Raw genomic sequence first — 41,102 nt, forward strand, 5'->3', positions numbered from 1 at the left:
ACCTCGTCGGTGGGACTGGCCGCCGCGGCGCTGGCCAAACGGCGGGGTGTCACCGTGGTGGCGACGACGCGTCGGGCCGAGCGCATCGACGAACTCATCGACAACGGAGCCGATCATGCCATTGTGGATGATGGTGATGCCGCCGCGAAGGTGCGCCAGATCTTCCCCGACGGCGTCGACGCCGCGCTCGAGCTGGTCGGCACCTCGGTGCTCGCCGACACCATGGGCGCGGTGCGGTTCCACGGCGTGGTCTGCGTTTCGGGCTCGCTGTCCGACAGCTGGACCATCGACGGGTTCTACCCGATCGGCGACATCCCCAACGGGGTCCGCCTCACGGGGTACTTCGGGGACGCGGGCGACCTGCCCACCGACGCGTTTCAGTCCATCCTGGACGATATAGCGGCGGGTGAGCTCAGCTTCCCCGTGCACCGCGTCTACGACGGCCTCGACGAGGTCCGCCAGGCCCACACCGACATGGAAACCAACGCCGCCACGGGAAAGCTCGTGGTGCGCGTCAGGCACTGAGGGGATTGAACTCCCGCTCCAGCTCTCGGGCGTATTCGAGGGCCGCGGGGGTGTCGCAGTCGAACCACGGCGGCAGATCGCTGTCCATCCAGGAGACCTCGGCGACGGCGAGGTCCCGCAGGGCGTGGCGCAGTCCGCTGCCAGGATCGGCGGCGGTGATGCGGTCGCGCAAAACCGCGTGTTTCCATGCGCCGCACAGCCACTGGCGGCGTCCATGGTGGTCGATGAGCACGGCGCCGTCGGTGCTGGCGTCCAGTGCGGACACCAGGGCGGCGGTGACATCGGGGGTGATGAAGGGGAGGTCGGCGGCCAGGACGACGAGGTGCGGCAGGTCGGCGGGGACGTGGTGGAGACCCGCGGCCAGGGCGGGGACGGGCCCGCCGCCAGGTTGGTCCTCGATGGTGACGATGTAGTCGCGGGCGGGGAGGTCGCCGACGACGACCTGGGGGCGGGCGTCGGGAACGGCGTCCAGGACGCGGCGCAGCATCGAGCGGTCGCCGACGTGGAGCTCGGGTTTGGGGACGCCGCCCATGCGGCTGGCCTGGCCGCCCGCCAGGATGACGGCGGCGTGACGCGACGGTGGTGCGTTGGTGTCGGTCATGTGGTCCCGCCTCGTCGCCTGATGTCAGCAAAGTTACTCCGCATCGGCGACGAGACGGGAACGCGCTCAGGTGTCGAAGGACCGCGCGAAGGGCGCCCCGTTGACGGGCACATTGGAGGGTTGGGAGATCGCGTCGAGGCGGGCCATGGCCGCGTCGGGCAGCTCGAGGGTGAAGCCCTCCTGGTTGCCTTGGTACTGCTCGAAGGTGCGCGGGCCGATGATCACCGAGGTAATGTGCTCGCGGCGCAGCGCCCAGGCCAGCGCCACGGCGACGGACGTGGTGTCCAGCTCGGCGGCGACGGCCGCCACCTCCTCGGCGATCGCCAGATTGCGGTCGGTGTAGGTGTTCTCCACCAGTTCCCTGGCGGCGGGGTGGTCGGTGTTCTTCAGGGCCCCGATGCGGCCGTTCGGATCGGGCTCGGTGCCGCGGCGGTACCGTCCCGAGAGGATGCCCCCCGCCAGCGGCGAGTAGATCAGGGTGCCCAGGCCGTGGCGCGCCGCGGTGGGCAGCACCTCGGCCTCGATCTCGCGGGCCACCAGGGAGTAGTGCGGTTGCAGACTGGTGAAGCCGACGCCGCCGTCGCGCGCGGCGGCCCACTGGGCCTCCACGATCTGGGCGGCGGTGAAGTTGGAGCAGCCGATGTAGCGGACCTTGCCCGCGCGCACGAAGTCGTTGAGGGTCGCCATGGTCTCGGCGATCGGCGTCGAGCCGAACCACATGTGGCACTGGTAGAGGTCGATGTGGTCGGTGCCGAGGCGCCGCAGGCTGTCGTCCAGGGAGCGGGTGAGGTTGACGCGCGACAGCCCCCTGGCGTTGGGGCCCTCGCCCATGGGGCCACCCGCCTTGGTGGCCAGGACGACGTCGTCGCGGCGGGACTTGATGGCTCGGCCGACGATCTCCTCGCTGGCGCCCGCGTTGTAGATGTTGGCGGTGTCGATGAAGTTGTTGCCCGCGTCGAGGAACGCGTCGACGATGCGGCGGGACTCGTCCTCGTCGCAGGTGGCGATGCCGAACTGGTTGGCGGCGTTGGAGAAGTTCATGGTGCCCAGGCAGGCGCGCGAAACCTTGAGGCCGCTGTGCCCGAGGGTCACATAGTCCATCGGAGTACCTTTCTTCGGGTCCTGTGAGAGATGATGGAACGCGCGTTCCGCTTAGAGTATACGGAACAATCGTTCCGCTTGCCACTGGGTAGGAGAGGTGATGGACGGGGAGGCGAAGCCGCTGCGCGCCGACGCGCAACGCAACCGCGAACGCGTCCTGGCCGCCGCCGAGATGGTGCTCGCCCGCGACGGCACCGCCGCGTCCATGCGCACCATCGCCGCCGAGGCGGGCGTCGGCCTGGGAACGATCTATCGCCAGTTCGCCACCAAGGAGGCCCTCGTCGAGGCGATCGTCTTCGAGCGGGCCCGCCAACTCATCGAACTCGCCGAGGAACTCGCCAACGCCCCCGACCCAGGGGTGACGTTCTTCGAGTTCTTCTCCCAGATCGTCGAGTTCTCCACCCGCAAACGCTCCCTCACCGACGCGCTGCCCGACCCCGACCTCGCCATCGACAAGGACCGCTCGGGCATCGAGCAGGAAATGCGGCGCGTGCTGTCGGCCCTCCTCGAACGCGCCCAGGCGGCGCACGCGGTGCGCGGCGATTTCGGCATCGACGAGCTCCTCGCCCTGCTGCTCGCCACGAGCCTGGCAGCGGAGAAGGCCACGTGGAGCGACGAGTTTCGCGAACGGACGCTCGGCTTCGTCTTCGACGGGATCCGTTACCGCACGGGGGATTGACACGGGTGCGGGCTTCGGGATACTCCCTCTGCCGCGGCTGATGTGGTGGTGAGACGTTGATGCGGGCGCGGGCTTTGGGGAACTCCCTCTGCCACGGTTGCGTTGTGGCGTTGGGGTCGACGCGGGCGCGGGGCGGGCTTTGGGGAACTCCCTCTGCTGCGGCTGGTGTGGTGGTGGGGCGTTGCGACGTTGGGGTTGACTCGGGCTCGGGGGACTCCTCGGGCTCGGGATCGGGATCGGACGCTGGCCCTCGCGCTGGCTGCGCTGGTGGTGGTGACAGTCGCGGTGATGGAGTTGGCGTGGGCGCGGTGTTGGGATTGGCTCGGGTGCGGGCTTTTGGGGGATTCGCTCTGCTGTGGCTGGCGTTGCGGTGTCTGGATTGGCTGTGGTGGTGAGAGACGCGGTGATGCGGTCGGCGCGAGGTTTGGGAAAGGCCTTGGCCGCTTCGGGTGTGTGAGGGGCGGGCTGGTCAGCCTTGGTGGGGGTGGCTACAGGACGGCGGTGGGCTGCCAGGAGCCGTGGACGGCGCGGAGCCGTTCGATGATCTCGCCGATCGTGGCGTAGGCCGCGACGGCGTCGACGCAGGCGGCGACGATGTTGTCGCCCGCGCGGGCGGTGGTCTCCAGGGCGCCGAGCGTCGCGTCCACCGTGGACTGGTCGCGGGAGGCGCGCAGCTTGCGGACGGCGTCGGCCTGGCCCGCCTCGGTGGTGGGGTCGATGCGGAAGACGTCCAGGGGTTCGGGGTCGCTGGCCCAGCGGTTGACGCCGACCACGACGCGCTCGCCGCTCTCGACGGCCTGGGCCTGTTGGTAGGCCGATTCGGCGAGTGTGGACTGTTGGTAGCCCGACTCGATGCAGGCCAGGGCGCCGCCGCGGGCGGCGATGTCGTCCATGACCGCTCGGATGCGGTGTTCGCAGTGGTCGGTGCGGGACTCGACCGCGTAGCTGCCGCCCAGGGGGTCGGGGACGTCGGCGACGCCCGTCTCGTTGGCGACGATCTGCTGGGTGCGCAGGGCGAGGGTCGCGGCCTCGGTGGTGGGTACGCCCAGCGCCTCGTCGTAGGCGCAGACGTGGAGGGTCTGGACGCCGCCGCAGGCCGCCGCGAACGCCTCCAGGGAGGTGCGGGCGACGTTGTTCATGGGTTGTTGGGCGGTGAGCGAGGAGCCCGCCGTGAACGCGAAGATCCGCAGCTTGGCGCTTTCGGGGTCGCGGGCGCCGTAGCGGTCGGTGACCAGCTTGGCCCAGACGCGGCGGGCGGCGCGCAGCTTCGCGACCTCGCCGAGGACGTCCATGCCGACCGACAGGAACGTGAACAGCGACGGCGCCACCGAGTCGATGTGGACGCCGCGCGCCGCCAGGTCGTCGAGGTAGGCGATCGCGTTGGCGAAGGTGTAGCCGACCTCGGTCGCGGCGTCTCCCCCCGCCTCGGCGATGTGGTAGCCCGACATGGCCAGCGGGACCCAGTTGGGCACGTGGGCGGCGAGGTATTCCATGGTGTCGACGGTGAGGCGCAACGCGGGGGCGGCGGGGAAGATCTGGGTGCCGCGGGCGATGTACTCCTTGAGGACGTCGTTCTGGATGAACACGCCGAACTCGCCCGGGTCGACGGCGCGCTTGCGGGCCAGGGCCAGACACATTGCCGCCCAGACGAAGCCGATCGAGTTGGCGGTGGTGCGGACCTGGCGGATCCGCTCCAAAGGTATGCCGTCCATCAGGGTTTCGATGTCGGCCAGGGAATCGATGGCCACGCCGACCCGTCCGACCTCGCCCGCCGCGCGGGGGTCGTCGGAGTCCAGGCCGAGCTGGGTGGGCAGGTCGAGGGCGACCGAGAAGCCGGTCTGGCCCGCCTCCAGCAGCTGACGGAACCGCCGATTCGACTCGGCGGCAGTGGCGAAACCGGCGTACTGGCCCATGATCCACGGCTTGGCGGTGGCGGATATGCCGCGCGTGTAGGGGAACTCGCCGGGTCGCTCGTTCATTGGCTCCTCAGCGCCTTCTTGTCGATCTTGCCCGTGGAGTTCAGCGGGAATCTCTCCAGCTTGCGGATCTCCTTGGGCTTCTTGTAGGACGCCAGTCGCTTGTGGCAGTGGGCGTTGAGGTCCTCCACAGTGGCGTACCCCGTGAACGCGGCGGTGATCCGCTGGCCCCACTCGGGATCGTCGGCCCCGAACACGGCGACGTCGTCGACGCCGGGAACCTCGGCCAGCACGTCCTCGATCTCGCGGGGGTACACGTTGTAGCCGCCGGTGATGATCATGTCCCCCTTGCGATCGATGAGCCACAGCCTCCCGGTGTCGTCCATCCGCCCCAGGTCTCCGGTGTGGAGCCAGCCGTCGCGCACCGCCTTGAGGGTGTCGCCGTGGCTCCAGTACCCGGACATGACGTGCGGGCCGCGGGTGACGACCTCGCCGATCTCCCCGCTGGGCACTTCGCGATCGTCGGAGTCGACGATGCGCAGGTCCACCATGGTGCAGGCGCGGCCCGCCGAGGTCAGCAGCTCGGGCTCGGTGTCGATGCCGCGCGCGTGGTCGGCGGCGTCCAGCACCGTCACCGGCGGGATCGCCTCCACCAGACCGTAATACTGGACCAGGTTCTCGGCCATGCCCTGTGCCTGACGGATCTTCTCCGCGGGCATGGGCGCCCCCGCGTAGGCCAGCATCTTCAGCTCGCCCCGCAGCGGATCGTCGTCGGCGGCCAGCAGCCGCGCGATCATGGTGGGCACCAGCGCGGTATGTGTGACACCCGAGTCCCGCACCATGTCGATGAACTCGCGGGCGTCGAAGGACCGCATGATGAGCTGCTTGGCGCCCGCGGCGAAAAACGGCAGCACGAACAGCCCCGAGGTGTGCGTGATGGGCCCCGCGTGCAGATACACATCGGACGGATTCGGCAGTCCGCCCAGGACGTCCAGCGACATGTTGGCCAGCGACGACATCCGGTTGGAATGCGCCCGCCGCACCCCCTTGGGGTGCCCTGTGGTCCCCGAGGTGTAGTTCAGCGAGACCAGATCACCGACGACGAGCTTTCCGCCGGGCGCGTCGGCGATCAGCCGCTCGTACTCCTCACCCACCATGATGGAGTGATCCAGGCCGTCGCGCAGCGGCGCCACCCGGTCGGCGAACTCGGGGTCGTAGATGATGGCGCGGGCGTCGCAGTCGTTGGCGATGCGTTCCCAGTCGGACTCGTGCAGCCGATGGTTGAGCGCCACGCGCACCAGCCCGGCGGCCATGCACGCCAGGTCGGTCTCCACATAGGTGTTCTGGTTGGGTTGCAGGTCCAGGATTCGGTCCCCGGGGCGCAGTCCCGTCGCCAGCAGCGCCCGGGCCAGTCGCTCCACCCGGTCGCCGAGTTCGGCGAAGGTCAGCGACCGGCCGTCGTCGATGGCCACCCGGGGCCCGAATCGGGCCACCGAACGACGAAACAGCGTGACCGCGTCCATATCAGGAACCTCCATAGAGCCGATGCCGCTTGGCCAGGACCGCCACCGCGCGGGCGGGGGTGGGATACACGCCGACGCCCGCGTCCGCCAGCCGCTGCCGCATGCCCGGCGCCAGGTTGTCGCTTCCGGTGCGGGACAACGCGACGGGCTTGCCGCGTTTCGCCGTGTCCACGATGGCCTTCTCGGCCGCGGCGGCGGTCTTTCCCCCGAGCACGCACAGGCACACCACGATCGCGTCGAAGGCGTCGTCGGCGGCCATGATGGACAGCGCGCGGGTGAAGAGCCCGGCGTCCTCGGCGACGGTGGCGGTGACGTCCACGGGGTTGCCGACGGTGGCGTAGGACGGCAGCACCGCGCGCAGCGACTCGGCGGTGTCGGACGACGGCTGGGGCATCCGCAGCCCGTGCTCGCTGACCGCGTCGCAGGCCAGCACCCCCGCGCCGCCCGAGGTGGTGACCACGCCGACGCGGGGGCCGCGCGGCGGCGGGGAGGCGAAGCCCGCGGCCAGATCCATCAGTTCATCCACATCGGATGCTCTGGCTATGCCGTTGCGGGACAACACGAACGACTCGGCGCCCCGGGAGCGCTCGCGGCGCTTGCGCGTGATGGCCGCGGCGGCGCCCGCGGGCGAGCTGCCCGACACGATCGCGGCCACCGGGACCCCCATGTGCCGCAGGCGTTCCAGCCAGGACCGCGCGGGCAGCGACTCCAGGAACGCCACGACGCGGCGGCATCTCGGCTCGGCGGCCAGGGCGCACAGCACCTCGCCGGCGCCGATGTCGGCCTCGTTTCCCGTGGTGACCACCCAGCCCGGGCGCAGCCCGCGCTCGGCGGCGAGGCTCGCGATCCCGAAGCCGACGCCGCCGGAGTGGCTCACCACCGCCAGGTCGCCGGGCGTCGACGACGGCGGGCGGTCGAAGAACGGCGAGAAGCTCGCGATCAGTCCCGAGTGGAGGTTCGCCGAGCCGATGCAGTTGGGGCCCAACAGCCGCACGCCCGCGTCCCGGGCGCGCGCGGCCAGTTCGGCCTCGGCGGCGGCGTTCCCGGCGTCGGCGAAGCCCGAGGAGCCGATGATCACCGTGGACACCCCGGCCGCCAGACAGTCGTCCAGCGCGGCCGAGACCCAGCGCGCCGACACCACGATGACCGCCAACTGTGGACCGTCATCGATGTCGCGCACGCTCGGGTAAGCGGTGAAGCCGCCGACGGTTCGCGCGGTCGGGTGCACCGGGTAGACCCGGCCCTCGTAGCCCGAGGCCCGCAGGTACCCCACGATCCGCCCGCCCACCGAACCCGGGCGCTGCGACGCGCCGATCACCGCGACGGATCGCGCGTTCCACAGTGCGGCAATGGCGGAGTCAGACACCCGCCCAGTGTCTCTATTAATGTGACGCCCGTCAAGAGAGCGTCATAGACCGAAGAGTCGCTCCAGGTAGACCGCCACGCCGTCGGCGTCGTTCGACAGCGTCACCTCGTCGGCGGCCCGGCGCACCGGGGGCAGGGCGTTGGCGACGGCCACCGCGTGGCCCGCCCAGGCGAACATCGACAGGTCGTTGGTGGCGTCGCCGAAGACCATCACCTCGCCGGGCGCCACGCCCAGGCGCTTCGCGACCAGCGCCAGCCCGCGCGCCTTGTGGACGCCGGGCGGACAGATCTCGACGTAACCCACCCCGGCGTCGGTGAGCGCGCACAGCTCGGGCGGGACGATGCCGCTCCCGCGATCCAGCAGCAGCGGCGCCGGGACCGTCTCGCTGAACATGAACGCCTTGACGATGTCCCCGGCCAGAGCCACGCCGCGCTCCAGCTGGTGGATCGGCACCGGGAACGGCCAGTTGTCCAGCACGTCGCCCACCAGGGGCGTGGAGTCGCCGACGTCGTTCTCCACCACCAGCCGCACCGGCCCCACCTCGGCCTCCACAATGGTCACGGCCTTGGCGGCGTGCTTGCCGGGGATCAGCGTCGAGGTCAACTGGACGGCGATCTCACGGGTGCAGTCGTACACGAAGCCGCCCTGCGCCAGGACCAGGAAGTCCGCGCTGGGCACGTCGGCGCGGCTCAGACCCAACAGCCGCGGCCCCCGCCCCGTGGCACCCACGATCGTCACCCCGCGCCGCGACAGCTCCGCCAGCACCGCCCGGGTGTGCGGCGAGCTGGTGTGATCCGAACGCAGCACCGTGCCGTCCAGATCGGTCGCGATCAACCGGGGCACATCATTCATCTAGAACCATCTCCGCAACACCACCGCCACTCCGTCTTCGTTCACGCTGGGCGCGACCTCATCGGCGGCTTCCTTGATCGCGTCCACGGACTGTCCCATCGCCACCGCGTGGCCCGCCCAGGCGAACATCGGCAGGTCGTTGGCGGCGTCGCCGAAGACGATAGTGTCCGCGGCGTCCACGCCGTAGTAACTGGCGACCGCGGCGGCGCCCGTGGCCTTGGAAACCTCGGACGAGCACACGTCGATCCAGCCGCCGTAGCCCGCCGTCACGTTGTACAGCCCCGCGTCGAGGCCCGCCTCGGCGGTGACCCGCGCCGCCACCGGGCAGGGGACGCCGCGGGCGCCGAAGACGCCCGGCATCCGCACCGACAGCCGGAAAACCTCGGAGGCAGCCATCTCGTCCACTGTGGCCTCGGCGGCCCAGGTGGACTCGAAGAAGCGGTCGAAATTGGACGTGTAGTACCACCCGGAGGTGTCGCGCTCCACGGCGAAGGCCAGCTCGGCGTCGACCTCGGCGAAGCCCCGCAGCGCCGGGCCCGGGTCCATGCCCCGCACGCTGACGATCCGCTGACGACCCAGGTCGTAGGTGAGGGCGCCGTCGGTGGTGGTCACCAGGCCGTCGGTGAGGCCGAGCTCGGCGATGGTGCGCAGCGCGTCCCACAGCGGACGGCCGGTCGCCACCGCGACCGGGACCCCGGCCGCTCGGGTGTCGGCGAGGGCCTTGACCACGGCGGGGGTGGGGGGAATCAGCCGGGCGTGGTGGCCGACCGCCGTGCCGTCCAGGTCGACAACCACCAGTTGGGGAGTGTCCATCGACCAACAGTACGTGCGCGAATACCCCGCGCGGAGCGACGCGTGGGGAGACTCACGCCACCGGCTCGAGCACCTCGCGGCCCATGAACGGCTGCAGCGCCTTGGGCAGCCTCACCGAGCCGTCGGGCTGCTGGTGATTCTCCAAAATGGCCACGATCCAGCGGGTGGTGGCCAGGGTCCCGTTCAGGGTGGCCGCCGTCCGCGGCTTGCCGTTGTCGTCGCGGTAACGCACCGCCAGGCGCCGCGCCTGGAAGGTGGTGCAGTTCGACGTGGACGTCAGCTCACGGTAGCGCTGCTGGCTGGGAACCCATGCCTCGCAGTCGAACTTGCGGGCCGCCGAGGAACCCAGGTCGCCGGCGGCGGTGTCGATCACCCGGTAGGGGATCTCCATCTTGGCCAACATGTCCTCCTCGAAGCCCAGCAGCTTCTGGTGCTCCTCGCCGGCCACCTCGGGACGGCAGTACGAGAACATCTCGATCTTGTCGAACTGGTGCACCCGGATGATGCCGCGGGTGTCCTTGCCGTAGCTGCCGGCCTCCTTGCGGAAACACGACGACCAGGCCGCGTAGCGCTTGGGCTGGGCGAGATCCAGCACCTCCCTGGAGTGGTACGACGCCAGCGCCACCTCCGAGGTGCCCACGAGGTACAGGTCCTCCTCGGGCAGGTGATACACCTCCGAGGCATGCGCCCCAAGGAAACCCGTGCCCTCCATGGCCTCGGGACGCACCAGCACCGGCGGGATCATCGGCGTGAAGCCGGTGTCGACGGCCTGCTGCAGGGCGAGGTTCAGCAGCGCCTGCTGGAGCAGCGCGCCCACGCCGGTCAGGTAGTAGAAGCGCGCGCCGGAGGTCTTGGCGCCGCGCTCCATGTCGATGGCGCCCAGCGACTCGCCGAGCTCCAGGTGGTCGCGGCACGGCTGCGGCACCGAGGTCTCGCCGACGGTGCGCACCACCACGAAGTCGTCCTCGCCGCCGGGCACCACGCCCTCGGCGACGATGTTGGGCACCGCCATCTGCGCGGCGCGCAGCGCGGCGGCCGCCGTGGTCACCACGGTCTCGGCGCCCTTCACCTCGGTCGACAGCTCCTTGGTGCGGCGCAACAGTTCCGTCTTCTCGTCCCCGCTGGACCGCGACACCCGCTTGCCGAGCTGCTTCTGTTCGGCGCGCAGCGCCTCGAAGCGCTGCAGGGCCTCCCGGTGGGCGTTGTCGGCGTCGGCGAGGTCGTCCACGGCCTGGGAAGACTCGCCCCGCAGTTGCTGGCTGTGGCGAATCAGGTCCGGGTTCTCCCGCAGGAGTCGCAGGTCAATCACGAGACAAGACATTACCGTGGCCGCGCGCGGCGCTTCATCCCATATTCTCGGCGGTGTGGCCGTGGAGATGACGCGACAACGTTTCGAGGAACTGGTGTCCGACGCGTTGGAGACAATCCCGCGCGCGCTGATGCGCGACCTCGACAACGTGGCGATCCTGGTGGAGGACGAACCCCGCCCCGAGCAGGGGAATCTGTTGGGGCTGTACGAGGGTTTCGACCTGACCCGCCGCGGCTGGGACTACGGCGGCGTCCTGCCCGACCGCATCACGATCTTTCGCGGCCCGCTGCTTCGCATGTGCCACACCGAACGACAGGTGGTCGACGAGGTGGCCGTCACCGTGGTGCACGAGATCGCGCACCACTTCGGCATCGACGACGCCCGCCTCCACGAGCTCGGCTGGGGCTTAGCCCCCGAAGCCGTTGGCGCGCAGCCGATCCAGCCACGTCTTGGCGTCGCCGAAGTCGCGGTCCGTCAGCCCCGGCGGCGGCGGGATCGCGGCCTCGTCCGTGTCGCGCGGGAACGAGCCCAGGAACCGCACCTCGGCGCACACCCGCTTCAGGCCCATCAGGGCCTCGCCGACCCGGGCGTCGGCGACGTGCCCCGTGCAGTCCAGGAAGAACGCGTAGCGGCCCAGCCGTTCGCCCGTGGGCCGCGACTCGATGCGGGTCAGGTTGACGCCGCGGATCGACAGCTCGGTCAGGACGCCGAGCAGGGCGCCCACCTGGTCGTGCGAGATGTAGACCACCAGCGAGGTGAGGTCGTTGCCCGACGGCGGGGGCGCCGCGCCGGGACGCGACACCAGGGCGAAGCGGGTGGCGGCGTACGGGTTGTCGCCGATGTTCTCCGCCAGGTGCTTCAGGAAGTGGCGCTCGGCGGCCAACGGCGCGCAGACGCAGGCGTCCGCCTTCCGATCGGCCACCATGGACGCCGCGGCCGACGTCGAGAGTGCCTCGACGGTGGTGGCGCTGGAATAGTTGGCGCGCAAGAAGTTGCGGCACTGCGCCAGGGCGTGCGGGTGGGAGGCGATGGTGTTGATCGGCTCGCCCGGCCGCCCCGCCAGCACGAACGACACCGACAGCACCACCTCGGCGGTGATGACCAGGGGGTCGCCCGACACCAGAGCGTCCAGGGTGACGGGCACCGAGCCCTCCACGGAGTTCTCGATCGGCACCACGGCCGCGTCGACGTCGCCGAAACGCACCGCGTCCAGCGCCTCGGGGACGCTGCGCATCGGCACGCCCGTGCCGCGCCTGGCGGCGGGAAGCCGCCGCATGGCGGCCTCGGTGAACGTCCCCGGCGGACCCAGGTAGGCGAAGCGCGACGGCGGAACTCCAGGCATGCCGCCAGGTTAGCGGCAGGGCTCGGGGCGTGGCGGGGAGTCCACTTCCACGGCAAGCGGCCAACAGGTGGACGCGTGCCGACGACGCGGCCGGGCGCCGTCGGGAAGCCGCGCGGCAGGAAACGGGGCTCCCCGCCACGCCCTAAAGGCGCCGGGGCCGGCGGGCCAGGCCCCCCTGGCACCATTCGCGGTAGTCGAACAGGTCGGGGTTGGAGATCAGCGCGTTGGTGTTGTGCACCCACAGCTGGACCCACGGGTCGGCGGTGGCGTCGGCCTGTTCCAGGATGCGGCGGACCCGGCGGCGGGGGTGGGCGCGAAAGCCCGTGCGCACCGCGTCGGCGGCGTACAGGTAGAGGCAGTGCAGCGCGAAGGTCCGCTTCGGGCAGACGGGGTCGGCGGCCAGGTCCACCAGGGTCGGCATCAGCGGCTCGTCCGCCAGCAGCAGGTCCCACTGGCCCGAGGTGGCGGGGGCGCCCGCGTGCGGGTCGGCCGCCCAGGCGCGCAGTTCTTCAGGGGTCGGGTTCGCGGGGTTGCCGAATCCCGCGAAGACCGCGGGGTCGTCCATGGCTCTCCTGCCCCGGCGTCATCGATGTCAGCGCCAAACTAATAGCCGCGCGCCGAATCCGCCAGCGCTGGGCGGGTTCCGTCGCCCAACCGATACCTGAAATGCGAAATGTCGGACGTCAGCCGTCGGCCGACGCCAGGTCGGCGTTGCCGATCACGGCGCTCAGCACGTCGTCCAGCGTGACGATGCCCAGCGGCGTCGAACCCCGGCTGATCAGGACGATGTGGACGGCCTGTCGCCGCATGTACATCAGCAGCTCGGCCAGGGTGGTCTCGGGCGGCATCACGGGAAGCGAGCGGATCGCCTCGGGCGGGATCGGCGCGCGGCGCCGGTCGTCGGCAACGGTGATGATGTCCTTGACGTGCACGAAACCCACCAGCCGCCGGGTGCGGCGCGCCACCACGGGGAAGCGGGAGCGGCGGGTGCGGGTGGCCAGCAGCTCCAGGGACGCCGGGGTCACGTCGTCGGTGACGGTGATGGTGTCGGCCCACGCGTGCAGGGCGTCGGCGGCGGTGCGGTCCGACAGCGCCAGGGCGCCCTTCATCCGGGCATGCTCGCCGACGTCCAGCAGGCCCTCGGTGCGGGACTCGGTGACCAGCCCGGCGAACTCGCGGGTGTTGTACACGGTCTTGGCCTCGTCGCTGGTGGAGATGCCCGCCCGCGCCAGGATCCAGCGCGACATTCCCGTCATGGCCGTCAGGATCGGGTAGGTGGCGCGGCAGAACACCAACATGAACGGCCCCAGCCACACCACGCAGCGCTCGGGCCCCGCCAGCGAGATGTTCTTCGGCACCATCTCGCCGAAGACCGTGTGGAGATAGGTGACGACGGTCAGCGCCAGCACCAGCCCCACCGGGTGCACCAGGGTCTCGGTGACGCCCAGGTTGCCGAACAGCGGCTCCAGCAGGTGCGCGAACGCGGGCTCGGCGACCGCGCCCAGCCCCAGCGAGCAGATCGTGATGCCCAGCTGGGCACCGGCGATCATCAACGGCAGCTGGCCCATGGCCGTCAGCGCCCAGCGCGCCGGCGCCGAGGACGCGGCGCGGGGCTCCAGCGCGGTGCGCCGCGAGGAGATCAGCGCGAACTCGCTGCCCACGAACAGGGCGTTGCCCAGCAACAGGAGGACGGTGATGATGAAGCCGCTCATGCCTCGTCCTCCGTGGGCACGTAGTCGCCCGAGGGCTGCCAGCCGCTGGGCGGGCGCACCCGCACCTGCTCCACCCGGTGCCGGTCGACGTCGATGACGGTGAACTCCCAGCCCTGGTACTCCACGGTCTCGCCCGCGGCGGGCAGGTGGCCGAGCCGGGCCATGATGAAGCCCGCCAGTGTCTCGTATGGACCTTCGGGCACGTGGAAGCCGGTGTGCTCGGCGACCTCGTCCTCGCGCAACACCCCGGGAACCAGGTGCGCCAGCGCCCCGGTGGCCTCGATGTGGGTGGACGATTCCTCGATGGCCTGCGCGCTGTCGTGCTCGTCGGCGATCTCCCCGACCAGCTCCTCGGCGAGGTCCTCGATGGTCACGATGCCGTCGGTGCCGCCGTATTCGTCGATCACGACGGCGATGTCGGAGTTCTCCTGGCGCAGCCGCGCGGCGAGTCCATTGAGGTCGAGGTGCTCGGGGACGAACACCGGCTCCCGGGCCACGTCGCCGACCGGCGTCGACTCGCGGCGGTCCAGCCGCACGCCGAGCGCGTCGGTCAGCGCGGCCACGCCGACGATCTGGTCGTTGTTGTCCTGGTAGATCGGGAAGCGGCTCAGCCCGGTCTCGGTGGCGGTGCGGACCACGTCCGCCACACTGGCCTGAGTGGACAGCGCCACCATGTCGACCCGGGGCGTCATCGCCTCGGCGGCCCGCTTGTCGCCGAAGCGCAGCGCCCGCTGCAGAAGCATCGCCGTTTCACGTGAAATCGTCCCGGCCCGCGCCGACATCGCCGCCAGCAGCTGCAGCTCGTCGGGGGCCCGCGCCGTGGCCAGCTCCTCCTGCGGCTCGATGCCCAGGCGCCGCACCAGGAAGTTGGCGCTGCCGTTGAGGACGTGGATCAGCCACCCGAATATCGCGGAGAACACCCGTTGCCCGCCCGCGGTGGCCTTGGCGATCGGCATGGCCCGCGCCAGGGCCGCGTTCTTCGGCACCAGCTCGCCGAACAACATGGACAGCAGGTTCGCCAGGATCAGCCCGATCGCGATCGCGATGCCCGAGGCGGCGCCGGCGAACACGCCCAGCGCGGGCTTCACCAGCTCCGACAGGGCGGGCTGCGCGAGGGTACCGGTCAGCAGCGCGGTGATGGTGATCCCCAGCTGCGCGCCCGACAGGTGAAACGACAGGCGCTTGAGCACCCGGGTCACCGACCTGGCCCGCTTGTCGCCGGAGGCGGCCGCCGCGTCCAGGCGGGGGCGGTCCACGGTCACGAAGGAGTACTCGGCGGCCACGAAGAACCCATTCGCGGCGATCAACAGCGCGAATGCCACCAACGGCAGCACGGTCGACACAGCCACTTCCTCCCAGGACGGATCAACGCCCAAGTATGGCCTAGGCCCCTTCGCGCCGGTCGGTCCGGATCGCGCGCCGCGCGATCAGTCGAACAGCCTCGGCAGGGTGCCGCCGAACGCCTCGCGCAGTTCGTCTCCGCCGATCTCGAACAGCCCCTCGACGGACAGGCCGTCCCTCGAGGAGTCGACGATGCCGATCGGCGACCACGGCACCCCGGCCTCGGAGCACAGCGCCTTGACCGCGGCCTCGTGTCCGCGCGGCACCGTCACCAGCGCGCGGGCGGTGGACTCGCTGAACAGCGCCACGAACGGGTCGAGGTCGGCGGGCAGCTGGACGCGGGCGCCGACGTCGTCGCGCAGCACCGATTCGCACAGCGCCTGGGCCAGCCCGCCCTCGGACAGGTCGTGCGAGCCCGACAGGTGCTCCAGGTCGTTGGCGCGGCGGATCACCGCGCCCAGGGCGGCCTCGGCGGCGAGGTCGACGGCGGGCGGCACCCCGCCGAGGTGGCGGTGGTTCACCCAGGCCCACTCCGAGCCCGACAGCTCGGGACGGGTCTCGCCCAACAGGACGATGAGGTCGCCGTGGGTGCCGAAGCCCATCCGCAGCCGCCGCGCCACGTCGTCCAGCACGCCCAGCACCCCGACGACCGGGGTGGGGTGGATGGCGACGAGGCCGGTCTGGTTGTAGAAGCTGACGTTGCCGCCGGTCACCGGGATGCCCAGGGTGGCGCAGCCGTCGGCCAGGCCGGTGACGGCCTGGGAGAACTGCCACATCACCTCCGGGTCCTCGGGGGAGCCGAAGTTGAGGCAGTTGGTGACGGCCACCGGGGTGGCGCCGCCGACCGAGACGTTGCGGTAGGCCTCGGCCAGGGCCAGCTGCGCCCCGGCGTACGGGTCGAGCTTGGCGAAGCGGCCGTTGCCGTCGGTGGCGATGGCGACGCCGAGGCCCGTGTTCTCGTCCAGGCGCAGCACGCCCGCGTCGTCGGGCTGGGCGCCGAAGGTGTTGCCGCGCACGTAGTGGTCGTACTGCTCGGTGACCCACTTCTTGTCGCACAGGTTGGGCGAGCCGAGCAGCCGCAGCACGGTGTCGCGCAGCTCGTCGCCGCCGCGGGGCCGCTGGAGGGTCTCGGCGCGGTCGACGGCGACCAGGTCGTGGTCGGCGGGTTCGCGGATCGGGCGCTGGTACACCGGTCCGTCGTCGGCGAGGCTCCCGGGCGGACAGTCCACGACGGGGTCGCCGTGCCAGTCCACCACGAGGCGGCCGGAGTCGGTGACCTCGCCGATCGCGGTGGCCAGCACGCCCCACTTGGCGGCGACGGTCAGCACGTCGGTGAGCTTGGACGGCTCGATGATGAGCAGCATCCGCTCCTGGGATTCGCTGGCCAGCACCTCGTGTGGCGACATCGACGCCTCGCGCAGCGGCACCTTCTCCAGGTCGACCCGCATGCCGAGCTTGGCCGCCGCCGCGGTCTCCGACAGCGCGCAGGTGAGCCCGGCGCCGCCGAGGTCCTGCACCCCGGTGACCAGCCCGGCGTCGAACAGCTCCAGACAGGACTCGATGAGCAGCTTCTCGGTGAACGGGTCGCCGACCTGGACGCTGGGCCGCGCGGACTCGGCGTCGGCGTCGAAGGTGGCCGAGGCCAGCACCGAAACCCCGCCGATGCCGTCGCGCCCGGTCTTGGCGCCCAACAGGACCACGATGTTGCCGACGCCGGAGGCCGCCATGTTCTGGAGCCGGTTCACCGGCAGCACGCCGAGGCACAGCGCGTTGACCAGTGGGTTGCCCTGGTAGCAGGGGTCGAAGACGACCTCGCCGCCGATGTTGGGCAGGCCGAGGCTGTTGCCGTAGGCGGAGATGCCCTCGACGACGCCGGGCAGCACCCGGCGGGAGTCGGGGTGTTCGGCCGCGCCGAAGCGCAGCGGGTCCATGATGGCCACGGGGCGGGCGCCCATCGCGAGGATGTCGCGGACGATGCCGCCGACACCGGTGGCCGCTCCCTGGTGCGGCTCGACGAAGCTCGGGTGGTTGTGGGATTCGATCTTGAAGCTGACGGCGATCTCGTCGTTGATCGCCACCACCCCGGCGTTCTCGCCGATGCCGGCCAGCATCCGCGGCGAGTGCGGGTTCTTGTCCCCGAACTGCCGCAGGTGGACGCGGCTGGACTTGTAGGAGCAGTGCTCGCTCCACATGATCGAGTACATGGCCAGCTCGGCGCGCGTGGGACGGCGGCCGAGGATCTTGCGGATCTCGGCGTACTCCTCTTCGCGCAGCCCGAGTTCGGCGAACGGCTGCGATTCGTCCGGTGTGGACGCGGCGCGTTCGACGGTGTCCAGCGGCGCGGTCGCCTCGACGGTGGTCATCACAGGTTCACCCCCAGTGTGGACAGCACCGATGTGAACAGCCGCAGGCCATCGGCCGACGGACCGGTGCGTTGGTCGATGGCGTGCTCGGGGTGCGGCATCATGCCGACCACGTTGCCGGCGGCGTTGCTGACGCCCGCGATGTCGTTGAGCGACCCGTTCGGGTTGCCGTCGGCGTAACGCACGACCACCCGCCCGCCGGACTCCAGCTCCTCCAGGGTCGCCGCGTCGGCCACGTACCGGCCCTCGCCGTGCTTCACCGGGATCACCACCCGGTCGCCCGCGGCGAGGTCGCCGGTCCAGGCCGTGTCGACCCGGGCCACCTCGAGCGCCTGGTCGGCCAGGCGATACCGGCGATGCGCGTTGCGCACCAGGGCCCCGGGCAGCAGGTGCGACTCGCACAGGATCTGGAAACCGTTGCAGATCCCCAACACCGGCATCCCGGCCTGGGCGACCTCCACGATGGTCTCCATGACGGCGGAGAACCGGGCGATCGCGCCGCAGCGCAGATAGTCCCCGTACGAGAACCCGCCCGGCAGCACCACGGCGTTGACGCCGCGCAGCGCGCTGTCGTCGTGCCACAGCGACACCGGCGTGCCACCGGCGCGGGCGATCGCCCGCGCGGTGTCCACGTCGTCCAGCGACCCCGGAAAGGTCACCACCCCGATGCGCGCGCTCACGGCGCGGGCTCCACGGCCTCGATGTGAAGTTCGAAGTCCTCGATCACGGGATTGGACAGCAGCTTGTCGGCGGCCTCGGCGGCGCGCTCGCGCACCGTCTCCTCGTCGAGGTCGTCGGCGAACTCCAGTTCGATGCGTTTTCCGATGCGGACGGTTGAGACACCGGAGACCCCCAAGCGCGGCAAGGCATTGACGACCGCCTCGCCCTGTGGGTCCAAGATCTCCGGCTTGAGCATGACGTTGACGACGACGCGCGGCACGCCTCTGCGCTCCTGTCGATAGATGGAACAACCCGGTGACCAGGATATGTGCGCGTCACGATCGTGGCGACCCGCCCCCGCTCGCGAGACGCGCGTCTCAGCGGGCGCGGACGCACCGTGGATCGTTTCGCCAGGCCACGCTCGGTATTTCGGACGTCACAGAATGGCGCCGGGGCGGTAGTTCGCCGCGCGGGGGTGCCGCGCCACGACCTGTTCGACGCGCGCGATCACGGCCCGCACCTGGGCCTCGGCGGCCCCGGTGAACGTCAGCGGCGCGTCCAGCAGCGCGCCGAGCTCGGCACGCCCGAGCCGCAGCCGGGGGTCGGCGGCCAGCCGATCCAGCAGGTCGTTGTCGGCGGTTCCCTTGTCCCGCATGTCAAGCGCGACCGCCACGGCGTGCTCCTTTATCGCCTCGTGTGCGGTCTCACGCCCCACGCCCTTGCGGACGGCGGCCAGCAGGATCTTGGTGCTGGCCAAGAACGGCAGGTACCGGTCGAGCTCGCGCGCGATCACCGCCGGGTAGGCGCCGAATCCGTCCAGCACGGTGAGGAAGGTCTGGTAGAGCCCGTCGATGGCGAAGAAGGCGTCGGGCAGCGCCACCCGCCGCACCACCGAACACGACACGTCGCCCTCGTTCCACTGTGCGCCGGCCAGCTCGCCCACCATGGACGCGTAGCCCCGCACCACCACGGCCAGCCCGTTCACCCGTTCGGCGGAACGCGTGTTCATCTTGTGCGGCATGGCCGACGACCCCACCTGCCCGGCGGCGAACCCCTCGGTCACCAGCTCGGCCCCGGCCATCAACCGGATCGACGTCGCCAGCGACGACGGCCCCGCCGCGGCGTTCACCAGGCTCGACACCACGTCGAAGTCCAGCGACCGCGGATACACCTGCCCCACCGAATCCAGCACCCGCTCGAACCCCAGGTGCCGCGCCACCGCGGCCTCCAGCCGCGCCAGCTTCTCGGCGTCCCCGCCGAACAGGTCGAGCTGGTCGGCCGCCGTACCCACGGGCCCCTTGATGCCCCGCATCGGATACCGCGCCAACACGTCCTCGACCCGCCCCAGCGCCTGCAGCAGCTCCTCGGCCGCCGACGCGAACCGCTTCCCCAGCGTGGTGGCCTGCGCGGGCACATTGTGCGACCGCCCCGCCATCGCCAGCCCCACATACTCCCCGGCCCGCCCCGCCAACCGCGCGGCCGCGGCCACCATCCGGTCCCGGGTCAGCGCCAGCGAATCCCGGATCTGCACCTGCTCGACGTTCTCGGTGAGATCCCGGCTCGTCATCCCCTTGTGGACATGCTCGTGCCCGGCCAGCGCGCTGAACTCCTCGATCCGCGCCTTGACGTCGTGCAACGTCACCCGCTCCCGCTCGGCGATCGACGCCAGGTCCACCCGGTCGACGACGGCCTCGTAGTCGGCGATCACCCCGTCGGGCACGGCGACCCCCAGCTCGGCCTGGGCCTTCAACACCGCCACCCACAACAACCGCTCGGCCCGCACCTTGGCGGCCGGGTCCCACAGGGCCTTCATCTCGTCGGAGGCGTAACGCTGCGCCAGCACGTCGGCAATCACCAGGTCATTGTCCATCAACCCTCGCGACACGACCGCACGGCCGAACCGCCTTGAGACATCCGTCAACACCTCTGTATCCTCCTTCGCGGAGGATTCGCCTAGTGGCCTATGGCGCTCGCTTGGAAAGCGGGTTGGGTGCAAGCCCTCAGGGGTTCGAATCCCCTATCCTCCGCCAGCAAGGCAAATGACAACGCCGGAGCGTCGCATCGCGACGCTCCGGCGTCTTGCTGAGGGCCCCGTTTTTCCCTATTCCGATTGGGGACCAGGCAATGCCCGTTCGGTACGCCGGGGCGGCACGGATCGGGGGCCTGGCGCTGTTTTGGGGCTCCAGCTTCCTGTGGATCAAGCTGGGGCTGCGGGGTTTCTCGCCCGTCCAGATCACGGCCCTTCGCCTGTTGCTGGGTGCGGCGGTGTTGCTGGCGATCCTGCGGTGGCGCGGCCTCCGCTTGCCAAGCGGCACAAGGCTGTGGACCCATCTCGCGGTCGCGGCGCTGTTCGGCAACGCGACCCCGTATCTGCTGTTCGGGATCGCCGAGCGGCAGGTCTCGTCGTCCACGGCGGGCGTGATCAACGCGAGCGCCCCGTTGTGGACCGTGCTGTTCACCGTGGCCGCCTACCGGAGCGGACGGACGGTGCGGCGCAACGCCTGGAGTCTCGGCCTGGGCTTCCTGGGCGTTGTGCTCATCTTCTCGCCGTGGAGGCTCGGGACCGAGCTGATGAGTGGGGGCGGGGCCGCCTGTCTCGGGGCGGCGGTGTCGTACGGCATCAGCTACGTCTACATCGGGCACTTCCTGGCCAGGCGCGAGCTCGGCGCCCTTCCCATGGCCGCCGGACAGTTGGTGTGCGCCACGGCAATGGTGGCCGCGGCCGTTCCGTTCCTGGGCCTGCGGACGCCCCACTGGCGCGCCGACTCCCTGGTGGCGATACTGATTCTGGGAGTCCTGGGAACGGGTATCACGTATCTGTTGAACTATCGCGTCATCGCGGACGACGGACCGACCGCGGCGTCCATCGTGGTCTATCTGCTGCCCGTGGTGTCCGTCCTGCTCGGCGTCCTGGTGCTGGGCGAGGCCCTTCGCCCGCAGGTGGTCGGTGGCATGGTGCTCGTCCTGGTCGCGGCGCGGTTGCGGCGCACCGGATGAGCCGGGGCCGCGTTCAGCGGCGGTCGGCCGCGACCAGCCAGGCGGGGGCGCCGTGGGGGTGGAAGCGGGTGTCGACGCGGTCGGGGGCGATGGACGCGAGGGTCCAGGCCGTTGACGGGGTGAAGGCCGCCTCGAGGTCGGCGCGGGAGACCGGGTGGGGGCCGAGGTCGTCGCCGGTGTCGCTGAAGCACAGGATGTGCAGGGCGGATCCGGGGGCGGTGACCGCGGCCAGGCTGGCGAGGTAGCGGGGGCGTTCGGCGGCGTCGAGGGTGTGGAACAGTCCACAGTCGAGGACGGTGTCGAAGGTGCGGCCCAGGCGATCCAGGGCGAGGGCGTCGGCGGTGGCGAACTCCGCGGACAGGCCGCGCTCGGCGGCCTTGGCGCGGGCCTGGGACAGCGCCGTGTCGGCGACGTCGACGCCGAGCACCGACAACCCCAGGGCGGCAAGGTGAAGCGCGTTCTCGCCGCTGCCGCAACCGACGTCGAGCACGGCGCCGGTGATGCCGCCCGCGGCGGCCAGGCGGGCGATGGCGGGTTGGGGGCGCTCGATGTCCCAGGGCGCGGGGCCGTCGTGATACGAAGCGTCCCAGGGCAAGCCGGTCATGCGTTCGTGGCTGGTGGGCGCGCGTCCGTCGAAGGGGTCGATGGGTGTGGGTTCGTGTGGCATGGCTGGTCCCCTTTCGGGGGTCATTGTGCCAGTGCCCGCAGCAGTTTTGGGGACAGCAGCAGATCCCGCGCGGTGGCCGCGCCGGCGACCATGTCGAAGTAGATGGACGTGAGCTCGGCGTCGCTTTGCACCGCCCGCAACAGCTTCAGGCGTTGCAGGCTGGGCTCGGCGAGTTTGGCGACGTCGAGGGTGGCGTCGTAGCCGTGGGAGACGGCGGCGTCGCGCTCGGCGGCGTAGCGGCCCAGCGAGGCGTCGAGCTCGGCCGGGTTGCCGGTCAGCGTGGCGCTCACCTGATCCACCAGCGCCTCGGACTGCGCGAAGGCGTCGCTGATGCCGCGCGCCGTGATGGAGTCCTTGTGGTGGCCGGCATCGCCGACCAGGGCCCAGCCCGGGCCCCAGGCCTGGCGGGAGAAGTTCTGTTGGTCGCCGGTGCCCCGCAGCCGCTCGACGCGGCGCTTGCCCTGGAGGCGCCCGTACAGGTCGGGCGCGGTGTCGCGCACCTGCTCCAGGTGGCAGCGCAGCGCGTCGGCGCGCACCTCCTCGAAGCGGTCCTGCGGGAAGTAGGTCAGCACCAGGGTGGCGCCGTCGTTGGTGGCCACCGCCGCCACCCAGCTTCCGGGCTTCTCGTAGAGCTCGAGGGTGGCGGGAACGTCGGCCCAGTAGGAGTAGTAGGCGCAGGTGAGCTTCTCGTCCTTGACGGTGTACGGCGCGTCGACGAGACGCGCCACGGACGAGCGCATGCCGTCGGCGCCGATCACCAGGCGGGCGCGCTCCGAGAAGGTCCGCCCGTCGTGGCGGCCCTCCACGCCCGCGACGCGGCCGTCGTCGTCGTACAGCAGCCCGGTGACCCGGCAGCCCTCCCGCAGCTCGGCGCCGGCGGCGGCCGCGGCCCCGACCAGGATGGCGTCGAGGACGTGGCGGCGCGGCGCGTAACCGGAGCGCTGCCCCTCGACGCCGCGGGCGCAGCCCTCGACGCGGATGTCGGAGACCTCGTAGCGGGCGCGATCCAATGGCGGGCAACCGGAGTCGCGCACGGCGTCCAGCAGGCCCCAGCGCTGTAGGGCGGCGATCCCGGGCTGATGGATCAGGTGCGTCGACAGGGTGTCGGAGGGAAAGAAGGACTTGTCGAGCAACAGGACGCGGTGTCCCGCACGGGCGAGCAACATGGCGGTGGGGGCACCGGCGCATCTGGCGCCGACCACAATGGCATCGAGCATGGGGGATCCTCACGACAAGACAGGGGCAACGGGGGCGGGCGCTCTTAAACGAGTCCGGGCGAGCTCGTCGAGCAGGGCGTGGCGGTCGATCTTGCCGTTGGAGTTGAGCGGAAGCTGGTCCATCACGCTGATCCGACGCGGCAGCATGTACGGCGGCAGCCGGTCGGTGAGCGTGGAGTACAGCTCCTCGGGGTCACAATCCCCTCCGCTGACCACCGCGGCCAGTTCGGTCTGGTCGCCGGCGGCGGACACCGCGAGCACGGTGGCGTCGCGCACGCCGGGCAGCCCGCGCAACACCGCCTCGATCTCGCCGGGTTCGATCCGGTGTCCGTTGATCTTCACCTGGTGATCGATGCGCCCCAGGTGAAGCAGGATGCCGTCCCGCAGCGCCACGCGGTCGCCGGTGCGGTACCAGCGGCCGGAGGTGTGGGTGGGGTTCGGGTTCGGGTCGAAGTCGGCGGGCAGCAGCCGTCCGGCGTCGTTGTCCGGGTCGAGGTATCCCGGGAAGCACTGTGGACCTCGCACGCACAGCTCCCCGTTGTCGGACGGGTTGTCCTCCTCGTCCAGCAGCACGTACTCCAGGTTGGGGTGGCAGGTGCCGATGGGCGCCATGCCGTTGGGGGTGTCGGGCCAGTCGTCCAGATCGGACGGCAGGGTGTGGCCGGTGCACGAGACGGTGACCTCGGTCGGTCCGTAGAGGATGTCGACGCGGCCGTCGGCGGCGGCCGCCGCCCACTGCCGGGCCGCCTCCAGCGGCACCGCCTCGCCGCCGAAGATGCTCCACTGAAGTCCCGGCATGCTCTTGGGCTCCAACGTTCCCAGCCGCAGCGCGAAGGAGATCAGCGACGGCACCGAGAACCAGTGGGACAGCCGCAGGGCGTTGACGGCCTTCACCGGCGACAGCAGTTGGCCCCGGGTGGGCACCACCAGGGTGCCGCCGGCCGACCAGGTGACGAACAGGTCGTGCACCGAGCCGTCGAAGGTGAGGTCGAAGGCCCCCGAGACCCGGCTGTGCGGGCCGATCCCGTGGCGCGACTCCATCTGGTCCAGATAGGACGCGAGGTTGCCCTGGGTGATCGGCACGCCCTTGGGCGCACCGGTCGAGCCGGACGTGAAGATGATGTACGCCAGGTCCCCGTCGTCTTGCTCCACATCGGGCGGTGGCTCGAGGTCGGCGCCGTCGTCGGCGTCGGCCACCACCTCGATCGCCCCGTGGTCGCGGCCGGAGTGCTCGGCGTCGGTGAGCACCACGTCGATGCCGGCGGCGTCGACGATGCCGCGAATCCGCGCGGCCGGATGCTCCGGGCTGAGCGGCACCACGGCCGCCCCGGCGCGCAGGATCCCGAGGTAACCGGCGTAGGCGGCCACGGATCGGTTGGCCAGCAGGCCGACCCGGCCGGGCGGCCGGTCGCCGCCGGCAGCGCGCAGCCGCGCGGCGATCCGCGCGGACCTCTCGCGCAGTCGCGCGTAGGTCAGGCACTCCCCGCCCACCTCCAGCGCGTGAACCTCCGGGTGCTCCTCGGCGGATCGATGGAAGCGGGCATAGGCATGCGGTGACGCGTTCATCGCGCCGCCGCCTCGAGTTCTCGGGCCCAGTCCCGCAGTTCGCCGACGGTGCGGACCCGGTCGAACGCCTCGGGCTCCACCTCGTGCCCGGTCACCTTCTGGAGCTCGACGATGAGCTCCAGCTTGGCCAGCGAGTCGATGCCGATCTCGGCCAGCGTGGAGTCGGTGTCGAAGCTGGTGCGGGCGCGCTGGCGCAGAATCCGGGCCGCGAGGTCCTCGTCCGATTCGGACTCGGTCTCCTCCGGCCAGAACCGCTTGGTCTGCCAGCGGTAGCCGGGCAGCGGGATGTAGCGCCCGGCGCCGCCGAACAGCTCCTCCCAGTCGACCGTCTTGCCCTTGCGGTAGAGCGCGGCGGTCACGGTGAGGTCCCGGTAGTCCATCGGTTCGCTGGCGCCGGTGAGCAGGCGGACCATCTCCTCGTGGGTGGAGGCGATGAACGCCTTGCGGTGCTTGAGATGCTGGCGACGCATGGCCGCGCTGCGGCAGATCTCCCACAGTGGATATTCGGACCCGGCACCGTCGGCGCCGAGGTATTGGGCGTACGCGCCGATCATCTCCTCCAGCGCCTCGGGGGTGTGGCCGGAGAGGGCCAGCAGGCACGGCCTGTCCGGTTCCTCCTGGGGCTCTTGCGGTCCCCGGCCGGGGATCCGCTGCCACACCCAGGCCAGGCGGCCGCTTTGCGGCTCGGACACCATCGCGGCGTCCTCCTCGACCACCTGTCGCAGCACCACATGCGCGTTGAAGGCGGAGGCGCCCTGGCCCGAGACCCCGGCGATGGCGGGGCGGTCGAGCTCGGGTAGGTCGATGCGCTTCACCGGGATCTCGACCGGCAGGTCGTCCCAGTTGACATCGGGGTTGGGGTTGGCGGCATGCAGGCTCGCCGGGATCTGGCCGTGTTCCAGGCACAGCACGGCCTTGATCAGACCGACGAGGCTCCCGGCCGCCTCCGAATGCCCCACATTGGACTTCACGGAGCCGACCAGCAGCGGTCTGTCCGGCGGCCGCCCCTCGCCGAGCACCTGGCCCAGTGCGTTGAGCTCCAACGGATCCAGCAGGGGCGATCCCGAGCCGTGCGCCTCGACGTAGTCGACCTCGCCGGGGTCGATGTCGGCGTCCTCGTACGCCCACCTCAGCACGTCGACCTGACCGTCCAATGAGGGGTTCAGGATGGTCTCGCCGCTGCGGCCGTCGTTGCCGACGGCGCTGCCGGCGATCACGGCGCGCACCCGGTCGCCGTCGGCGATGGCGTCCTCCAGCGGTTTCAGGACGACGACGGCGATCCCGTCGCTGGGCGCGTGTCCGTCGGCGTCCGCGCCGCCGAACTTGCTGCGCCCGTCCCCCGACAGCGTCCCGGCCTGCGACATCATGACGCTCTCGTCGGGGCGCAGCGCGAGGTTGGCGCCCGCGGCGATCGCCACGGGAACCTCGCCGGCGCGCAGGCTCTGCACCGCGTGGTGAACGGCCACAAGGGACGACGAGCAGGCGGTGTCCACCAGGACGCTGGGGCCGCGCAGGTCGAAGAAGTGCGACACCCGGGCGGGGATCATCGGCCGGAGGTTGTGGAACTGGGAGGCGGTCGCCGACTCCAACCCACGCCGGAAGGCGTTCTCCAGGTGGTCGGCCCGGGTGTTGCCGACGAAGACGCCGGTTCGGCTGCCCGCCAACACGCTCGGCGGCTGCCCGGCGTCCTCCAGGGCCTCCCAGGTGGCCATCAGCAGCTGGCGCTGCTGCGGGTCGAGCTCGGTCGCCTCGGCCTCGGACAGGTCGAAGAACGTGGCGTCGAACTCGGCCATGCCCTCCAGGTACCCCGCGCGGCGCGAGATCATCTTGCCGGCGGCGGGTTTCTTCGAGTGGACGGCGTCCACGTCGTACCGCTCGGGCGGCGTCACGCTCGTGGCGTCCACTTCGCCGCACAGCAGTTCCCACAGCTCGTCCGGCCCGGTGGCGCCCGGAATGCGGCATGCCATGCCCACAATGGCTATTGCCCTTGCATCCGCAATCCGTCTGTGCATCGGATCTTTGGCCCGCCGCTGCATATCAGGTCACTCCTTTGGTGGAACAGTGGAAGTAGCTGGCCGCCCGCTGGCTCGAGCGGCCGGCCTAGCGCCGTCTGCTGGACAGGAATCGGCACCCGACCGCGTGCTGGCGGTGTGGTGACGGGATTCCCGATGACGGCGACCGAGTAGGTCTTCCCCCCCGACTTGTGGAGCGTCCGCGCGGTAGGTCGGCGGAACCGTGTGCCCCAGTACGCACCCATGGGTTGTGCCCGAAACGATCAAGAAGATGGCGGTGCTGCTGTGATGCCCCTGAGCGACGCGCCGAGAGCAGACCGAAGCTGGTCAAGGTCAGCATGGTGGCTCCTGTGATGTCGGGCTTATGGGTGCGGCGTCGTATTCTCTCCTTCACTGTATAAGAACAATGCGAATTGGGATAGATGCGCGACGCCGTTTTTCTTGCGCCGGAACATTCTCCGAAACGCCCTTATGGACGGTGAATGAAGATCACTTGTGGCCGAACGCCCTGGTAACGGATTATGGATCTTCGATAAGTTACCCGGCGTACGCCGTTTGACCAGCTCCCACAGTTGCTGGCGCACCAGCTCGGTGAAATCACTAGGAACGTTGTTGCGCACCGTGAATCGCTGACTCACGTCCACTCCGGGGGTCAGCAGGGTGCCCAGGTTGTCGGCCTGGAAAACCACCTCGGTGGTCTCGGCCCCGGTGAAGAAGGTGACCGACAGCTTCTTGAAGTGCGCGGTGAACTCTCCCGTGGACCAGAACTCGATCTCTTGGTAGAACGGCATGTGGGAACCGGGATAGGTTCCGTCGACCAGCTTTCCGCCCTGCAACTGAAAACCCGCCGCCTCGATGGCGCGCAGCGCCTCGGCCTGCACGGGCAGCGGCTCGACGGTGAGGGCGTCGTGGTCGGTCTTGTCGAAGGCCCTGGACAGGGCCAGCTCGGTGGCCACCCCGAGTTCCATGCCGGTGATCGGGCGGCCGCCCATCGCGGTCAGCGGGGTCTCCCACGGAATCGTGACGGTGAAAGGGATCGCGTGGCTGCCGCCGGCCGCGAGCCGGAACGGGCCGCACACCTGTGCCTGGAAGAAACCGGTGGGCACCAGGCGTTCGGACTCGCGCTGGGCCCGCAGCACCCCGGCCGCCAGGTCCAGCTCGATGCGCTGCACCTCCAGATCGACGTCGCCGCCGGTGAACCGCACCTCGCCCGCCAGCGTTCCGCCGGGGGTGATGCCGGGTTGGGCCAGGACGGTGTTCACCGAAACTCCGGCGCCCGCGATTTCCTTGAGAATACGCAAGACCACGGGGTGAAACCTTTCTCGAACGCGATGGGTGACACCAGGGTAATCGGGTGACGCATCCGTCCGGGTACACATCTGTGACCGATATCCGATTGATCTTGAGGTCGATCGATGGTTGAGTAGTGGTGGTATCCACGCCGGAGGGATATGACTACCCGGTGCGAGGCTCCAGTTCACGCACCAGGGTCGGGCCGCGTCCCGGCTGCGGGGGAGCCGGGCCGCGGCAAATCCGCCGTCCACTTGGTGACGGTGAGTGACGCGCTAGTGTGCACAGAGATCTCTGCATTGAGATATTGATCTCTGGCTATTAGGAGTACTGGCGTCATGGCCGAACCGGTTTACGACCGCAAAGACCAGCTCAAACAAATCGAGGACCTCCTGCTGGACGGCGAGCAGGTCATCGCCGTCTACGACGCCGTCGGCGTCGGCACCGGGTTCATCGGCGTGACCAACCGCCGCGTCATCCTGAAGGACAAGTCCTTCGTCGGCAAGAAGGTCGCCCTGACCTCGATCCCCTTCAACCGGATCTCGGCGGTCAGCATCGTGGCCAACCGCTCCTTCGCCGGTCAGTGGTTCTCGTCCGGGGAGATGGCGCTGCACGTGGGAACCCAGGTCTACGAGATCGAGTTCCGCGGCGACAAGAAGACCCACCACGTGCACCAGCTCATCATGTTCTACATCGGGCAGAAGTAGGTTCTCAGCTCCGATTCGGGGGACGCCAGATCACCAGGGCCGTCTCGCGGCTGAGGTGTTCCTTGCGGGACAACCGGAACGGGCCCATCGCGGCCTCGAGTTCGGCGCGCTCGGCGCGCATCTCCTCCACGTGGGACATCAGCTCCGTGAGCTGAACGCGCATCGTCGACAGCTGGTTCTCCAGCTGCATGATGCGCTTGATGCCGGCCAGGTTGACGCCGTCCTCCTGGCTGAGGCGCTGGATCTCGCGCAGCTGCGCGACGTCGCGGACGCTGTAGCGCCGCCCGCCGCCAGCGGTGCGCGACGGCTGCACCAGGCCGAGCCGGTCGTACTGGCGCAGGGTCTGCGGGTGCATGCCCGCCATCTCCGCCGCGACGGAGATCACGATCACCTTGGCGTCCATGGCCGCGTCGGTCATGGGCGGTTGTGCCGCACCGCGGTGTTCACGATCAACCACTGCGGTCCCACCTCCCGGCGTTCACGGTACGAAGTGAACGAACCTCGCACACTCTCATTTCTGTCCTTAGCTTCGCGGACCGGTGTCGCGGCCGTCAACCCTTATGGGGCGACGATTCCACGGCCCGATCGATCTGGCGGCGCGGCGCGGGCGGCGCCGCGGCGGCGTACTGCTCGAGGGCCTCGCGGGCTGCCTCCGGCAGGTCCTTCGGGACGTCGATGTCCACGGTGACAAGGAGATCGCCCGAGCCCTTGGCGCGCGGCACCCCGCGCCCGCGCACCCGCAGCGTCCGTCCGCTGGGCGTCCCCGCCGGAACCCGCAGGGTCACCGGGTCGCCGAGGGTCGGAATCCGCAGGGTGGTGCCCAGCCCGGCCTCGGCGATCGAGATCGGCACGCTCAGCACGAGGTTGTCGCCGTCGCGGGTGAACAGCGGGTGGGGACGCACCGACACCAGGACGTACAGGTCCCCCGACGGCCCGCCGCGCTCGCCCGGCTCGCCGCGACCGGCCAGCCGGATGCGCTGGCCGTCCTTGACGCCGGAGGGAATCCGCACCGTCATGGTGCGGGTCTTGGTGACCCCGCCGGTGCCGTGGCATTCGGGGCACTTGTCGGTGACGATGTTGCCCACGCCGTCGCAGTCCCGGCACGGCTCCGACAGGCTGAAGCTGCCCTGGTTGACGGTGCGCATCCCCGAGCCGTTGCACGACGGACAGGTCGTCGGCGACGTGCCCGGGCGGGCCCCGTTGCCGTGGCACGTGTCGCACATCCCCGGGGAGCGCAGCTTGAGCGGCAGCGTGATCCCGCCGACCGCGTCGGCGAACTCCAGCTCCACATTGGTCTCGACGTCGCGGCCCTTGACGGGACCGCGGCGGCGCCCGCCCCCGAAGAAGTTGCCGAACAGGTCGCCCAGGCCGCCGTTGCCCCCGCCGAAGCCGCCGGAGCGGGCCTGGGCCATCAGGTCCTCGAAGTCGAAGGAACCGTCGCCGCCCATGCGCGATGCCCGGCGGAACGCGCCCGCGCCCATCAGGGAGCGGACCTCGTCGTATTCCTTGCGCTGCTTCTCATCCGACAGCACCGCGTTGGCCTCGGAGACCTGCTTGAAGCGCTCCTCGGCCTCGGGGTTGTTCGGGTTGTGGTCCGGATGGAGATCCCGTGCCAGCTGGCGATAGGCCTTCTTGATATCGGATTGGGGGGCGTCAGCGGGGACCCCCAGGACCTGGTAGAAGTCCTTTTCCATCCAATCGCGGGATACCATGACGCCTCCCCCTCTCCATTGTGATTATTTGTCGTCGCCGGCCGCGTCTTCGCGCGGCCTCGGTCTAGGGGACGGTTTGCGCTTCGGCTTCGGGGCCTCGGCCGCCTTGCCGTCCTTCTTCTTGTCCTTGCCCTTGTCGGACTCCGCCTTCTCGGGCTCGTCCGCCTCGGACTCCTTTGGCTCGTCGGCCTTGACAGCCTTGTCGGACTCGACAGACGCGTCGGCGTCCGCCGTCGCCTCGGGTTTGTCGTCGGCTTCGTCGTCCGCCTCGGCCTCGTCGGTTTCCTTGGCGTCCTTGTCCTCCGCCTCGTCCTTCGGGGACTCGGCGTCGTCGGGGGACTCCTCGGCGTCGGTCGCCTCGACGGTCTCCTCCTCCTCGGCGACGACCTCGGACTCCACCACCGCGGGCTCGGGCTCGGGTTCGACCTCGACGTCGGCGGGCTCGGCCACCGCGACCATCGCGGGACGCAGCAGCCGCTCGCCGATCCGATAGCCGCGCCGCATCACGTCGATGCAGGACGGTTCGGTCACGTCGGCGGAGTGCATGTGCGCCACGGCCTCGTGCACCATCGGGTCGAAGACGTCGCCCTTCTCGCCGAACACCTCGAGGCCCAGCTTGACCAGCGAGTTGATCAGCTGCTCGGCGACCGTCGCGAACGGACCTTCCAGGTCCCCGTGTTCGCGGGCCCGGTCGATGTCGTCCAGCACCGGCAGCAGACCGGCCAACACGGCGCCGGTCACCTGCTCCGAGGCCAGCTGACGATCACGCTCCACGCGCTTGCGGTAGTTGTGGTACTCGGCGGTGATGCGCTGCAGGTCGGCGGTGCGCTCGGCCAACTGCGTGGCCACGTCACCCTTCGGCTCGGCATCACCCGGTTTGTCGGGCGGCTCGTCGACCGGCGACGCCGGGGCGGACGCGGAGTCCGCCCCCTTGGCGTCGGCGGCATCCGTCGGCTCGGCCCCGTCGTCGGCAGGCGGATTGTCGGTGGTCACTTCTTGTCGTCCTCGTCGACGATCTCGGCGTCCACCACGTCCTCACCGTTGTCGCCGGCGGGCTTGTCACCGGAGGCACCGGCCGCACCCGCACCGGCGGCACCGGCGGCGCCCTCGGCACCCTCCTGCTCCTGCTGCGACGCGTACATCGCCGCACCGGCCTCTTGCGAGACCTTGATGAGCTCGTCGGTGGATTCCTTGATCTTGTCCAGGTCGGTGCCGCCCAGCGCGGTCTTCAGCTCGGACAGCTTCGACTCGATCTCGGTCTTGGAGTTCTCCGGAAGCTTGTCGCCGGACTCGGCCAGCAGCTTCTCGGTCTGGTACACCCAGGTCTCGCCGAGGTTGCGGATCTCCGCCTCCTCCTTGCGCTTGCGGTCGTCGTCCGCGTGCTCCTGGGCCTCGCGCATCATCTTCTCGATGTCCTCCTTCGGCAGCGAGGAACCGCCGGTGATGGTCATCGACTGCGCCTTGTTGGTGGCGGTGTCCTTGGCCGACACGTTGACGATGCCGTTGGCGTCGATGTCGAAGGTGACCTCCACCTTCGGCACGCCACGCGGGGCCGGAGGCAGCCCGGTCAGCTCGAAGGTGCCGAGCTTCTTGTTGTAGGCGGCGATCTCGCGCTCGCCCTGGAACACCTGGATCAGCACGGATGGCTGGTTGTCGTCGGCCGTGGTGAAGGTCTCCGAGCGCTTGGTCGGGATCGTGGTGTTGCGCTCGATCAGCTTGGTGAAGATGCCGCCCTTGGTCTCGATGCCGAGGCTCAGCGGGGTGACGTCCAGCAGCAGGACGTCCTTGACCTCGCCCTTGAGCACACCGGCCTGCAGCGCGGCGCCGACGGCCACGACCTCGTCGGGGTTGACGCCCTTGTGCGGGTCGCGCCCGATGAACTCGCTGACCATCTGGCTGATGGCGGGCATCCGGGTGGAGCCGCCGACCATGATCACGTGGTCGATCTCGCCGACCTGGATGCCGGCGTCCTTCATGGCCTGCTCGAAGGGCTTGCGGCAGCGGTCGCGCAGGTCCGTGGTCATCTTCTCGAACTCGGCGCGCGAGAGGTTCATGTCCAGGTGGAGCGGGCCGTCGGCGCCGGCGGTGATGTACGGAAGGTTGATGGACGTCTGGGTCGCGGCCGACAGCTCGATCTTGGCCTTCTCGGCGGCCTCCTTGAGGCGCTGCAGGGCCATCTTGTCCTTGGACAGGTCGACGCCGTGCTGGCCGTTGAAGGTCTTGACCATGTGGTCGATGAGGCGCTGGTCCCAGTCGTCGCCGCCCAGGTGGTTGTCGCCGTTGGTGGCCTTCACCTGGATGACGCCGTCGGCGATCTCCAGAAGGGACACATCGAAGGTGCCGCCGCCCAGGTCGAAGACCAGGATGGTCTGTTCCTTGTCGCCCTTGTCGAGGCCGTAGGCCAGGGCCGCGGCGGTCGGCTCGTTGATGATGCGCAGCACGTTGAAGCCGGCGATCTCCCCGGCCTCCTTGGTGGCGGTGCGCTCGGCGTCGTTGAAGTACGCCGGAACCGTGATGACCGCGTCGGTGATGGTCTCACCCAGGTACGCCTCGGCGTCCCGCTTCAGCTTCATGAGCGTGCGGGCGCTGATCTCCTGGGCGGTGTAGTGCTTGCCGTCGATGTCGACCGACCAGTCGGAGCCCATGTGGCGCTTGACCGATCGGATGGTGCGGTCGGGGTTGGTCACGGCCTGACGCTTGGCGACCTCTCCGACCAGGACCTCGCCGTTCTTGGCGAAGGCCACGATGGACGGAGTGGTGCGTGAACCCTCCGCGTTGGTGATTACCGTGGGCTCGCCGCCCTCCAGGACGCTCACGCAGGAGTTCGTCGTCCCGAGGTCGATGCCGACCGCACGTGCCATGTGTTGCTCCCCCAGATTGAGTGGATGCCGGATGTGTGAAGACTGCCGGACCGCCCGAGGTTGAGCGGACCGGACTCAATGTTGCGTCGGGGTCCCCCGATTGTCAAGTCGGATTGAGTCACATCGGCTCAAGACCGCGGTACCCGATCCCCAAGATCGTGACGTGCGCCCTGGCCTTACCCTTGTGCGGTAATCGGGTAAGTCTCCCGGGAAGTGGTGAGCGGGTAATGCCGGCGATCGTGGTTGTTGGTGCCCAGTGGGGCGACGAGGGCAAGGGCAAGGTCGCCGACCTGCTCGGCGGGCGGATGGACTATGTCGTCCGCTACCAGGGGGGAAACAACGCGGGGCACACCGTGGTGACCCCCTCCGGCGAGAAGTTCGCGATCCACCTGACGCCGGTGGGCGTCCTGACCCCCGGCTGCGTCCCGATCATCGGCAACGGCGTGGTCGTGGACCCCAAGTTCCTGCTGCACGAGCTCGACGGGCTGTCCGAGCGCGGCGTCGACGTGTCGAAGCTGCTGGTGTCCTCCGACGCCCACCTGGTGATGCCGCACCACCGCGCGCTCGACCGGGTGGTGGAGCGCTACCTGGGTTCGGCGCGGATCGGCACCACCGGGCGCGGCATCGGCCCCGCCTACGGCGACAAGGTCGGCCGGGTCGGCATCCGGGTCCAGGACCTGCTCGACCCGGGCATCCTGCGCCAGAAGCTCGACATGGTGCTGCGCGAGAAGAACCAGGTGCTGGTCAAGGTCTACAACCGCAAGGCCATCGACGCGGCGGCCGTGGTGGAGGAGTACCTCGGCTACGCCGAGCGGATCGCGCCGTACATCGCCGACACCCGGCTCGAGCTCGACAAGGCCCTGACCCGCGGCGACAACGTGCTGCTGGAGGGCGCCCAGGCCACCATGCTGGACGTCGACCACGGCACCTACCCGTTCGTCACCTCATCCAACCCGACCACCGGCGGCGCCTGCGTCGGCGCCGGGATCCCGCCCACCCGCATCGACCGGGTCATCGGGATCATCAAGGCGTACACCACCCGGGTGGGTTCGGGCCCGTTCCCGACGGAGCTGTTCGACGACAACGGCGCGCACCTGCTGAAGGTGGGCGGCGAGTACGGCGTCACCACCGGGCGCGAGCGCCGCTGCGGCTGGTTCGACGCGGTGATCGGCCGCTACTCGGTGCGGGTCAACGGAATCACTGATTTGTTCCTCACCAAGGCCGACGTGCTGTCCGGGCTGCCGCGGGTGCCGATCTGCGTCGGCTACGAGATCGACGGCGAGCGGTTCGACGAGATGCCGATGTCGCAGACCGGCCTGCACCACGCCACGCCGATCTACGAGTACCAGGACGGTTGGTGGGAGGACATTTCCGAGTGCCGCGACTTCTCCGACCTGCCGAAGAACGCGCAGTCGTACATCGAGCGGCTCGAGGAATTGTGCGGCGCCCGGGTCAGCGTCGTGGGCGTCGGACCGGGCCGCGACCAGAACATCATCAGGCACGAACTGCTGTGAGCCTCGGGTAGCACTGGCGCGGTAGCGAAAGCCCACGCGCTCCGGTCATACTGTGTGAGCGGCGTTGGTGCGAGGCACAGCCCGCACCCGCAGGCGAGACCGATACATAACAGGAGACAAGTCGATGGGGCGCACGCTCGGGCCGTTCACCGACGTGTCGACGGCGCGTGTCGACGGTGCCTACGAGATATATCAGGGCAACGACGACGACGGCCGCGAGGTCGAGATCCTGACGCTGGGCGCGGCCTCCTCCAAGGACCCGGCCCGGCGCGCCCTGCTGTCCGACACGGTCGCCTGGGCGCACGCCACCCGGGGCCCGGCCGACGCGCCGATCCTGTCGGCGGACCTGGAATCCGAGCAGCCGTACGTGGTGACGGTGCGGCAGGCGGGCCTGCGCGGCGTGGAACGCATGCTGGAACGGATGCTGGCGATGGGGCCGCGCACCGGCCCGCTGCCGGTGGTCAACGGCCCCCACACCACGCAGCTGCCCGCGGTGGGCACCGCCACCGGGCACATCCCGGTGTTGAGCGGGCACACCGATCCGCGCGGCATCCCGCCGGTGGTGTCGACGCCGCCGTCCGGTTCGCCCGTGGCGCCGGCCTCGCCGATGTCGTCGTACGTGACGCGCGCCCAGCGCAGCCGCCCGCCGTGGCTGGTTCCGGTGGTGCTGGTGCTGGCGGTGCTGATCCTCGGCACCGGCGGTTTCCTTGTGTACAACGGGTTCTCCGGCGACTCGGGCGACGGCTCCGCCGACGGCGACCACGGCCAGACCCAGTCCGACAGCCAGCCGGAAGGCAGCGGGCAACCCAGCGGCGACCTTCCCCAGTGGAGCAGCGCCACCCAGTCCACCTCGGCCGGGCCGAAGACCTTCACCTCCGCCGACGGCAAGGTGAACGCCGAACCGGGCTGGCCGATCGCGTTCAAGATCCCCGACCAGATGGCCTGCGACTTCAACCCCAACCTCGAGGCCACCTGCCACGGCGGCTCCCCCGACATGCCGTCGGTGACGATCGCGGTCACGAAGTGCCCCGGCGACTGCGCCGCCAAGGACCGCAAGAACGTCAAGGACGGCTGGGACTTCCCGAGCCCCACGAACGTCGACAAGTTCACCGTGCTGAGCACGCTGGACGACACTTCCAAGACCACGGTGCAGCTGGGCCGGATCTTCCATCCGCCGTTCAACGGCGAGACCCTCGGCGCCAAGCTGGTCCTCACGGTCACCGCGAAGGGCCCGACCACGGCCGAGGACAACGCCCAGCGGATCGTCAACGATCTACTGACGCAGACGCCGGTTCCCTAGAACGCGCAGAACGCGACGGTGGCGTCGTCGTGGACCTTGCCGCGCGGCCACTTGGCGCAGTCGGCGTCGGACTCCTCCACGGCGCGGGTCAGCGCGATGACCTCCTCGGGCCCGGCCTGATCGGCCAGGTCCAGAAACTGGGTCCAGTTGAGCTGCCCGAACACGTCGACCAGCCGCGTGGCGCCGTCGGACGCCAGGATCGCCCGCCGCACCCGGTCGTGGCCGAGGTGCCCGGTCATGGCGCGGTAGGCGGCCTGGGGGTCGGCGGCGGCGATCGGGAAGCCGTCGGCGTGGTTGCGCATGCTGTTGAGGTGGCGCATCCGGGCCCGGGTGGCCTCGGCCGCCTCGGGGGTGCCGGGGGCGGGGTCCTGCGGCGAGGGGTACGTGACGCGAGCGACGCGGTCGTCGGTGACGACGATCGGCTCGGGGCTGCCGTCGTCGAGGGCCAGGGTGGAGTCGCTGAGCACCAGGTATTCGACGTAGTGCTGGTTCTCCCGCAGGATCACCACGGTGGACGCGGGGGTCGCCGGGTGGCTCAGGTCGCAGCGTCCGCCGTGCGCGGTGGCGGTCTCGGCGATGGCGGTGGCCAGGGCGTCGTCCAGCGGTGTGGCGGGGTCGCCGCCGCCCCGCAGCAGCGCGGTGCCCAGGGTCTTGACGTACCAGGGCAGGCCGTGCACGCAGTGCCGGTCGGTCTCGCCGGCGATCGCGTCGGGCTCCCCGCAGCCGTCCAGGACCACGACCATGCGGGGTCCCGAACCCAGCCAGTCCTCGTTGTCCTTGAAGGGTCGCGTCGGGGTGGATACGCCGGTGACTTTCACGCTGTTGAGTCTGACACGCCGACGCAGGTGGACGCGTTGGCGATTGCCGGTGACACTGGTTTCTATGTCACTGCCAGCGCCGGTCCTCGATCTCGCCGCCACCGTCATCCCCGACGCCGAGGGGCGGGGTGACCTGGCCTTCGCCTACGCCTTCGGCGCACCCATCTCGGGTTTCGGCCGCGACGCCGAGATCGGGCTGGCCTGCGTGTGGAACGACCCCACTGTGCCCGATCGGGCACCCAGTGACGCCGAACATCTGACCCAGAACCGTTTCGACGCCATGCTGAGGGAACTCGCCACAGTGGACGAGATGTCGGACGTGGCGGCCCTGCCGCTCACCCACATCGCCAACTTCGCCTACGGTGTCCTGCTGTCGGACGACGCGGGCGCGGGCACCGTGGCGCGCGGCATGGTGTGGGACTTCCCACCCGCCCTGGAGACCTTCGCCGTCCAGGTCCTCAAGACCGACCGCGCCGAGCTCCCCGCCCGCCTGGCCGCCGCCGACGACCCCTGGGAGCGCGCCGACCTGCTGTCGGGCGCCGTGAGCCGCGCCTACGTGGCCTGGTTCGCCATGCACGAGCGCTACTTCCCGGGCCGCCCCCGCCGCCGCGAATACGCCGACCACTTCGGTTTCGACGCGGCCGTGCCGAATCTGGAGGCCGAGATCTGGACCGCCGCCGACGCCGCGTCCGCCCGCGACCGCTACGTCGCCTTCGCCGACCGTGTTCTCGCAGATGACTGATACCCGGTTGCAGGTCCCCAAACCCGCCCGATAACATTGCGCGGTCTACTCAACAGGCGCCGTTAGCTCAACGGATAGAGCATCTGACTACGGATCAGAAGGTTGGGGGTTCGAATCCCTCACGGCGCGCGAGATCGCTGGGCGCAGTGTGTTTTCGTTCCGAAAACCGCTGCGCTCTCGCTATTTTTGCGGCCCTTCGGGCCGCGGATTGGGGGAGCTTCGCTCCACCCAAACCCCCTCAGGTGGGATACCCATTTAGGACAGTACCGCCACGATGATGGTCCCCCAGATGGTGAGCAGGGTGTTGGCGATGGCGTACGGGACGGTGTAACCCAGCACCGGGATCTGGCTTTCGGCTCGGTCGGTGATGGCGCCGATGGCCGCCGTGGTGGTGTTGGATCCCGCGATCGCGCCCAGCAGGATCGGGGTCGGGAACCTGAAGACGTAGCGGCCCAGATAGAGGCAGACGATCATCGGCGTCAGGGTGACGATCAGGCCCGCGACGACCAGGGTCAGGCCCTCGGCCCGCAGCCCCGAGATGAACGACGGCCCCGCCGTGATGCCGACGATGCCCACGAACAAGCACAGGCCGCCCTGGCTCATCAGCCAGTTGGCGGCGGGCGGGAAGCGGCCGAAGGTGGGGGACTTGGCGCGCAGCCAGCCGAAGACCAGCCCGAGGATGAGCGCGCCGCCCGAGGTGGTCAGGCCGATGTCGGCGCCCGCCACGGCGATGGTGGGAACGCCGATCAGGCCGCCGACGACGATGCCGAACGCGATGTAGGACATGTCGGTGGAGTCGCTGGATCGGTTGGGGTAGCCGAGTTGTCTGATCGCCGCCTCGACGTGTTCCTTGCCGCCCTGGATGGTGATCTCGTCGCCGCGGTGGATCGGGGTGGAGTCGCTCCAGGGCAGGGCGTGGCCGCCGCGCACCAGCTTGTTGACGAACACCTTGGGGGCGTTGGTGGCGAAGGCATCCCCGATGGACGTGCCGACGAGCTTCTTGTTGGTGATGACGATCGACAGGGTCTCGACCTCGTAGGTGAGCAGCCCGGGGTCGTCCACCTCGATGGCCTCGGGTTCGATGACGCCGAGGGCCACCAGGTCGCCGCGGCGGGCCGCCACCGTCACGACGTCCCCGTTGCGGATCACGGTGTCGGGCTTGGCGGGCAGCAGTGCGTCGCCGCGCCGCAGGTCGTGGAAGACCATGCGGTGGCCCGCCTCGCGGGCGCTCGACTCCAGGTCGGCGACGTCGCGGCCCACCGCGACCCCGCCGTCGATGCGGTAGGTGCGGCGCACCACCGAGTAGTACGCGGGTGAGACATCGGTCTCCTCGGCGACGCCGAGGCTGCGCTCCAGATCGTGGGCGCTGGCCTTGAGGTCCTTGGTGCCGACCATGCGGGGCGCGATGGACGACAGGAAGTATGCGGCCGCGGCCGTCCCGAACAGGTAACACACGGCGTAGCCCACCGCGATCTGCGACTGGTACTCCTTCACCGCGTGCGCCGAGACGTGCGGCAGGCCCGAGATCGCCGTGCCCGCGACGCCGATCACGGACGACTGGGTGAGGCCGCCCGCCAAAAGGCCCGCGCCCCAACCGGGGCCGTAGCCCAGGAGCTTGGACAGCACGATCACCACGCCCAGTCCGACGACGCAGGAGATCACCGCCATCAGCAGTTGCTTGAGGCCGTCACCCTTCAGGCCCGCGAAGAACTGCGGGCCCACGTTGTAGCCCAGGGCGAACAGGAACGCCACGAAGGCCACGGTCTTGACGAGGTCGGGGATCGCGACGTCGGCGATCAGCCCGACCAGCACGCCCGCCAGGAGGGTGCCCGTCACGGCCCCCAGGGTCAGGGACTTGTAGCGGAGCTTTCCGATGAAGAAGCCGATGGCCAGGGCCAGAAAGATCGCCAGCTCGGCGTGGGCATGGAGCGTGTCGGTGAACCATTTCCACATGCGCTCCCCCTCGTCACCCACCACTGTGGGGGAACCTATCGGAGTGAGGGGACCTCTACCACCAATTCAGTGACATAATGTGAGTGAAAATCTCCAAGGAATACTCCTGTGCAACTCTCACATGCAAGACTGACCTAACGCCACGGCGAGACTGCTGATAATCTGGCGCGCGTGTAGATCCTAAGCGCGCCAAAGGCTCGAGTGGAACGGCCTGGTGGATGCCGAAACACGCGCCGGTACAACCCCGCTGGCGCACGATGCGAGGACGCCGATGTCTGAACCCCCATCGCCTAACCCGCGCCCGGTTTACCGGGACAGCGTGCAGGCATCTCCCGCCGCGAGGCAGGAGGGTAATTTGCGGTCCCGTCTGCTGTGGATCGCCCTGGTTCCCGCGTTGGTCGTGTTCGTCGCGGGTGGTGGCGCCATCGCCTACATTCTCGCCGCGAAACTCACGTTGCGGGACAGCCAAACCCTGATCGCGATCGGCGCCGCGATCGTGGTGTCGATCGTCGCGATCGCGGTGGCGATCAGCCGGGCCAACGCCACGGCCGACGCCAACCGGGAGCGGGTCGACGCACTGCGCACCGCGCTTCCCCGTAATCCCGAGGACATCCAGATCCTCGTCGACCAGTGGCAGCGCGGCGAGCGCCCGGTCTCCTTGGGCGCCTTGCTTCCCCCGGCCCGCCAGGACGGCCTGGAGATCCTGGCCTCCGACCTGGACCGTTTCCGGCAGGTGGCCACGGCCGCGGTGACCCGGATGACGCCGATGTCCACTGGGGAGGTCAGTCCCGACCAGCGGGTCGGCGTGTTCGTCAACCTGGCCCGGCGCCTGCAATCCCTGGTGCACCGCGAGATCAAGCTGCTGGACGAGCTTGAGTCGCAAGTGGAGGACCCGGACCTGCTCAAGGGCCTGTTCGCCGTCGACCACCTGGCGACCCGGATCCGCCGTCACGCCGAGAACCTCGCGGTCCTGGGCGGCGCGGTGTCGCGTCGGCAGTGGAGCCGCCCCGTCAACATCTACGCGGTGCTGCGCTCGGCCGTCGCCGAGGTCGAGCAGTACTCGCGGGTCAAGCTGGTGCGCCCCATCGACGGCAACCTTCAGGGTTTCGCCGTGGCGGACGTGATCCACCTGGTGGCCGAGCTGGTGGAGAACGCCACGCGCTTCTCGCCGCCGCGCACCCAGGTGCTGCTGCGGGTGCAGCAGGTGACCGCCGGTCTGGCCGTCGAGGTGGAGGACCGCGGACTGGGTCTGCCCCGCGAGGAGCAGAACCGGATCAACGCCATGCTGTCCGAGCCCGACCAGATCGACATCGCCGAGCTGCTCAACGACGGCCGCATCGGCCTGTTCGTGGTGTCCACCCTGGCGCGCCGGCACGGCATCGCCGTCCAGCTGCAGACCAACATCTACGGCGGGACCCAGGCGGTCCTGGTGTTGCCGTACGCCCTGCTGGGCAACGACTCCGACAACACCGAGGTGCACCAGACGGTTCCGCTGGAGGCGCGCGAGATCGAGGTCGAGCCGCAGCAACCGGCGCAGCCGGCGGCGCTGGAGCAGCGGCCCGCGGAGATCGACGCGCAGGCCAGCCCGATGCCCACCCGGGTACCGGCCCCCGAGCCGACCGCCCCGCCGGCCCCGATGCCGC

35 protein-coding genes, 2 tRNA genes and 1 pseudogene are annotated in these 41,102 nt (G+C 70.0%); 11 read left to right on the forward strand and 27 right to left on the reverse strand.

Annotated features, from left to right (window positions below):
• Positions 1-525: zinc-binding dehydrogenase (locus tag VE172_RS07845; RefSeq protein ID WP_324799523.1), on the forward strand; the 525-nt coding region annotated here is incomplete at its 5' end.
• Here VE172_RS07845 and mobA read toward each other — a convergent pair.
• Together mobA and VE172_RS07855 are read right to left on the reverse strand one after the other, a co-directional pair.
• A complete protein-coding gene (mobA, locus tag VE172_RS07850; RefSeq protein WP_324799525.1) occupies positions 515-1,126 on the reverse strand; it encodes a molybdenum cofactor guanylyltransferase in 612 nt (203 codons plus the stop codon). The genes VE172_RS07845 and mobA overlap by 11 nt on opposite strands.
• A gap of 66 nt (positions 1,127-1,192) precedes the next feature.
• A complete protein-coding gene (locus VE172_RS07855) occupies positions 1,193-2,227 on the reverse strand; it encodes an aldo/keto reductase (RefSeq protein WP_324799528.1) in 1,035 nt (344 codons plus the stop codon).
• Between the two features lie 100 nt (positions 2,228-2,327).
• Between VE172_RS07855 and VE172_RS07860 the strand changes: the two genes are divergently transcribed.
• The gene (locus VE172_RS07860; protein WP_324799530.1) at positions 2,328-2,906 is read left to right on the forward strand and encodes a TetR/AcrR family transcriptional regulator; all 579 of its coding nucleotides are present in this window, start codon (positions 2,328-2,330) and stop codon (positions 2,904-2,906) included.
• Positions 2,907-3,394: 488 nt separating this feature from the next.
• On the opposite strand, the gene VE172_RS07865 is transcribed toward VE172_RS07860, so the two are convergent.
• Genes VE172_RS07865 through serS form a run of 6 tightly spaced genes read right to left on the reverse strand, consistent with a single transcriptional unit; the run spans position 3,395 to position 10,685 of the window.
• Positions 3,395-4,885: an acyl-CoA mutase large subunit family protein gene (locus VE172_RS07865; RefSeq protein ID WP_324799534.1), complete on the reverse strand. Its 1,491-nt coding sequence runs from the start codon at positions 4,883-4,885 to the stop codon at positions 3,395-3,397.
• Positions 4,882-6,345 (reverse strand): AMP-binding protein, encoded by a 1,464-nt coding sequence (locus VE172_RS07870; RefSeq protein ID WP_324799537.1) that lies wholly within the window; start codon positions 6,343-6,345, stop codon positions 4,882-4,884. The genes VE172_RS07865 and VE172_RS07870 overlap by 4 nt, the downstream gene beginning before the upstream one ends.
• Position 6,346: 1 nt before the next feature.
• The gene (locus VE172_RS07875; RefSeq protein WP_324799539.1) at positions 6,347-7,711 is read right to left on the reverse strand and encodes a CoA-binding protein; all 1,365 of its coding nucleotides are present in this window, start codon (positions 7,709-7,711) and stop codon (positions 6,347-6,349) included.
• 42 nt (positions 7,712-7,753) lie between these two features.
• A complete protein-coding gene (locus tag VE172_RS07880) occupies positions 7,754-8,563 on the reverse strand; it encodes an HAD family hydrolase (protein ID WP_324799542.1) in 810 nt (269 codons plus the stop codon).
• Positions 8,564-9,376: an HAD family hydrolase gene (locus tag VE172_RS07885; protein ID WP_324799545.1), complete on the reverse strand. Its 813-nt coding sequence runs from the start codon at positions 9,374-9,376 to the stop codon at positions 8,564-8,566.
• A 52-nt stretch (positions 9,377-9,428) separates the two neighbouring features.
• Positions 9,429-10,685 (reverse strand): serine--tRNA ligase, encoded by a 1,257-nt coding sequence (gene serS / locus VE172_RS07890; RefSeq protein ID WP_324799547.1) that lies wholly within the window; start codon positions 10,683-10,685, stop codon positions 9,429-9,431.
• 61 nt (positions 10,686-10,746) lie between these two features.
• On the opposite strand from serS, the pseudogene VE172_RS25385 reads away from it, so the two are divergent.
• Positions 10,747-11,091, forward strand: a pseudogene (locus VE172_RS25385) (metallopeptidase family protein); the annotation flags it as partial.
• On the opposite strand, the gene pheA reads toward VE172_RS25385, so the two are convergent.
• From pheA to purB, 8 genes are all read right to left on the reverse strand, one after another.
• A complete protein-coding gene (pheA, locus tag VE172_RS07900) occupies positions 11,092-12,027 on the reverse strand; it encodes a prephenate dehydratase (RefSeq protein ID WP_324799550.1) in 936 nt (311 codons plus the stop codon).
• Between the two features lie 142 nt (positions 12,028-12,169).
• Positions 12,170-12,592: a hypothetical protein gene (locus tag VE172_RS07905; RefSeq protein WP_324799553.1), complete on the reverse strand. Its 423-nt coding sequence runs from the start codon at positions 12,590-12,592 to the stop codon at positions 12,170-12,172.
• A gap of 118 nt (positions 12,593-12,710) precedes the next feature.
• Positions 12,711-13,739 carry a hemolysin family protein gene (locus VE172_RS07910; protein WP_324799554.1) on the reverse strand — a complete coding sequence of 343 codons (1,029 nt, stop codon included), beginning with the start codon at positions 13,737-13,739 and terminating at the stop codon, positions 12,711-12,713.
• Positions 13,736-15,082 (reverse strand): hemolysin family protein, encoded by a 1,347-nt coding sequence (locus VE172_RS07915; protein ID WP_324799556.1) that lies wholly within the window; start codon positions 15,080-15,082, stop codon positions 13,736-13,738. Before VE172_RS07915 ends, VE172_RS07910 begins: the two co-directional genes overlap by 4 nt.
• Positions 15,083-15,166: 84 nt before the next feature.
• Positions 15,167-17,443 (reverse strand): phosphoribosylformylglycinamidine synthase subunit PurL, encoded by a 2,277-nt coding sequence (gene purL / locus VE172_RS07920; RefSeq protein ID WP_324799558.1) that lies wholly within the window; start codon positions 17,441-17,443, stop codon positions 15,167-15,169.
• Positions 17,443-18,123, reverse strand: coding sequence for a phosphoribosylformylglycinamidine synthase subunit PurQ (gene purQ / locus VE172_RS07925; protein WP_324799561.1), 681 nt, complete (start codon positions 18,121-18,123; stop codon positions 17,443-17,445). The genes purL and purQ overlap by 1 nt, the downstream gene beginning before the upstream one ends.
• Positions 18,120-18,383 (reverse strand): phosphoribosylformylglycinamidine synthase subunit PurS, encoded by a 264-nt coding sequence (purS, locus tag VE172_RS07930; protein ID WP_324799564.1) that lies wholly within the window; start codon positions 18,381-18,383, stop codon positions 18,120-18,122. The genes purQ and purS overlap by 4 nt, the downstream gene beginning before the upstream one ends.
• Positions 18,384-18,539: 156 nt before the next feature.
• Entirely contained in the window at positions 18,540-19,973 is a 1,434-nt protein-coding gene (gene purB, locus VE172_RS07935; RefSeq protein WP_349258297.1) for an adenylosuccinate lyase, read from the reverse strand.
• A 72-nt stretch (positions 19,974-20,045) separates the two neighbouring features.
• On the opposite strand from purB, the gene VE172_RS07940 reads away from it, so the two are divergent.
• Together VE172_RS07940 and VE172_RS07945 are read left to right on the forward strand one after the other, a co-directional pair.
• Positions 20,046-20,133: transfer RNA gene (locus tag VE172_RS07940), tRNA-Ser, on the forward strand.
• Positions 20,134-20,227: 94 nt separating this feature from the next.
• Positions 20,228-21,100 carry a DMT family transporter gene (locus tag VE172_RS07945; RefSeq protein ID WP_324799570.1) on the forward strand — a complete coding sequence of 291 codons (873 nt, stop codon included), beginning with the start codon at positions 20,228-20,230 and terminating at the stop codon, positions 21,098-21,100.
• Between the two features lie 13 nt (positions 21,101-21,113).
• Here the strand turns inward: VE172_RS07945 and VE172_RS07950 are convergent, their stop codons facing one another.
• The 5 genes from VE172_RS07950 to VE172_RS07970 all read right to left on the reverse strand — a co-directional run bounded on the left by VE172_RS07950 (position 21,114) and on the right by VE172_RS07970 (position 27,869).
• Positions 21,114-21,704, reverse strand: coding sequence for a class I SAM-dependent methyltransferase (locus tag VE172_RS07950; RefSeq protein ID WP_349258298.1), 591 nt, complete (start codon positions 21,702-21,704; stop codon positions 21,114-21,116).
• Between the two features lie 83 nt (positions 21,705-21,787).
• The gene (locus tag VE172_RS07955) at positions 21,788-22,984 is read right to left on the reverse strand and encodes an FAD-dependent oxidoreductase (protein ID WP_324799577.1); all 1,197 of its coding nucleotides are present in this window, start codon (positions 22,982-22,984) and stop codon (positions 21,788-21,790) included.
• 9 nt (positions 22,985-22,993) lie between these two features.
• Positions 22,994-24,550 (reverse strand): amino acid adenylation domain-containing protein, encoded by a 1,557-nt coding sequence (locus VE172_RS07960; protein WP_324799580.1) that lies wholly within the window; start codon positions 24,548-24,550, stop codon positions 22,994-22,996.
• Entirely contained in the window at positions 24,547-26,586 is a 2,040-nt protein-coding gene (locus VE172_RS07965; RefSeq protein WP_324799583.1) for a beta-ketoacyl synthase N-terminal-like domain-containing protein, read from the reverse strand. Before VE172_RS07965 ends, VE172_RS07960 begins: the two co-directional genes overlap by 4 nt.
• A 338-nt stretch (positions 26,587-26,924) precedes the next feature.
• Positions 26,925-27,869 carry a sporulation protein gene (locus tag VE172_RS07970; protein ID WP_324799586.1) on the reverse strand — a complete coding sequence of 315 codons (945 nt, stop codon included), beginning with the start codon at positions 27,867-27,869 and terminating at the stop codon, positions 26,925-26,927.
• Positions 27,870-28,190: 321 nt separating this feature from the next.
• On the opposite strand from VE172_RS07970, the gene VE172_RS07975 reads away from it, so the two are divergent.
• Positions 28,191-28,559 (forward strand): PH domain-containing protein, encoded by a 369-nt coding sequence (locus VE172_RS07975; protein WP_324799588.1) that lies wholly within the window; start codon positions 28,191-28,193, stop codon positions 28,557-28,559.
• 4 nt (positions 28,560-28,563) lie between these two features.
• Here the strand turns inward: VE172_RS07975 and VE172_RS07980 are convergent, their stop codons facing one another.
• From VE172_RS07980 to dnaK, 4 genes are all read right to left on the reverse strand, one after another.
• Complete coding sequence (locus VE172_RS07980) at positions 28,564-28,977, reverse strand: heat shock protein transcriptional repressor HspR (RefSeq protein WP_324799590.1); 414 nt, start codon at positions 28,975-28,977, stop codon at positions 28,564-28,566.
• Between the two features lie 133 nt (positions 28,978-29,110).
• Positions 29,111-30,271, reverse strand: coding sequence for a molecular chaperone DnaJ (dnaJ, locus tag VE172_RS07985; RefSeq protein ID WP_324799593.1), 1,161 nt, complete (start codon positions 30,269-30,271; stop codon positions 29,111-29,113).
• Positions 30,272-30,295: 24 nt separating this feature from the next.
• Positions 30,296-31,264, reverse strand: a complete 969-nt coding sequence (gene grpE, locus VE172_RS25675; RefSeq protein WP_324799596.1) for a nucleotide exchange factor GrpE — start codon at positions 31,262-31,264, stop codon at positions 30,296-30,298.
• The gene (gene dnaK, locus VE172_RS07995; RefSeq protein ID WP_324799598.1) at positions 31,261-33,132 is read right to left on the reverse strand and encodes a molecular chaperone DnaK; all 1,872 of its coding nucleotides are present in this window, start codon (positions 33,130-33,132) and stop codon (positions 31,261-31,263) included. The genes grpE and dnaK overlap by 4 nt, the downstream gene beginning before the upstream one ends.
• 227 nt (positions 33,133-33,359) lie before the next feature.
• Here dnaK and VE172_RS08000 point away from each other — a divergent pair, with 227 nt between their 5' ends.
• Both VE172_RS08000 and VE172_RS08005 read left to right on the forward strand, forming a co-directional pair.
• Positions 33,360-34,646, forward strand: coding sequence for an adenylosuccinate synthase (locus tag VE172_RS08000; RefSeq protein ID WP_324799600.1), 1,287 nt, complete (start codon positions 33,360-33,362; stop codon positions 34,644-34,646).
• A gap of 124 nt (positions 34,647-34,770) precedes the next feature.
• Complete coding sequence (locus tag VE172_RS08005; RefSeq protein WP_324799603.1) at positions 34,771-35,946, forward strand: hypothetical protein; 1,176 nt, start codon at positions 34,771-34,773, stop codon at positions 35,944-35,946.
• On the opposite strand, the gene VE172_RS08010 is transcribed toward VE172_RS08005, so the two are convergent.
• Positions 35,943-36,764: a hypothetical protein gene (locus VE172_RS08010; RefSeq protein ID WP_324799605.1), complete on the reverse strand. Its 822-nt coding sequence runs from the start codon at positions 36,762-36,764 to the stop codon at positions 35,943-35,945. The two genes, VE172_RS08005 and VE172_RS08010, sit on opposite strands and share 4 nt — an antisense overlap.
• A 64-nt stretch (positions 36,765-36,828) precedes the next feature.
• Here VE172_RS08010 and VE172_RS08015 point away from each other — a divergent pair, with 64 nt between their 5' ends.
• Entirely contained in the window at positions 36,829-37,506 is a 678-nt protein-coding gene (locus VE172_RS08015) for a hypothetical protein (protein WP_324799607.1), read from the forward strand.
• Between the two features lie 56 nt (positions 37,507-37,562).
• Positions 37,563-37,635 (forward strand) — tRNA-Arg (locus VE172_RS08020).
• A gap of 126 nt (positions 37,636-37,761) precedes the next feature.
• Here VE172_RS08020 and aspT read toward each other — a convergent pair.
• The gene (aspT, locus tag VE172_RS08025; RefSeq protein WP_324799609.1) at positions 37,762-39,483 is read right to left on the reverse strand and encodes an aspartate-alanine antiporter; all 1,722 of its coding nucleotides are present in this window, start codon (positions 39,481-39,483) and stop codon (positions 37,762-37,764) included.
• A 331-nt stretch (positions 39,484-39,814) separates the two neighbouring features.
• Here aspT and VE172_RS08030 point away from each other — a divergent pair.
• The coding region (locus VE172_RS08030) for a sensor histidine kinase (RefSeq protein WP_324799612.1) at positions 39,815-41,102 on the forward strand (1,288 nt) is incomplete at its 3' end.

This window comes from Stackebrandtia sp., from assembly GCF_035643755.1.
Taxonomy (GTDB): domain Bacteria; phylum Actinomycetota; class Actinomycetes; order Mycobacteriales; family Micromonosporaceae; genus Stackebrandtia.

What these genes read in the sequence shown, in the direction of transcription:
- mobA (WP_324799525.1), bottom strand. Translation starts at nt 1,126, where the DNA reads ATGACCGACACCAACGCACCACCGTCGCGTCACGCCGCCGTCATCCTG.
- VE172_RS07855 (WP_324799528.1), bottom strand. Translation starts at nt 2,227, where the DNA reads ATGGACTATGTGACCCTCGGGCACAGCGGCCTCAAGGTTTCGCGCGCC.
- VE172_RS07860 (WP_324799530.1), top strand. Translation starts at nt 2,328, where the DNA reads ATGGACGGGGAGGCGAAGCCGCTGCGCGCCGACGCGCAACGCAACCGC.
- VE172_RS07865 (WP_324799534.1), bottom strand. Translation starts at nt 4,885, where the DNA reads ATGAACGAGCGACCCGGCGAGTTCCCCTACACGCGCGGCATATCCGCC.
- VE172_RS07870 (WP_324799537.1), bottom strand. Translation starts at nt 6,345, where the DNA reads ATGGACGCGGTCACGCTGTTTCGTCGTTCGGTGGCCCGATTCGGGCCC.
- VE172_RS07880 (WP_324799542.1), bottom strand. Translation starts at nt 8,563, where the DNA reads ATGAATGATGTGCCCCGGTTGATCGCGACCGATCTGGACGGCACGGTG.
- VE172_RS07885 (WP_324799545.1), bottom strand. Translation starts at nt 9,376, where the DNA reads ATGGACACTCCCCAACTGGTGGTTGTCGACCTGGACGGCACGGCGGTC.
- pheA (WP_324799550.1), bottom strand. Translation starts at nt 12,027, where the DNA reads ATGCCTGGAGTTCCGCCGTCGCGCTTCGCCTACCTGGGTCCGCCGGGG.
- VE172_RS07905 (WP_324799553.1), bottom strand. Translation starts at nt 12,592, where the DNA reads ATGGACGACCCCGCGGTCTTCGCGGGATTCGGCAACCCCGCGAACCCG.
- VE172_RS07910 (WP_324799554.1), bottom strand. Translation starts at nt 13,739, where the DNA reads ATGAGCGGCTTCATCATCACCGTCCTCCTGTTGCTGGGCAACGCCCTG.
- purL (WP_324799558.1), bottom strand. Translation starts at nt 17,443, where the DNA reads ATGACCACCGTCGAGGCGACCGCGCCGCTGGACACCGTCGAACGCGCC.
- purB (WP_349258297.1), bottom strand. Translation starts at nt 19,973, where the DNA reads ATGGACAATGACCTGGTGATTGCCGACGTGCTGGCGCAGCGTTACGCC.
- VE172_RS07945 (WP_324799570.1), top strand. Translation starts at nt 20,228, where the DNA reads ATGCCCGTTCGGTACGCCGGGGCGGCACGGATCGGGGGCCTGGCGCTG.
- VE172_RS07950 (WP_349258298.1), bottom strand. Translation starts at nt 21,704, where the DNA reads ATGACCGGCTTGCCCTGGGACGCTTCGTATCACGACGGCCCCGCGCCC.
- VE172_RS07955 (WP_324799577.1), bottom strand. Translation starts at nt 22,984, where the DNA reads ATGCTCGATGCCATTGTGGTCGGCGCCAGATGCGCCGGTGCCCCCACC.
- VE172_RS07960 (WP_324799580.1), bottom strand. Translation starts at nt 24,550, where the DNA reads ATGAACGCGTCACCGCATGCCTATGCCCGCTTCCATCGATCCGCCGAG.
- VE172_RS07965 (WP_324799583.1), bottom strand. Translation starts at nt 26,586, where the DNA reads ATGCAGCGGCGGGCCAAAGATCCGATGCACAGACGGATTGCGGATGCA.
- VE172_RS07975 (WP_324799588.1), top strand. Translation starts at nt 28,191, where the DNA reads ATGGCCGAACCGGTTTACGACCGCAAAGACCAGCTCAAACAAATCGAG.
- VE172_RS07980 (WP_324799590.1), bottom strand. Translation starts at nt 28,977, where the DNA reads ATGACCGACGCGGCCATGGACGCCAAGGTGATCGTGATCTCCGTCGCG.
- dnaJ (WP_324799593.1), bottom strand. Translation starts at nt 30,271, where the DNA reads ATGGTATCCCGCGATTGGATGGAAAAGGACTTCTACCAGGTCCTGGGG.
- dnaK (WP_324799598.1), bottom strand. Translation starts at nt 33,132, where the DNA reads ATGGCACGTGCGGTCGGCATCGACCTCGGGACGACGAACTCCTGCGTG.
- VE172_RS08000 (WP_324799600.1), top strand. Translation starts at nt 33,360, where the DNA reads ATGCCGGCGATCGTGGTTGTTGGTGCCCAGTGGGGCGACGAGGGCAAG.
- VE172_RS08005 (WP_324799603.1), top strand. Translation starts at nt 34,771, where the DNA reads ATGGGGCGCACGCTCGGGCCGTTCACCGACGTGTCGACGGCGCGTGTC.
- VE172_RS08015 (WP_324799607.1), top strand. Translation starts at nt 36,829, where the DNA reads ATGTCACTGCCAGCGCCGGTCCTCGATCTCGCCGCCACCGTCATCCCC.